Source organism: Acinetobacter sp. P8-3-8, from assembly GCF_000214135.1.
Lineage (GTDB): Bacteria > Pseudomonadota > Gammaproteobacteria > Pseudomonadales > Moraxellaceae > Acinetobacter.
Genome location: NZ_AFIE01000020.1, coordinates 1 through 53,213, shown reverse-complemented (window position 1 = coordinate 53,213; position 53,213 = coordinate 1). Strand labels below are relative to the sequence as shown.

Annotated in this window: 56 protein-coding genes and 3 pseudogenes; 35 read left to right on the top strand and 24 right to left on the bottom strand. The window is 36.8% G+C overall.

Going from position 1 to position 53,213, the window contains the following annotated elements:
* Nucleotides 1-62: 62 nt before the first annotated feature.
* Nucleotides 63-401 carry a hypothetical protein gene (locus tag GGG_RS19700; RefSeq protein ID WP_010114618.1) on the top strand — a complete coding sequence of 113 codons (339 nt, stop codon included), beginning with the start codon at nucleotides 63-65 and terminating at the stop codon, nucleotides 399-401.
* Between the two features lie 68 nt (nucleotides 402-469).
* Nucleotides 470-778 (top strand): annotated as a pseudogene (locus GGG_RS19695) (ankyrin repeat domain-containing protein).
* Between the two features lie 160 nt (nucleotides 779-938).
* Here the strand turns inward: GGG_RS19695 and GGG_RS0110190 are convergent.
* The 5 genes from GGG_RS0110190 to GGG_RS0110170 all read right to left on the bottom strand — a co-directional run bounded on the left by GGG_RS0110190 (nucleotide 939) and on the right by GGG_RS0110170 (nucleotide 4,986).
* Nucleotides 939-2,003 carry a porin gene (locus GGG_RS0110190; RefSeq protein WP_010114616.1) on the bottom strand — a complete coding sequence of 355 codons (1,065 nt, stop codon included), beginning with the start codon at nucleotides 2,001-2,003 and terminating at the stop codon, nucleotides 939-941.
* A gap of 219 nt (nucleotides 2,004-2,222) precedes the next feature.
* Nucleotides 2,223-2,639, bottom strand: coding sequence for an HIT family protein (locus GGG_RS0110185; protein WP_010114614.1), 417 nt, complete (start codon nucleotides 2,637-2,639; stop codon nucleotides 2,223-2,225).
* A gap of 27 nt (nucleotides 2,640-2,666) precedes the next feature.
* Nucleotides 2,667-2,936 (bottom strand): YARHG domain-containing protein, encoded by a 270-nt coding sequence (locus tag GGG_RS0110180; RefSeq protein WP_010114612.1) that lies wholly within the window; start codon nucleotides 2,934-2,936, stop codon nucleotides 2,667-2,669.
* A gap of 81 nt (nucleotides 2,937-3,017) precedes the next feature.
* Nucleotides 3,018-3,890, bottom strand: a complete 873-nt coding sequence (locus GGG_RS0110175; RefSeq protein WP_010114611.1) for an NAD(P)-dependent oxidoreductase — start codon at nucleotides 3,888-3,890, stop codon at nucleotides 3,018-3,020.
* 16 nt (nucleotides 3,891-3,906) lie between these two features.
* Nucleotides 3,907-4,986 (bottom strand): alpha/beta fold hydrolase, encoded by a 1,080-nt coding sequence (locus tag GGG_RS0110170; RefSeq protein ID WP_227500495.1) that lies wholly within the window; start codon nucleotides 4,984-4,986, stop codon nucleotides 3,907-3,909.
* Between the two features lie 152 nt (nucleotides 4,987-5,138).
* On the opposite strand from GGG_RS0110170, the gene GGG_RS0110165 reads away from it, so the two are divergent.
* The 9 genes from GGG_RS0110165 to trpB all read left to right on the top strand — a co-directional run bounded on the left by GGG_RS0110165 (nucleotide 5,139) and on the right by trpB (nucleotide 13,181).
* Nucleotides 5,139-6,326, top strand: a complete 1,188-nt coding sequence (locus tag GGG_RS0110165) for an O-succinylhomoserine sulfhydrylase (protein WP_010114608.1) — start codon at nucleotides 5,139-5,141, stop codon at nucleotides 6,324-6,326.
* A 108-nt stretch (nucleotides 6,327-6,434) separates the two neighbouring features.
* Nucleotides 6,435-6,764 carry a YbaB/EbfC family nucleoid-associated protein gene (locus GGG_RS0110160; RefSeq protein WP_010114606.1) on the top strand — a complete coding sequence of 110 codons (330 nt, stop codon included), beginning with the start codon at nucleotides 6,435-6,437 and terminating at the stop codon, nucleotides 6,762-6,764.
* A 10-nt stretch (nucleotides 6,765-6,774) separates the two neighbouring features.
* The gene (recR, locus tag GGG_RS0110155; protein WP_010114604.1) at nucleotides 6,775-7,371 is read left to right on the top strand and encodes a recombination mediator RecR; all 597 of its coding nucleotides are present in this window, start codon (nucleotides 6,775-6,777) and stop codon (nucleotides 7,369-7,371) included.
* 350 nt (nucleotides 7,372-7,721) lie between these two features.
* Nucleotides 7,722-8,864 carry an HRDC domain-containing protein gene (locus tag GGG_RS0110150; RefSeq protein ID WP_010114602.1) on the top strand — a complete coding sequence of 381 codons (1,143 nt, stop codon included), beginning with the start codon at nucleotides 7,722-7,724 and terminating at the stop codon, nucleotides 8,862-8,864.
* Between the two features lie 178 nt (nucleotides 8,865-9,042).
* A complete protein-coding gene (locus tag GGG_RS0110145) occupies nucleotides 9,043-9,348 on the top strand; it encodes a YcgL domain-containing protein (protein WP_010114599.1) in 306 nt (101 codons plus the stop codon).
* Nucleotides 9,341-9,754: a hypothetical protein gene (locus GGG_RS0110140; protein ID WP_010114598.1), complete on the top strand. Its 414-nt coding sequence runs from the start codon at nucleotides 9,341-9,343 to the stop codon at nucleotides 9,752-9,754. Before GGG_RS0110145 ends, GGG_RS0110140 begins: the two co-directional genes overlap by 8 nt.
* A gap of 20 nt (nucleotides 9,755-9,774) precedes the next feature.
* Nucleotides 9,775-10,626, top strand: a complete 852-nt coding sequence (locus GGG_RS0110135) for a MoxR family ATPase (protein ID WP_010114595.1) — start codon at nucleotides 9,775-9,777, stop codon at nucleotides 10,624-10,626.
* Nucleotides 10,627-10,641: 15 nt separating this feature from the next.
* Nucleotides 10,642-11,829, top strand: coding sequence for a VWA domain-containing protein (locus tag GGG_RS0110130; RefSeq protein ID WP_010114594.1), 1,188 nt, complete (start codon nucleotides 10,642-10,644; stop codon nucleotides 11,827-11,829).
* Between the two features lie 143 nt (nucleotides 11,830-11,972).
* Nucleotides 11,973-13,181 (top strand): tryptophan synthase subunit beta, encoded by a 1,209-nt coding sequence (gene trpB / locus GGG_RS0110125; RefSeq protein WP_010114592.1) that lies wholly within the window; start codon nucleotides 11,973-11,975, stop codon nucleotides 13,179-13,181.
* A 128-nt stretch (nucleotides 13,182-13,309) separates the two neighbouring features.
* On the opposite strand, the gene GGG_RS0110120 is transcribed toward trpB, so the two are convergent.
* The 3 genes from GGG_RS0110120 to GGG_RS0110110 all read right to left on the bottom strand — a co-directional run bounded on the left by GGG_RS0110120 (nucleotide 13,310) and on the right by GGG_RS0110110 (nucleotide 14,648).
* A complete protein-coding gene (locus GGG_RS0110120) occupies nucleotides 13,310-13,741 on the bottom strand; it encodes a CBS domain-containing protein (protein ID WP_010114590.1) in 432 nt (143 codons plus the stop codon).
* A 140-nt stretch (nucleotides 13,742-13,881) separates the two neighbouring features.
* The gene (locus GGG_RS0110115; RefSeq protein WP_010114588.1) at nucleotides 13,882-14,259 is read right to left on the bottom strand and encodes a DUF2750 domain-containing protein; all 378 of its coding nucleotides are present in this window, start codon (nucleotides 14,257-14,259) and stop codon (nucleotides 13,882-13,884) included.
* A gap of 155 nt (nucleotides 14,260-14,414) precedes the next feature.
* Complete coding sequence (locus GGG_RS0110110; RefSeq protein WP_010114587.1) at nucleotides 14,415-14,648, bottom strand: hypothetical protein; 234 nt, start codon at nucleotides 14,646-14,648, stop codon at nucleotides 14,415-14,417.
* A gap of 221 nt (nucleotides 14,649-14,869) precedes the next feature.
* On the opposite strand from GGG_RS0110110, the gene GGG_RS0110105 reads away from it, so the two are divergent.
* The gene (locus tag GGG_RS0110105) at nucleotides 14,870-15,226 is read left to right on the top strand and encodes a hypothetical protein (RefSeq protein ID WP_010114586.1); all 357 of its coding nucleotides are present in this window, start codon (nucleotides 14,870-14,872) and stop codon (nucleotides 15,224-15,226) included.
* 274 nt (nucleotides 15,227-15,500) lie between these two features.
* The gene (locus tag GGG_RS0110100) at nucleotides 15,501-15,827 is read left to right on the top strand and encodes a hypothetical protein (RefSeq protein WP_010114585.1); all 327 of its coding nucleotides are present in this window, start codon (nucleotides 15,501-15,503) and stop codon (nucleotides 15,825-15,827) included.
* A 9-nt stretch (nucleotides 15,828-15,836) separates the two neighbouring features.
* On the opposite strand, the gene GGG_RS0110095 is transcribed toward GGG_RS0110100, so the two are convergent.
* A complete protein-coding gene (locus GGG_RS0110095) occupies nucleotides 15,837-17,396 on the bottom strand; it encodes a pitrilysin family protein (RefSeq protein ID WP_010114584.1) in 1,560 nt (519 codons plus the stop codon).
* A 10-nt stretch (nucleotides 17,397-17,406) separates the two neighbouring features.
* Nucleotides 17,407-18,804 (bottom strand): pitrilysin family protein, encoded by a 1,398-nt coding sequence (locus tag GGG_RS0110090; RefSeq protein WP_010114583.1) that lies wholly within the window; start codon nucleotides 18,802-18,804, stop codon nucleotides 17,407-17,409.
* 176 nt (nucleotides 18,805-18,980) lie between these two features.
* On the opposite strand from GGG_RS0110090, the gene ftsY reads away from it, so the two are divergent.
* The 4 genes from ftsY (at nucleotide 18,981) to GGG_RS0110070 (ending at nucleotide 22,592) form a co-directional block, all read left to right on the top strand.
* On the top strand, nucleotides 18,981-20,096 hold the full coding sequence (ftsY, locus tag GGG_RS0110085; protein WP_010114582.1) for a signal recognition particle-docking protein FtsY: 1,116 nt from the start codon (nucleotides 18,981-18,983) through the stop codon (nucleotides 20,094-20,096).
* 314 nt (nucleotides 20,097-20,410) lie between these two features.
* Nucleotides 20,411-21,007 carry a nitroreductase family protein gene (locus GGG_RS0110080; protein WP_029574531.1) on the top strand — a complete coding sequence of 199 codons (597 nt, stop codon included), beginning with the start codon at nucleotides 20,411-20,413 and terminating at the stop codon, nucleotides 21,005-21,007.
* A gap of 193 nt (nucleotides 21,008-21,200) precedes the next feature.
* The gene (locus GGG_RS0110075) at nucleotides 21,201-21,878 is read left to right on the top strand and encodes a DUF2057 family protein (RefSeq protein WP_010114578.1); all 678 of its coding nucleotides are present in this window, start codon (nucleotides 21,201-21,203) and stop codon (nucleotides 21,876-21,878) included.
* 162 nt (nucleotides 21,879-22,040) lie between these two features.
* A complete protein-coding gene (locus GGG_RS0110070) occupies nucleotides 22,041-22,592 on the top strand; it encodes a GNAT family N-acetyltransferase (protein WP_010114576.1) in 552 nt (183 codons plus the stop codon).
* A 68-nt stretch (nucleotides 22,593-22,660) separates the two neighbouring features.
* Here GGG_RS0110070 and GGG_RS0110065 read toward each other — a convergent pair whose 3' ends face one another.
* From GGG_RS0110065 to cydP, 5 genes are read right to left on the bottom strand one after another with little or no spacing between them, the layout of a single operon-like run.
* A complete protein-coding gene (locus GGG_RS0110065; RefSeq protein ID WP_010114574.1) occupies nucleotides 22,661-22,957 on the bottom strand; it encodes a cyd operon YbgE family protein in 297 nt (98 codons plus the stop codon).
* A gap of 3 nt (nucleotides 22,958-22,960) precedes the next feature.
* Nucleotides 22,961-23,062: a cytochrome bd-I oxidase subunit CydX gene (gene cydX / locus GGG_RS20655; protein ID WP_004653762.1), complete on the bottom strand. Its 102-nt coding sequence runs from the start codon at nucleotides 23,060-23,062 to the stop codon at nucleotides 22,961-22,963.
* Nucleotides 23,063-23,100: 38 nt separating this feature from the next.
* Entirely contained in the window at nucleotides 23,101-24,246 is a 1,146-nt protein-coding gene (cydB, locus tag GGG_RS0110055; protein ID WP_010114560.1) for a cytochrome d ubiquinol oxidase subunit II, read from the bottom strand.
* Nucleotides 24,243-25,835, bottom strand: coding sequence for a cytochrome ubiquinol oxidase subunit I (locus GGG_RS0110050; protein WP_010114558.1), 1,593 nt, complete (start codon nucleotides 25,833-25,835; stop codon nucleotides 24,243-24,245). Before GGG_RS0110050 ends, cydB begins: the two co-directional genes overlap by 4 nt.
* Complete coding sequence (gene cydP / locus GGG_RS0110045) at nucleotides 25,835-26,026, bottom strand: cytochrome oxidase putative small subunit CydP (protein ID WP_010114557.1); 192 nt, start codon at nucleotides 26,024-26,026, stop codon at nucleotides 25,835-25,837. Before cydP ends, GGG_RS0110050 begins: the two co-directional genes overlap by 1 nt.
* A 601-nt stretch (nucleotides 26,027-26,627) precedes the next feature.
* On the opposite strand from cydP, the gene GGG_RS19685 reads away from it, so the two are divergent.
* From GGG_RS19685 to ygiD, 4 genes are all read left to right on the top strand, one after another.
* Nucleotides 26,628-26,993, top strand: a complete 366-nt coding sequence (locus tag GGG_RS19685; RefSeq protein WP_010114556.1) for a helix-turn-helix domain-containing protein — start codon at nucleotides 26,628-26,630, stop codon at nucleotides 26,991-26,993.
* Between the two features lie 256 nt (nucleotides 26,994-27,249).
* Entirely contained in the window at nucleotides 27,250-27,813 is a 564-nt protein-coding gene (locus tag GGG_RS0110035; protein ID WP_010114555.1) for an ester cyclase, read from the top strand.
* A 6-nt stretch (nucleotides 27,814-27,819) separates the two neighbouring features.
* Nucleotides 27,820-27,942 (top strand): hypothetical protein, encoded by a 123-nt coding sequence (locus GGG_RS21535; RefSeq protein WP_264650124.1) that lies wholly within the window; start codon nucleotides 27,820-27,822, stop codon nucleotides 27,940-27,942.
* Between the two features lie 27 nt (nucleotides 27,943-27,969).
* Complete coding sequence (ygiD, locus tag GGG_RS0110025; RefSeq protein WP_034599302.1) at nucleotides 27,970-28,758, top strand: 4,5-DOPA dioxygenase extradiol; 789 nt, start codon at nucleotides 27,970-27,972, stop codon at nucleotides 28,756-28,758.
* Between the two features lie 175 nt (nucleotides 28,759-28,933).
* On the opposite strand, the gene GGG_RS0110020 is transcribed toward ygiD, so the two are convergent.
* The 3 genes from GGG_RS0110020 to GGG_RS0110010 are packed head-to-tail and all read right to left on the bottom strand — an operon-like array spanning nucleotide 28,934 to nucleotide 30,926.
* Nucleotides 28,934-29,551: an OB-fold-containig protein gene (locus GGG_RS0110020; RefSeq protein WP_010114553.1), complete on the bottom strand. Its 618-nt coding sequence runs from the start codon at nucleotides 29,549-29,551 to the stop codon at nucleotides 28,934-28,936.
* 43 nt (nucleotides 29,552-29,594) lie between these two features.
* Nucleotides 29,595-29,903: a Rieske (2Fe-2S) protein gene (locus GGG_RS0110015; RefSeq protein ID WP_010114552.1), complete on the bottom strand. Its 309-nt coding sequence runs from the start codon at nucleotides 29,901-29,903 to the stop codon at nucleotides 29,595-29,597.
* 18 nt (nucleotides 29,904-29,921) lie between these two features.
* Nucleotides 29,922-30,926 carry an adenosine kinase gene (locus GGG_RS0110010; RefSeq protein WP_010114550.1) on the bottom strand — a complete coding sequence of 335 codons (1,005 nt, stop codon included), beginning with the start codon at nucleotides 30,924-30,926 and terminating at the stop codon, nucleotides 29,922-29,924.
* A gap of 113 nt (nucleotides 30,927-31,039) precedes the next feature.
* Here GGG_RS0110010 and GGG_RS0110005 point away from each other — a divergent pair, with 113 nt between their 5' ends.
* From GGG_RS0110005 to GGG_RS0109985, 4 genes are all read left to right on the top strand, one after another.
* Nucleotides 31,040-31,507, top strand: a complete 468-nt coding sequence (locus tag GGG_RS0110005; protein WP_010114548.1) for a GNAT family N-acetyltransferase — start codon at nucleotides 31,040-31,042, stop codon at nucleotides 31,505-31,507.
* A gap of 332 nt (nucleotides 31,508-31,839) precedes the next feature.
* Nucleotides 31,840-32,613, top strand: coding sequence for a membrane protein (locus tag GGG_RS0110000; protein ID WP_034599313.1), 774 nt, complete (start codon nucleotides 31,840-31,842; stop codon nucleotides 32,611-32,613).
* 298 nt (nucleotides 32,614-32,911) lie between these two features.
* Entirely contained in the window at nucleotides 32,912-35,860 is a 2,949-nt protein-coding gene (locus tag GGG_RS0109990) for an insulinase family protein (protein ID WP_010114546.1), read from the top strand.
* Nucleotides 35,861-35,877: 17 nt separating this feature from the next.
* Nucleotides 35,878-37,026 (top strand): phospholipase A, encoded by a 1,149-nt coding sequence (locus tag GGG_RS0109985; protein ID WP_010114545.1) that lies wholly within the window; start codon nucleotides 35,878-35,880, stop codon nucleotides 37,024-37,026.
* Between the two features lie 144 nt (nucleotides 37,027-37,170).
* Here GGG_RS0109985 and GGG_RS0109980 read toward each other — a convergent pair whose 3' ends face one another.
* Together GGG_RS0109980 and GGG_RS0109975 are read right to left on the bottom strand one after the other, a co-directional pair.
* Complete coding sequence (locus GGG_RS0109980; RefSeq protein ID WP_010114544.1) at nucleotides 37,171-38,523, bottom strand: TrkH family potassium uptake protein; 1,353 nt, start codon at nucleotides 38,521-38,523, stop codon at nucleotides 37,171-37,173.
* Nucleotides 38,524-38,532: 9 nt separating this feature from the next.
* A complete protein-coding gene (locus GGG_RS0109975; RefSeq protein ID WP_010114543.1) occupies nucleotides 38,533-39,183 on the bottom strand; it encodes a TrkA family potassium uptake protein in 651 nt (216 codons plus the stop codon).
* Nucleotides 39,184-39,416: 233 nt separating this feature from the next.
* On the opposite strand from GGG_RS0109975, the gene GGG_RS0109970 reads away from it, so the two are divergent.
* Nucleotides 39,417-39,962 carry a hypothetical protein gene (locus tag GGG_RS0109970; protein ID WP_010114542.1) on the top strand — a complete coding sequence of 182 codons (546 nt, stop codon included), beginning with the start codon at nucleotides 39,417-39,419 and terminating at the stop codon, nucleotides 39,960-39,962.
* A 166-nt stretch (nucleotides 39,963-40,128) separates the two neighbouring features.
* Here GGG_RS0109970 and ilvA read toward each other — a convergent pair whose 3' ends face one another.
* Nucleotides 40,129-41,667 (bottom strand): threonine ammonia-lyase, biosynthetic, encoded by a 1,539-nt coding sequence (gene ilvA / locus GGG_RS0109965; RefSeq protein WP_010114540.1) that lies wholly within the window; start codon nucleotides 41,665-41,667, stop codon nucleotides 40,129-40,131.
* Between the two features lie 115 nt (nucleotides 41,668-41,782).
* On the opposite strand from ilvA, the gene rpiA reads away from it, so the two are divergent.
* The 3 genes from rpiA (at nucleotide 41,783) to GGG_RS0109945 (ending at nucleotide 44,374) form a co-directional block, all read left to right on the top strand.
* The gene (gene rpiA, locus GGG_RS0109960; RefSeq protein ID WP_010114539.1) at nucleotides 41,783-42,454 is read left to right on the top strand and encodes a ribose-5-phosphate isomerase RpiA; all 672 of its coding nucleotides are present in this window, start codon (nucleotides 41,783-41,785) and stop codon (nucleotides 42,452-42,454) included.
* A 173-nt stretch (nucleotides 42,455-42,627) separates the two neighbouring features.
* The gene (locus GGG_RS0109950) at nucleotides 42,628-43,314 is read left to right on the top strand and encodes a SprT family zinc-dependent metalloprotease (protein WP_010114538.1); all 687 of its coding nucleotides are present in this window, start codon (nucleotides 42,628-42,630) and stop codon (nucleotides 43,312-43,314) included.
* Nucleotides 43,315-43,447: 133 nt separating this feature from the next.
* Nucleotides 43,448-44,374 (top strand): Abi family protein, encoded by a 927-nt coding sequence (locus GGG_RS0109945; RefSeq protein WP_227500494.1) that lies wholly within the window; start codon nucleotides 43,448-43,450, stop codon nucleotides 44,372-44,374.
* 118 nt (nucleotides 44,375-44,492) lie between these two features.
* On the opposite strand, the gene GGG_RS0109940 is transcribed toward GGG_RS0109945, so the two are convergent.
* Both GGG_RS0109940 and GGG_RS0109935 read right to left on the bottom strand, forming a co-directional pair.
* Complete coding sequence (locus GGG_RS0109940; RefSeq protein ID WP_010114535.1) at nucleotides 44,493-45,308, bottom strand: alpha/beta fold hydrolase; 816 nt, start codon at nucleotides 45,306-45,308, stop codon at nucleotides 44,493-44,495.
* Between the two features lie 4 nt (nucleotides 45,309-45,312).
* Nucleotides 45,313-46,065 carry an HD domain-containing protein gene (locus GGG_RS0109935; RefSeq protein ID WP_010114534.1) on the bottom strand — a complete coding sequence of 251 codons (753 nt, stop codon included), beginning with the start codon at nucleotides 46,063-46,065 and terminating at the stop codon, nucleotides 45,313-45,315.
* A 343-nt stretch (nucleotides 46,066-46,408) separates the two neighbouring features.
* On the opposite strand from GGG_RS0109935, the gene GGG_RS19680 reads away from it, so the two are divergent.
* The 6 genes and pseudogenes from GGG_RS19680 to GGG_RS19675 all read left to right on the top strand — a co-directional run bounded on the left by GGG_RS19680 (nucleotide 46,409) and on the right by GGG_RS19675 (nucleotide 52,710).
* Nucleotides 46,409-47,530, top strand: a complete 1,122-nt coding sequence (locus GGG_RS19680; protein ID WP_050809035.1) for a diguanylate cyclase — start codon at nucleotides 46,409-46,411, stop codon at nucleotides 47,528-47,530.
* A gap of 107 nt (nucleotides 47,531-47,637) precedes the next feature.
* A complete protein-coding gene (gene argC, locus GGG_RS0109925; RefSeq protein ID WP_010114531.1) occupies nucleotides 47,638-48,687 on the top strand; it encodes an N-acetyl-gamma-glutamyl-phosphate reductase in 1,050 nt (349 codons plus the stop codon).
* Between the two features lie 79 nt (nucleotides 48,688-48,766).
* Nucleotides 48,767-49,516, top strand: a complete 750-nt coding sequence (locus tag GGG_RS0109920) for a DUF6776 family protein (RefSeq protein ID WP_029574529.1) — start codon at nucleotides 48,767-48,769, stop codon at nucleotides 49,514-49,516.
* A gap of 18 nt (nucleotides 49,517-49,534) precedes the next feature.
* Nucleotides 49,535-49,951: an ATP-dependent Clp protease adapter ClpS gene (gene clpS, locus GGG_RS0109915; protein WP_010114528.1), complete on the top strand. Its 417-nt coding sequence runs from the start codon at nucleotides 49,535-49,537 to the stop codon at nucleotides 49,949-49,951.
* A gap of 9 nt (nucleotides 49,952-49,960) precedes the next feature.
* Nucleotides 49,961-52,237, top strand: coding sequence for an ATP-dependent Clp protease ATP-binding subunit ClpA (gene clpA, locus GGG_RS0109910; protein WP_010114526.1), 2,277 nt, complete (start codon nucleotides 49,961-49,963; stop codon nucleotides 52,235-52,237).
* A gap of 120 nt (nucleotides 52,238-52,357) precedes the next feature.
* A pseudogene (locus GGG_RS19675) lies at nucleotides 52,358-52,710 on the top strand (YnfA family protein).
* Between the two features lie 14 nt (nucleotides 52,711-52,724).
* On the opposite strand, the pseudogene GGG_RS21020 reads toward GGG_RS19675, so the two are convergent.
* Nucleotides 52,725-53,213, bottom strand: a pseudogene (locus GGG_RS21020) (hypothetical protein); the annotation flags it as partial.

Here is a 53,213-nt window from a genome sequence, read left to right as displayed (position 1 = left end):
ATTGATAAAGAATTTATAATATTTTCAGTATGAATTAATAAATAAGATAAAAGGATGCTTGTGTGAAGCAATATGCGATTCGGCGGTTATATAGTTATTTTGAAACAATTGAAGATGAAATAGTTGAAAATACTTTTGATGAAAGGTTAGAGTCTTTAGATAAGGAGATAAAATTACTATTAGAAAAGTATGGTCTTAAATATATTTGTCAAGATACGAGATTCATAGCTTCACAAAAAATGTCTGTCATACAGTGTAACCAATGTGAAAATCTCATGTTAAATCGGGATAAAAACCCTATGAGATTCAATAAGGAGCAATTATGGATCGACTTAGATACTGATTATAACTTTGTAGTATGGGATGGTGTACACCCAGTGAGATTATGGCTGGATATTTAACTGTCGCACTTGCTAGTTGAATCTGCCTTATTTAAAATGTCGAAAATGTACCTACAAAGAAAATGGTAATGAAACTCAACTCATTCTCCCCCAGTTCCCGAAAATGATGCAGAATTACGTCTTCCTGAACTTATGCTACATCTTTAGGTGATATTAAACAGGTAGAGCAATTATTATCAAAAGGTGTAAATCCAAATCAAACAGATGATGAAGGCTATAGTGCTTTACATGCTGCTGCTGAAAATGATCATCTGGAAATTGTTAAGTTGTTAATTCACAAAGGTGCAGATGTAAATTATAAAGCTGAATATACAGCTTTAGAGCTCGCAGAAATGGCCGAAAATGAAGTGATTATTGATTATTTAAAAAATCTATAAATTTTAAACACATAAATAAAAAGAAACCCCCATCGTCCTGATGGGGCTTTTGTAGTATGTATGTCATTATTTTTACTAAAGTCATTTTACAAAAGAAAAACCGAGTTAGTGATTAACTCGGTTTATTCTAAAAGCAGTTTTATTGATTTAAAGCTTTGATTTAGAAGTTATATTCCATACCTAAGCCGAAAACTGTTTTCTTATCATTGTCTACATACCAGTCACGTTTTTGTTGAGCAACTACACCGTAAAAACGTGCTTGTTTGTTGAAGTTGTAATCTACGCCAAGACCATATTGATCAATCTTGCGATCATTGTTTGTCCATTCTGTTTTAGCTGACTGATATTGTGCCTTTAAAGCCCATGGTGTGCTTGGAATACTATATGTACCAGAAACTACCCATGCTTTTTCTTTCAAATCTTTGTAAGCAACAACATCATCTGTAGGTTCAGCTTGTTGATATAACGCACCGAATACAAGGCCATCAGCGCCAATTTGTGTAAGGCCTATAGATCCAGTCACACGAATTGCATCTGAGTAGTATTTTTTACCATCAAGCGCATTATAAGCACCTTGCACGCCAAAGTTACCTGCAATACCTGTTGCTAAGCCGATATCTTTGTTTTCATAAGTGATTGAAGTTGAGAATGAATCAAGGCTATCACGTTTATTATCATCACCAGTTTCACCCATTTTAGGGTCTGTACTGCTTGATTCACCCGTTTGAGCTTGGACGTTGAATTGTAAACCAGGGATCAATAAATTTTTATCTGTTTCAAAACCGATAACGTTATTTAAACGTTCTTCACCATACATGGTTTTAGTGATATCAAGGTTAGTGTCATCATTGAAAATATCTTGATATTTTCCAGCAGACGTTTTGAAATACGAGTCGTATTTACCTGCTTTTAGTGTACCAACATTATTGAATTTAAGACCTAAGTAGCGGTTACGTGCGCTCCATTCTGCATCAGAACCAGCCCCATCTGTTGCAAAACCAAATTCAGCTAAGTAAACAACACCAACATTATCTGTTAATTTTTCTTCGCCTTTAACCCCAATACGAGAAGCGTTTGAATTTAATTGAGTTTCATTATTACCAGCAGCGGTTACATTATCTACTTGGTTTAAAGATACATTGAGTTTACCGTACAATGTAGGCGCTGCTTGAGCTGCGTTTAAACTAATAGTGGCGATTGCTGCAGCGAGTAGCACTTTTTTCATTGAGATTTCTCCAAAACATGTTCAATAGGCATTTGCCGTTGCTTTTTTTATTTAGTAAGTATTGAAATATTCATTGCTTACTAACTTGCATGCAGTATCAGCAAATTTTGTTACATGTTGGTGAAGAATAAATGACAGTTTGATGACGTGATTTGGTTGTTATATTTTTTGAATAAAAAATGAGGCTATAAAAGCCTCATTGATTTTAAAGGTTTTAATTTAAGCCAATGCTGCTTTAATTTTTTCAGCAAAACCTTTAATTTTTTCTTGATCACCCATTTGTGCTGCATGTCGCCCTAATTCATGTACTGAAGTTGGGATGAGATGGAAGTGAACATGCGGCACAGTTTGACCTGCTGATGCGCCTGAAAGTTGCATTAAAACAATACCTTGAGCATCTAAAGCTTTTTCAATTGCTTGTGCAATTTTCTGAACGACTTTGATGGTATAGGCGGCAACATCAGGATCAAGGTCTAGTAAGGTGAGTGCTGGGCTTTTAGGAATAACCAGCGTGTGACCATCGGCTTGAGGCATGATATCCATAAATGCAAGAACTTGATCATCTTCATACACTTTTATTGCAGGTAGTTCACCACGCAAAATTCGTGCAAAAATGTTCTGATCATCATAAGCCATGATTATTTCCTTAAATTAATAAAGCTATTATTTACAATTCAGTTGTTTCTGACGCTCTTTAATTGAATCAAGGCGTTGTTGTTCTTTTTCAGAAAATTTAGGTTTGCTGGTATAGCAATTATCATTGCCATATTTCGCTTTTGCTTCAGGATCTTTAAAACAAAAGCCTTTTGAAGCATAGATGACATTGTAATCATCTTGTAGTTTTTTACATTCTTGCACATTATCATCGGCAAAAGCTTGTGAACCCATAAGGATTGATAAAGCTGAAAATGTTGCAATTACATATTTATTCATGAGACGACCTCAAATTTGACATATCAGTTTGTCACTTTATTAGATTATAAGGTTTGATTGTGGTTATTCAATGGCGAAAAATTAATCCAATGTAATTTTATTCCATAATTCATACATTTTTATTGCAGTGGAGAAGTCACTATCAGGCTCCGCTAAGCTATTTGCAGTTTGAATTAAACTTTGAGTCAAACCAATAACAGGTGCTGAAAGCTTTGCTTCACGAATTAAATCAACAGCAATTCCTGTATCTTTGGCTAATAATGGTAATGCAAAAGTCAAAGGGAAGCTACGATTAAAAACACGTTGTGGTAAGACAGATTCTGTCACACCACTTTTTCCACTAGATGCATTGATACAATCGAGCGCTTCATTGAGGTTTACACCGTGTGCTTTAAGTGTTGTAAATCCTTCTGCAGCGGCACATAGGTGTACAGCCATCATCATGTTATTCACTGCTTTTACAGCAAATCCTGCACCTGAATCTCCAACATGTTTAATCAGTTTGCCCATTACTTGCATAGCAGTCAAAGCTTGATCAAATGCAGCTTTTTGACCACCAACCATAAAGGTTAATGTCGCATTTTCTGCGCCAATGGTTTGTCCACTCACAGGGGCATCTAAAAATTTTACATTTTTTTCTGCGAGTTGTTGTGATAGCTTACGTGCGGATTCAGGAACTCCACTAGTACAATCGACCCAAATTGCACCTGATTTTATGTCTACAGTTTCAATTAAATTTTCAACATCTTGGCTGGTAGGCAAGCAAGAAAAAATAATATCCGCTTGTACTGCTTGTTGTAATTCTACGGCTTGCGTATGGTACTCAGTTGCATGTTGTTTGGCTTTATCAAAATTTCGATTCCAGACATAAACCGTATCGAAGTGTTTCGGTAAATGGGCCGCCATGCGGTAACCCATTGCGCCTAAACCTATAAATGCAACTGAGGTATTCATACTATTCCTTAAAGTTTTAGATTTTTATCGAACGTTGTGCTAACCATTGAGCGAGTGTTGGCCAAAATTCATCTGCGCTTTTTTGACTCGACATCAGAACCAAATGCCCTCCGGGAATAAGAGTAAACGTGACATCTGTACTCTTTGTCAATTCGATTAAAGGCTTAACTGAATCAGCAGTAACCATTTGATCACCTTTACCTGCTCCAACCATCAATGAACAACCGATATTTTTGAGTTCGATTTTATGTCTGCTCAGATGAATAGCACCATCTTTTAACGGATTTTGTAACCATACATTAAATAGCATATCTTGGTTTACACCACCCGGATAATCAATCATATGATTGAGGAAATTTCCAAGCGTGGCATGTTCATGTAATAGTTGCTCATCATCGAGATTTAGAAGTAATTGTTTATGTCCTTGATACCAGCCTTTAGGATCAAGTACTTTAAAACCAATAGAATTCAATATTCCGGGGGTGTGAATCAGTTTTTTAGGAAGCCCGCCTTTATAGAGTGTGTTTTGTAATTTAGGGCTTTTTGTGATCAGACCATTGATCTTTTTGTACAGTTTACCAATACCACCAGAGGCATAACTATCAATAGGACTGCCTAATACAATTAAATTTTTAACATAATTGGGTTGTTTAAAGGCTGTATAAAGGAGGACGAAAATTCCAGCCATACTCCAACCATGCAGTGAAATTTGCTCACTTTTAGCGTGTTCACGAATTTTGTTAATGCAGTAGGGAATTGATTCATCAATAAAGTTCAGAAAATTCAGGAAACGATCATCATAATTGAGTTTGCCCCAATCCAATAAATAGACATCAAAACCTTGTTCTGAGAAATATTTGACCAAAGAGCGATATGGATAGAGGTCATAAATCGCCATATTAATGGCTAAAGGTGCTGTGAAAACCAGAGGTTCTTTAAATTTTCTTTCAGCCGCAGCGTAGTAGCGGATTTTAGTTTGGTTATGTTCTGCAATAACTTCATATGGTGTACTTTGAGATAACACCAATGACTCGCCATTGAAAATACGAGTAGATAAATTCTTTAATTTCGATTTTCGTTCTTGGAACTTCGTCATAATGTGTGCCATAAGTGCTTTTTGTCTCATTTTTGTACAGAATGCTCGAAGTGTAAGTGATAATTTTAGATTATACCTTGACCTGAAATACATAGCGCGCTCAAAATGTTGGCAATATTTTACAAAGGCAGTTTTAGAACTGAGTAGTTGAAATGAGCCAGCACGACGACATTGAATACCAACTTGATACATTAGCCCTTCGCACAGGTCATACACGTAGTTTTGAAGGTGAACATGGTGAGCCCATTTTCCTCACCTCATCATTCGTTTATGAGAATGCGGCGGAAGCTGCGGCTAAGTTTTCAGGTGCTGAACCAGGCAATATTTACTCGCGCTTTACCAACCCAACGGTATCTATGTTTGAGAAACGCTTAGCTGCATTGGAAGGCGGAGAGCGTGCTGTTGCAACCAGTTCTGGTATGGCTGCAATAATGGCTGTGGCAATGTCGTTCCTTAAAGCTGGTGATCACGTTATTTGTTCACGTGCAGTGTTTGGCTCAACAGTGTCGCTGTTTGAAAAATACGTTGCTAAATTCAATGTTGCTGTGACTTTTGTCGATTTAACAGATTTAGATGCATGGAAAAATGCAATTCGACCTGAAACAAAATTACTATTTGTAGAATCACCATCAAATCCATTGTCTGAAGTTGCGGATATTCAAGCTTTAGCAGACTTGGCACATGCACATGATGCACTGTTAGTCATTGATAATAGTTTCTGTACACCTGTGTTGCAGCAACCATTGAAGTTTGGTGCGGATCTAGTGGTTTATTCTGCGACTAAATATTTAGATGGACAGGGTCGTGCACTAGGTGGTGCTGTAGTAGGTAGCCATAAATTACTTGAAGAAGTTTTTGGTTATGTCCGTACCACTGGCCCTTCAATGAGTCCATTCAATGCGTGGGTATTTTTGAAAGGTTTGGAAACTTTACGCTTACGTATGAAAGCACATTCAGAAAGCGCACAGAAAATTGCTGAATGGTTGGTTGCACATCCAAACGTTGAAAAAGTTTATTTTGCAGGCTTAAAAGATCATGTTGGGCATGAGCTTGCTGCAAAGCAACAAACAGGTTTTGGTGGCATTGTTTCATTTGAAGTCAAGAATGAACGTGAAGGTGCTTGGAAAGTGATCGACAATACAAGATTTATTTCGATTACAGGTAACTTAGGTGATGCAAAGTCTACAATTACCCATCCAGCCACTACAACACACGGTAAACTTTCTCCTGAAGCCAAAGAAGCAGCAGGGATTCGTGAAGGTTTAATTCGTGTATCCGTAGGTTTAGAAGACGTTGATGATATTATTCGTGATCTTTCACATGGTTTAGATTTAATTTAATCAACAAACCCTAACTATTATTTAACAATTGCGCTAGGTTTGGATCGTTTTTGTTTTAAACCTAGATTACAATGGCGACCAAATTTAGGATTTTGTTCGGAGAATTTTATGAATATTAATATGCTGATGCAACAAGCTCAACGCATGCAAAAAGACATGGAAAGCAATGTTAAAAAAGCAAAAGAACAACTTGCTCAAACTGAAGTTCAAGCAGAAGCGGGTGGTGGTTTAGTTAAAGTCACAATGACTTGCCGTAACGTGGTAAAGCGTATTGAAATTAGCCCAGACTTATTACAAGACGATCCTGATATGATCGAAGACTTGATTGCTGCTGCAATGAATGATGCTGCACGTCAAGCTGAAGTGATTTCTGAGGCAAAAATGAAAGAAGCAAACTCAGGCATGGGCTTACCACCAGGTCTTTCGGGTTTGTTCTAAGGATTAGCAGGTGTTTAGCGACCGTTTTGATCAGCTTGTACAAGCCTTGCGAATCTTACCAAGTGTTGGGCCGAAATCGGCTCAACGCATGGCATTACACTTAATCATGAAAAATAAAGAAGGAGCGATTGGTTTAGCGCATGCGCTGAATGAAGCAACTTCTTATATTCATGAATGTAGTCTGTGTCACTCACTGACTGAAAACGAAGTTTGTGATATTTGTTGCTCAAATGACAGAGATGATCAATTACTTTGCGTGGTTGAATCACCAGCAGATGTCATGGCCATTGAGCAAAGTGGTAGCTTTAGAGGTAAATATCACGTACTCGGTGGGCATTTGTCTCCTTTAGATGGTATTGGTCCTGAAGAAATTGGTATTCCATATTTAGTGCAAAGACTGAGTGATGGCAAAATCACAGAAGTGATTTTAGCAACCAATGCGACTGTAGAAGGGCAAGCCACCGCACATTACTTGGTAGAAGCAACCAAGCATTTGTCTTTGCAAATGACCCGAATTGCTCAAGGTGTGCCGCAAGGTGGTGAGTTAGAATATGTGGATAGTCATACGCTTAGCCAAGCTGTGCATAATCGAATGCGTATGAAATAACAAGTCTAGAAAACGACTTAAGGGTTTGTTGATCTTTTGGATAAGTTTGCGATAATGCAATTGGTCTGAAAGGGTGAACAAATCCTTTTTTATTGAAAATTTTTTACATTTATTAAAAAGTTTTATGTAGACTCAAAAATGCAATTTAAGAAATGCTTATATTCATCATTTTTATAAAAAATTTTGTTTTACTTAGTTGTAAAAACTATATATAAAATGGTTACGCAATGTTAATTTTGTTGAAAAATAAGATGTTTATGGAGAATTAGTTGAAAAATCTTATATTTAAATTTTATATATTCAGGTAAAATCATATTTTATTTAAATGTAACATTTTGACACAAACTGACATGTTTCAATTTATCAATCAGCAGACCGAACTCGAAAATGTGTTGAATTTAATGCAACATACATCGACTTATGGTCTAGACACCGAATTTATTAAAGTCGATACGCTTTGGCCTAAACTCGGTGTGTTCCAAATCAATGTCAATGGTCAAGTGTTTCTGCTCGACGGTACAACTTTAGATTTACAAGTTTTTTGGAATAAGCTTTTTCAAGCACGACAAAATATTTTCCATGCATGTGGCGAAGATATCGATCTGATTTATCATTATTCAGAAAAGAAGCATTTAGAAAATGTGTTTGATACTCAAGTTGCTTTGTCTTTCTTAGGACATGGTTTGCAAGTGAGCTATCAGAATGCATTGAAGCTGGTACTTGATATCGATATTGATAAAGATCAAACTCGTTCAGATTGGTTAGCACGTCCGCTGACAAATGAACAAATGAATTATGCTGCCAATGATGTTTTATATATCATGCATTTGGCTGAAAAAGTGAAGACTGAATTAGAAGAAAAGAGTTTATATCAGCAAGTTATTGAAGATTGTCAGAATTTGACTTTTGAAATCGCCTTAGAAACACCAAAAGAAAAGCTTTACAGCGATATTGGAAATTATCGACATTCACGTAAACAATTGATGCAATTACAGCAATTAAGTGTTTGGCGAGAAGAAATGGTCAAAGCACTCAATCAGCCACGCAGCTTTATTCTCAAAAGCTCGACGATGATTGATTTGGTTGAAATGAATCCTAAAAATAATTTTCAATTGTCACATGTAAAAGGCATTCGTCCAAACATCGTGCGTGAACATGGTAAAACCATTTTAGATTTATTGAAATTTTTGCCTGAAGTAGATGAATGGCCGTTACGTATAGCTCGACCAATTAAGCATTCATCTAAAGGTGTCACACTTGAAGTAGATGAATTAATTTCAAATATTTCTTTAGAAACAAAAGTACCTAAAGAAGTATTGATGCGTAAGAAGTGGCTAAATGCTTTATATCATCATGTCGTATTTCATGGTGATGAACAGGATTTGCCACGTTATTTATTGGGCTGGCGTTATGAATTATTAACACAACCGCTCATTGGTATGTTACATAACGATCTGAATTATTTAAGCACTCAAATGAAAGTGAATGATTAATTCATAATCTCTTTGAGAGTTTTTACCTAAAAAGCTTTGGTTTAAGAAAAGATTTAGGCTTGGTTAAATATTTAACAATTGATCATAAATAACGACTGATGCGTTAATTTTCGATACTGTATCCGTCGTTTTTTTCATGTATGCTGTGATATGAGTTTAATTGAAGCTGTTGTTTAAAATGCATTGTGATATTTATAAATCGAGCAAAAAAGATGAGATGTATCTTTATGTGGCTCGTCCAAATCATCCAAATGAAGATGAGAATGTTGATCCTTTAGAGGTTTTGTCTGAGCCTTTACGTGCTGCTTTTGGTCGTGCAACGCATGTTATGCATCTTGATTTAAATGAAGATAGAAAGTTGGCACGTGTCAATGTGTTACATGTTTTAGATTCATTGAAAACAAAAGGCTTCTTTATTCAAATGCCGCCAGAGGGTTTAATTAACCCAAATGCGGTTGAACCAGAGGGACTACGTGGTGCTTGAACAGTTATCAGGAATATGGGCAAATTTCTTACACCTATTTGATTCTATACCAGAAGATAATATTGCGATCTCAGTCTATGTTCTTGGGACAGTTTTGATTTTATGGTGTTGGTATTCGATTGCAAAACGGTTGCCTTCACCCCTTGGTGGCATTACTTGGATCATCGTATTTGCAATTATTGCAACACCGACAATTTCTGAAGGGCCTAACTCTGAAGTCGCACCTGCTGTGTTTGGATTGTTATTTGGTATTTTAACCAAAGATTCTCCATTGATATGGTCAAATCTAGCATTGATCGTATTTGTCATAGGTGTGTGTTTGATTGTTGGGTTCTGTTGGTCTAAATACAAAGCCAATAAAAGTACGAAACAAAGCACTGTAGCAAAAAATATTTCACCACTTTAAATAAAAAATAAAGGTTATTTATGTCTGTTGATTCTCAACAATTCACAGGTACTGAGCAATATATTGCGACTGATAGTTTAAGACTGGCTGTAAAAGCAGCCCGTGCATTACAAAAGCCATTATTGGTGAAAGGTGAGCCGGGTACAGGGAAAACCTTGCTTGCAGAACAGGTTGCAGAAAGCTTAGGACTAAAATTGATTACTTGGCACATTAAATCTACAACCAAAGCGCAGCAAGGTTTGTATGAATATGATGCTGTTTCACGCTTACGTGATAGTCAGCTTGGTGATGATCGTGTTTACGATATCAAAAACTACATCAAGCCGGGTAAATTGTGGGAAGCTTTTACCAGTGAAGAACGTTGTGTTTTATTGATTGATGAAATTGATAAAGCAGACATCGAATTTCCAAATGACTTGTTGCATGAATTGGACAAAATGTCTTTCTTTGTTTATGAAACAGATGAGACGATTACAGCAACACAACGTCCAATTGTAATTATCACATCAAATAATGAAAAAGAGCTTCCAGATGCGTTCTTGCGTCGTTGTTTCTTCCATTATATTGAATTCCCTGATGAAGCAACAATGCGTGAAATTATCGCAGTACATTTCCCAAATATTTCAGGAACGTTAGTTTCGGAAGCATTGCAAGTATTTTTCAAATTACGCCAAGTTCCAGGCTTGAAAAAACCACCTTCAACATCTGAGTTGATTGATTGGTTGAGTTTGTTGATGGCAGACGATATGCCAGAAGATGTATTGCGTAATCATGATAAATCAAAGGCGATTCCACCACTGTATGGCGCATTGATTAAAAATGAACAAGATGTGCAATTGCTTGAACGTTTAGCCTTTATGTCACGTCGTTAATGGGAGAGTCGCAACATGTTTGTGCGATTATTTTATACCCTACGAAAATACGGTGTACCCGTTTCAACACGTGAGTTGATCGATTTAAACCAAGCAATCAGCCAAGGTTTAGTGTTTGCAGATCAAGATGATTTCTATCAATTGGTGAAAACGGTCATGGTTAAAGATGAAAGATTCTTTGACAAGTTTGACCGTGCCATGAAAGATTATTTTGAAGGTATCCATACCTTTGATCTTGATGATTTACTGAGTAAAGTTCAAAAATTACCCAAAGATTGGTTTGATTTAGAATTACTGGAAAAGCATTTAACACCTGAGCAACGTGCTGAATTGTTGAAAGCAGGTTCGCTTGAAGAATTGATGAAAATGTTGGAAGAACGCTTGCGTGAACAACATAAAAAGCATCAAGGTGGTAACCGTATGATAGGTACGGGTGGTACATCACCTTTTGGTGCTTTTGGTGATCATCCTGAAGGTGTGCGGATTGGTGGGCCAAGTCGTAAAAAATCTGCTGTAAAGGTTTGGGAACAGCGTAAATATCAAAATCTCGATGATGAGCAAATTTTAGGTACACGCCAAATGCAAATGGCTTTGCGTCGTTTGCGTAAGTTTGCTCGTCAAGGTGCCGCTGAAGAGTTGGATATTAACGGCACGATTTACGAAACGGCAAAACAGGGCATTTTAGATGTTCAAATGGTGCCTGAGCGTCGTAATCGTATTAAAGTTTTAATGTTGTTTGATGTGGGCGGATCAATGGATTCTCACATTGCACAATGTGAAAAATTGTTTAGTGCAGCCAAGACCGAATTTAAAACTTTAGAATATTTTTATTTTCATAACTGTTTGTATGACTATGTTTGGAAGGACAATCACCGTCGTTCTTCTACACGTATGAACACATGGGATTTATTCAACACCTATGGTAAGGACTACCGCGTCATCGTGGTTGGTGATGCGAGTATGGCGCCATACGAGTTAAAATCGGCTGGTGGTTCTGTTGAATATATGAATGAAGAAGCAGGTGATGTATGGTTATGTCGTTTGCGCAATCATTTTGAAAAAACAGCGTGGTTAAATCCTGAAGAACAGGGCTATTGGCACTATACTCAGACAATTAACATGATTAAGCAAATATTTGACGATCATATGTTCCCAATGACCTTAAAAGGCATTGAGGATATGACCAAGTATTTATCTCGTTAATTCAGATCTTTGGCATGTTTTTGATAGACTTTTGACAGGTAGTCGAATCTAAAAAAGATCTTAAATAGCTTAAATAGCTTAAATGATGTGTGAATTTCAAAACAGTGCTAATAAAAGCTGTGATGCTTAAATGAGGGATTAAGATGGATCATCAAATCAATGGCGTTGCTTTACCGAATGAAGCGGGTTTTTTCGGAGAATATGGTGGTCAATTTATTCCACCACATTTAAAACAAGCAATGGATGAGATTAACGTGGCTTATGAAGAAATTCGTAAAACACCTGAATTTCAAAATGAATTAGCTGATCTATTTGCCAACTATGTTGGTCGTCCAAGTCCTTTATTCCATGCTAAACGTCTTTCAGATCAATTGGGTGGTGCACAGATTTATTTAAAGCGAGAAGATTTAAATCATACGGGTGCACATAAAATTAACCATTGCTTAGGTGAGGCTTTACTTGCTAAGTATATGGGGAAAACCAAGGTCATTGCTGAAACTGGTGCTGGTCAACATGGCGTAGCTTTGGCGACAGCATGTGCTTTGGTGGGTATTCCATGTGAAATTCATATGGGGCAGGTCGATATTGAAAAAGAACATCCAAATGTCGTAAAAATGAAGATTTTGGGTGCTAAATTGGTTTCTGTTACTCAAGGTACAGCAACACTCAAAGATGCTGTAGACAGCGCATTTGAAGAGTATTTAAAAGACCCGCAAAATTATATTTATGCGATTGGTTCTGTGGTTGGCCCTCATCCATTTCCAAAAATGGTTCGTGATTTTCAATCTATTATTGGTCAAGAAATAAAAGTTCAAACTCAAGATCGTTTTGGTGCACAGCCTGATTATGTTGTGGCCTGTGTCGGTGGTGGTTCAAATGCAATAGGTGCATTCACAGCATTTTTGAATGATACCGATGTCAAATTGGTTGGTGTAGAGCCAGCAGGTCATGGTTTGGATACGGATATGCATTCGGCGACATTGACTTTGGGTAAACCAAGTCAAATTCATGGTATGGCATGTTATGTACTCGAAAATGAACAGGGTGAGCCTTTACCAGTGCATTCTATTGCTTCAGGCTTAGACTATCCGGGTGTAGGCCCACAGCATAGTTTCTTGAAAGATATCGGACGTGTTGAATATTCGACTGCAACAGATCAAGAGTGTTTAGATGCGTTTATGACACTTTCGCGAGTTGAAGGTATTGTCCCTGCTTTGGAAAGTTCACATGCAGTGGCTTGGGCGATTCGTGAAGCACCGAAGATGGCAAAAGAAATCAACATCGTTGTGAATCTTTCAGGTCGTGGCGATAAAGATGCTGATTATGTTGCAGGAAAATTAGGTCTAAATTAATCTGAAGTTTATAGATTCTGTATTGATCATAATAAGCTTAAAAAAACCTAGCAATTGCTAGGTTTTTTGTATTTCAACTTGGCTAAAATGCCGATGTAAAAATTTGATTAGACTGTCAAACTTGAACATTAACCTGAAATATATTGTTGTAACTGTTCAATCAATTTTCTTTGATCTTCCATCGTGGCTTTGACTAAATCACCAATCGAAATAAATCCAACCAGTTTTTCACCCTCCATGACAGGTAGATGACGTAAATGACCGTCTGTCATGAGACTTAAACAATCATCGACAGTATGACTTGGCGTAACTGAAATGACTTTTGGCGTCATAATCTCAGCAACTGTTGTATGGTCTGAGGTACGTTGCATCAGCGCAATTTTACGGGTGTAATCACGTTCAGAGAGAATTCCTACGACTTTAGAATCTTGAGTTACAACCACAGCACCAATCCCTTTATTTGCCATGAGCGTAATCGCTGCAAGTACCGTGGCAGAAGGGGAAATGGTATGAACCTCTTGTCCTGCTTTGTCTTGAATCACTTGTGCTACTGTCGTCATAATTATTCTTCCTTTTCCAATGATGCTTATACTGCATCCTTTTAACTTAACTGTATTTTTAAAGTTTGAAAATACTTTGCAGTCAAAAATATAACAATAAATTTTTACAGTGATTTTAAAATTCACAAACGATTTATAAATTAAATCGCTTGAAATTGAATGTTGTTGTTAAAAAAGAAATGATGCATTTGAGTTGTTGAAAGTTTAAATTTTCGTGATGATGAATTAAACAACGCGGGTTTAACATTGAGTCGTTTCAATGTAGGCAGCAATGATTCTTCAAAATCTTTGGGTGTGATTTTTCGAGGTGTATAATGTGGCCAATGTATTTTTGCATATTGGAATGCTTGAACTGAATTGAGCCAAAAGGGGAAGAAGACTTCATTTTGATCTGACTTCATTGCCCAGCCTTCGTGGTACAGACCCCACAAAACGCCACAATACATTAATGATTTAAGAACCGAAATTTTAAGAAACAACTCATTAGAGATGGGTTGAAGGTGAATATATTTTTTCATGATTTACAATCGTGTCTATCGCACCAACCATTCTAAAGCAAAATGACTCAAGAACTGTTGGCACTTTATATTGAATCGTAAGAATTTATTAAATTTGAGTGAAAAGTAAAACATTTAAACGAGGTATTAAAAAACGCCACCGAGGTGACGTTTGACTAGGCTTGCATTGTGGCCATTTTTTGCCAGTACTGCGCTTTTAGTGAATCTCGTTCTACGCGGAAACCTTGGAAATAAAGTTCTGCAAGGAACGTTGCTGCTTTACCATGTCCAGCTTTTGCTGCATCTTCTAACGCTTTAACCGCATCTACAAAGTTCATTTCACATTGAATTGTATTTACTGCATTTGCATAAACATGTTCTAAGTCTTGATGAGAGATTTGATGAATCATATATAACTCCTTATTGTAATTATGATCTTTAACTTAGCTCCCCATCGGAGCCTATACTTAACTAATCTAACTTAACTTTATTAAACTAATATTACAATTTACTTTACTTGTCAAGTAATTTTAAAAAGGGACTTGACGAACATATGATTACATGATTAAACATTAATCAGAAATAATATTTATTAAAATTAATATGAGAATTATGACAAAGGGAGAACAACATGACAAATGTAATAGATGGATTTACTTTTGATGTACCTCCAGCTGAATCTCAAATCGTTGAATTAGCTCAGTATCATCGTAAACTGTTGGACGAAGCAATTTATCATCAAGAAATACATCTAGGTGACTATTGTTTGGCACAACGGAAACGCGTATATGATTATACCAAAGATTTGAATCCAACGCAAAAGGCAGGGTTTTATCGTATCTATGATGGTGAATTAAGAAGACTTGCAGACGATGACGATTTGCATCCTGCGCATGCTGAAGGCGGGGTCGGGGTTTTTGCAGTCAGTATTGTGCTCATCATTATTGCTGTTATTTTATATTTTTCATTTCTGAAAGCCGTTATTTAACATACATTTAATAGGTGTTTAATAGGAAATTTATTTTAAATCAGCTTTTTTAAATGAATCATAAAAAGCCTTATTCGCCTTTATCGTGAATAAGGTTTTTTATGGTCTATTTCAACTTTATAATCATCATCCAATCGTTTAAAGCTCTGAAATAAAAATCAGACATCACTAAATAAAAACTGAACTGTTTTAAAACGTTATGCAAAGCAATGTAAAGAAAGCGCTATATTTTTCTGTTCAGGATGATTAGACTATCGGTAGTTAGAGGTAGTTCATGCGCAAATTCAAAGGTCATTTTCAAAAATTGTATTCTTCTTTTCCTGTGGAAAATATCTTGAATTCTTTTATTATCGGCATGATTTTAATCATTTTGGCCGTTGCGACGTTTGCTTTACTTAGACCAATCAATCTTGAGCAATCCCGCTTAGTGACACAATATTCAAAACAGGCAACTTTTCCTAAAACACAAAAAATCGCCAAGCAATTACAGCATCAAGACGTGATTAAAAAAATTGAATATCTCCGATTATTACGTGCATACCATTTCGAAAATAGTCATGTAAAAGAATATCCTGCAGTAGATATGGCTGATCCAGAATAAAACTAAGCTTTATTTAGATGGTCTAATCGTGGTCTTAATGATTAGGTTCGGTGTGTCAGGCTTAAAAATTTTCTCTGAATTTAAGTCATTGTTCAGCATGTCTTTTAAGGCTTTTTGATCCAATTGATTGGCAACAACCACTAAGGTTAAGCGATCAGCATGTAAGTTTTTCCGAATAGCATGTTGTAATTGCTGAGTTGTTAGCTGACTGAGTTGTTTTTGATATTGTGTTAAATAATCCGCAGGAAGATGGTAAAAACCAATCGCTGCAATTTGTGCATTAATATTGGCATTTGAACTGAATGTCATTGGAAATGAACGCAACATACCTTCTTTAGTTTCATCCAGTTGTTTTTGAGATATTGGTTTGGTGATGAAATCGTTCAATGCCTGATGCGCAACTTGAATGCTGTCCATCAATTGATTTTGCTCAGTCGCATAACTCAAACTAAATAGACCGCGTGCAGCAGTTGAAGTTAATGTACTATATGCGCCATAGGTATAACCTCGTTTTACACGTAATTCTTTCATTAATATAGAATTAAAACCGTTACCACCAAACATCTGATTTGCGACTTCTAAAGCGATACGATCTGGATCATTACGTTTTATAGCCAAATGTCCCATTGTCACATGTGCTTGGGTGGAATTGTAAGGAATGTACTGAATATTGAAATCTGTTTGATCTTGAGGTTCAGGAAGCGGTGCTGCTGCTTGACCTTGAGTTAGGTTTTGGCTGATTAAATTGGAAATTTGGGTGGCTTCGGCACTGCTCAAATTGCCTGTAATTGCCATATTCATATTTTGTGCCACGAGTAATTTATCTCGAAATGCTCGCAACAATTCAGGGGTTATTTTCTGGATACTGCCATTGGTACCGACTGTAGGCTCTGCATAAGGATGTTGTCCATATAAAGTCCGATAAAACTTAATCTCCATCAATCGGCTTGGATTTTCTTTAAGTTGCTTTTGTCCGACTTTGGTATTGTTCAAAGCTAGATTTAAACCAGAAGCTTTAAATTGAGAATGATTCAATACATGAAGCATCATGTTAATTGCAGGATTCAGCTTTTCAGGATCAGATAGAACTCTGAGCTTGACGATAAACATATCTCGATAAGCATTAACATTAAATTGTGCACCTAGACCTTCAAATATCGAGACGATTTCTTTGGCTGAATATTGCTCTGTCCCTTCAGTGAGAAGTTTTGCAGCCATATTGGACATACCAAATAAACCTTTGCCAAGCGTTTCATCTTGAGCTGAGCCTGCGTTAAAGGTCAGTTGAATATCGACAATGGGTAAATCTTGTGCAGCGACGAATAAGGTTCTGACATTTTGCGTGTTTTGTAAATCTTGGACAAAAGGTGCTTGATATTGTTGATATTCACCTAAGTTTTTCAGACTCTGTAATGTTGTGAGTGCTTTTAAATTGTTATTTGAATTATACATTGCAGGATCAGTATGATCTTCAAATCCTGTTTCGGCATGGTTGAGTGTTGGATAAAACACAACACTACATAATAGGAGGAGCAATTGGGTATTAAAGACGATTTTATTTAAGCGCATTGTCATCATCCTATTGTTCTTTTGAATTTTCAGGCATCAAATACAAACTACTGAGGTTTTCTCTGACAAAGTAAATATTGGCAATACGTTGTAAGTCTTGTGGTGTTACCGTGTCATAATGTTTAGGTAATTCATCAATCAAACGAAAACTAAGACCATTAACCTCAAGTTTACCAATCATATTGGCTTGTCCACCGATATCATCTTGACTGTAAATGAGATTTGAAATGAAGTTGTTTTTAACACGGTCTAATTCAGCTTGATTGACCAATTCTGTTTTGAATAAATTCATTTCTTTTTCAATTGCTTTTTGTGCTTCATCTAAAGACACGCCGTCGCTAGGAAGGGCTGAAATCATAAATAAGCTATCGCCACGATTGTAAGGGTCATAACTCACACTTATCGCAGTTAAAAGCTTTTTATCACGAACTAAACGATCTTGTAGTCGTGCAGAAATACTACCATCCAATAAAGATTGAATAATGGTCAATGCATAAGCGTCTTGTGGGTTTTTCGCTGTTGCAATGGATTGAACATTCCACGCCATAAATAAATTAGGCACTTGGACAGGAAGCTGAATTTCCATGTGGCGATAACCAATCCGATCAAATTCAAGTACATCATTGCGATCAGGAAGTTGTTTTTGTGGAATCAATGTGAAATATTTTTCAACTTGTTTTAATGCTTGTTCTGCATTGACATCACCAACAATCACCAAGGTTGCATTATTGGGGGTGTACCATGTTTGGTACCATTGTTTTAAGTCATCTATTTGAATATTCTTTAGATTTTTCATAAAACCAATCACGGGTTGGCGATGATGACTGGTTGGATAAGCCATCCATTTAAAACGCTCATATGCTAAATTTCGAGGATTATCATCCGTTCTTTGTCGCCGTTCTTCCATAACCACTTTTATTTCAGGTTCAAAATCTTGTTGTTTCAATACAAGATTTTTCATGCGATCTGCTTCTAATTCCAATGCTAAAGGGAAATATTTTTTGGGATAAAGTTGATAATAATTGGTGTAATTATTATAGGTTGTCGCATTAGTAGATCCGCCATAAAGCCGACTCAGGCGATTAAATTCATCATCTGGAACTTTTTGAGTGCCTTTAAACATCATGTGTTCAAGCACATGGGAAATACCGAGTACATTGCCAGATTCGTCACTGCTACCGACGCCATACCAGATTTGTGTCATGACAATCGGCGCACGGTGATCTTCACGGATAATGACTTTTAAACCATTTTTCAATGTCGTTTCAAATGTGGTTCTTGCCAATTTACTTTGTGTTTGAGCATGAATATATGGCGTCCAAGCACTGAGACTGGCAAATAAAAGTGAAGTGATAATGATTTTATATTGCTGAAGAGGACGGATGAATTTAGCTTTGAAAATACGCACAAACTACCCAATTTTTCTTTTTAAATTTAGAACTATTCTTAAAAAATTAACCATTTAAAGCAAGTGTTTCATGTTGCTTTTTGGTTCGAGTACTTTAAAGCCAGTGAAACGCTAAAATCAGTGTAATTTATGCTAAACTCTTTCTTTTTTAACGCTATGCTTTTCAAGGAATCGGCATGCAAGAACAGCAAAATAAATTCTTGATTGATGCGGATATCGGGGATGACGATGTCACTTTACCTAGTTTACCAGCCGTTGATGTGCCTATTATTGAAAATAATAAAATAGAAGCTGCTCCAACTGAAACGCAACAGCCTGTAAAGACTACAGATATTGACCAAACCACTACTGCTGAGGAATCAAGCAAAGGCGGTTTCTTTAGTCGAATGAAAGAGGGTTTGACCAAATCTCGTAAAAATTTTGCTGACGGTATGGTTAACATTCTCATTGGTGGTAAGGAAATTGATGATGAGTTACTAGAAGAAGTTGAAGAACAACTTTTAGTTGCCGATATTGGTGTTGATGCGACCAAGACGATTATTGCGAACTTGACTGAACGTACAGCTCGTGGTGATTTGATCTATTCACATTCATTGTATAAAGCTTTGCAAGAAGAATTGGTTGCATTGCTTGCACCTCGTGTGAAGCCTTTACATATTGATCCAAATAAAAATCCATTTGTCATTTTAGTGGTAGGTGTCAATGGTGTAGGTAAAACCACAACAATTGGTAAATTGGCGAAACGCTTACAAGGTGAAGGTAAGAAAGTCATGCTTGCTGCGGGTGATACTTTCCGTGCTGCTGCGACTGAACAGCTTCAAATTTGGGGTGAACGTAACAATATTGCTGTTGTGGCGCAAGGTCATGGTGCAGACAGTGCTTCGGTTATTTTTGATGCTTTTGAAAGCGCACGTGCCAAAGGTGTTGATGTCCTGATTGCCGATACAGCAGGACGTTTACATAATAAAAGTAATTTAATGCAAGAATTAACCAAAGTTAAGCGTGTTATGCAAAAAATTGATGCAACAGCACCACATGAAATCATGTTGGTTGTTGATGCAGGTACAGGGCAAAATGCGATTAACCAAGTTGAAACTTTTGATGAAGCTGTGGGTTTAACAGGGATCACCATTACTAAGCTGGATGGTACTGCGAAAGGTGGCGTGTTATTTAATATTGCCAGCCGTAGTCATGTACCGATTCGTTTTATTGGTGTAGGAGAGAAAATTGACGATCTACGTCCGTTCTCTGCCAAAGCATTTGTTGCTGCATTATTTGAAACTGATAAATAAGTAAATGAGTTTGAAAGCTTATTTGTTATAGATCATTGAATAGGTGATTTATTTTTAAAAACTTCGATTAATGCGAAGTTTTTTTATTGTTTTTGAAAATTTTAGAACACTGTGATAGAGCAATATATTTTTTAGTAATTATATGATTTGAAAAGAAAATTATTTGAGAGTGCTTCAACTTGGATTTGTTATTTTCATTATTGTTCTATAAATAGAACACTTTGTTATTGATTTAAGGCTGACGTTAAGCTTAGAGATCTCCTACACTGTGAACATCTTAAAGAACACGACCAAATGGTCAACGCAGGATTACAATCATGTCATTTTTAAATCATATCAAACAACGTCGTACAATCTATGCAATTGGTAAAGATATCAGTTTAGATCAAGCGAAAATTGAAGAAATTATTAAAGAAGCAGTAAAACACAGCCCATCATCATTTAACTCACAATCTTCTCGTGCAGTGATTCTATTTGGTGATTCACATGTTAAATTTTGGACAATTGTTTTAGAAACTTTACGTAAAATTGTTCCTGCTGCGGCGTTTGAAGGTACAAATGCAAAAATTAACAGCTTTATCGCAGGCGCTGGTTCAGTATTGTTTTATGAAGATATGGCTGTGATCAAAGGCCTACAAGAGCAGTTTGCTTTGTATGCAGATAACTTCCCAGTTTGGGCTGAGCATTCTACAGCAATTGCACAGTTTGCAACTTGGACAGCATTGTCAGAAGCAGGTATCGGTGCATCATTACAGCACTATAATCCTATCGTAGATGAAGAAGTTGCTGAAGTATTTGATATTCCAGCAGATTGGAAACTACGTGCACAGTTAGTATTCGGCTCAATTGAAGCACCTGCTGGTGAAAAAACATTTATTGATGATGCAACACGTTTTAAAACGTTTAACTAATTTCAAGATTGGTTTAAACCCCAAATAGAGCACTTCGGTGCTCTTTTTTTGTTTTTGTTTTTGTATGTTGTATGAGATCGGAATTCGAAACCATTCAATATTCATTTGTTATAAGCATTTGTCATAAAACTGTCATCACGACATTGCATAGTGCTCTAAATTTTACAGTTTCTTGACAAAAGAGTAGAACAACATGGCATTTAAATACGGAATGGCTGTATTAGGTTTAATGTTAAGCGGATCAGTTTTTGCGGCAGTGACGATTTCTGCACCAGAAGAAATTGTGTTACTTGCTGTTAATGATCAAGAAGTCAATGCAGGGTTATTCCGTTCTAAAAACAATGAATATAAAGTTGATGCAGGCACGATCAATTTAAGTGTGCGCTATCAGCAATATTTTGAGCATTTAAATGGTGAGCATGACATTTTAAAATCAGGTGTAGTGACGATAAAAGCACCAAATTTGAAAGATGGTCAAAACTATAAATTAAGCTTGGTCAATGCGCCAAAAGATTTTGATGAAGCGAAAAAGTATGCTGAACAACCTACAGTTGCAATCTACGACCGTAATAATCAATTATTGGTGCAACAAACGGGTGCGAATAATGAACAAAAACCGTGGTTAAGCACAGGTATTTTTGGAAAGGCTGTGGACTTAACATCACGTAACAAAACGCCAAGCAATCAACCAGCAGCGGTTTATGCAACAGCAAATACCACAGCTCCAGTGACAATGGTAAATTCTGTATCAACAAATAGCTCAAACGTTGTTTCCAGTACGAACTCAGCAGATCAACAATTGATTCAAATGTGGCAGAAAGCATCTAAGGCTGAACGCCAAAAATTTATGACATGGTTGGCTGAACAGTAATTCAATCTTATATAAAGATTTATTTTAAAGACCATTAATTTTAAAGACCACTCAGTGGTCTTTTTTATACATTTAAAATGTTGATACGACCTATATTTTGGCTTTTTAAAGCTGTTATATTTGTTGTACTTCATGATTAAATCTACATAGAAAAATAACGCAATGAACCCTTTCAAATTTAGACTCGCACAACAAACCGATATTCCCAAACTTGTTGATTTGATTAATGCAGCATACCGTCAACAACAAGGGAATAGTTGGACCAGTGAGGCAGAAATCGTCACAGGGCAACGTGTAAATACTGTACAGCTTGAGTATGCATTATCGCAAGATAACTTCCAATTGTGGATTGCTTTGCAAGATGAAAAGTGCAATGAAGACAAGCAAATCATTGCTTGTATTGGCTTAACGCTAAATGAGCATGATGTAGAAATCGGCACATTTTGTATTGCGCCACATTTTCAAAATCAAGGCATTGGCAAACAAGTTTTAGATTTTGCTGAAAATTATGTAAGACAACAGATTTCATTAAAACATCAACATTTGAACGCTTTTGTGATGTGGGTATTGAGTGTGCGTACTGAGTTGATTGCGTATTATGAACGCCGTGGTTATGTGCGGACGGGTGTGATTGATGATTATCCCTTAGATGCGGACGTCGGCAAACCAATGGTAGATTTACATTTGGTTGAGATGCGAAAAATAATACATTGATGATTCAAGATTTATCATTCATTAGCAATAAAAAACCCTGAATTTATCAGGGTTTTCATTTATTCAGATTAGGTCATGAACCAAGTGTAATAACCCCACAGCATGAGTGGCCATGCAATATAAGGGCTAAATAACCATTTCCACACCCAAAATTGTGGCAGAAATCCTACACCGTGAATGAATCCACCAGAAATACCAATCATCACCATCATCAAGGCACTATGATTATAGTGACCATTGGCATCGAGCATCATGGCAGGGTGAATTAATAAAACACTTGCAAGCGGCAATGCCATCAAAAATGAAATGGCCATCGCAATTTTGTTCGGCTTGTTTTCTTCTGTTGTCATTGCAATTTCTGTCATGGTTTATTCCTCATCCAAATCTTGATGATGTTCGATGTAAAGTGCGCTTAAAACACCTGCAAAGCACGCCATCAGAACCCCAAGAATCCAAGCAAAGTACCACATCGCATATTCTCCAAATGATGTTATTTAGGTACACAGCCTTAGTACAGGCTGTGTGAATTATCTTGTATGTGTTTGTTGGTAATCACGCCCCACATTTTGTAATAACACCAAGTGGTATAAGCCAAAATAAGTGGAACAAAAATGGATGCGACAACAGTCATTACAGTGAGTGTAGTTTTACTTGAAACAGCATCCCACATGGTCAAACTCACTGTTGGGTTAATGCTAGAAGGCATTAAGAATGGGAATAGTGCAAAGCCAGCAGTTAAGATTGAGCCTGTTACAGCTAAAGTTGAGCCTGCGAAGCTAATTCCAGCTTTATTCTTTCCTGCACCCAAGATAATCATGATTGCGCCTAAAATTGCAGCGATTGGAGCAAGCATGGTGATTGGATACGTTGAATAGTTATTCATCCAACCTGGGTTCATATCGGTGAGGACTTGTTTTGCTAAAGGATTGGCAACGCCATTGGTATTAAAAGGGGTTACAAGGGTATAGCCTTGAATACCACCAAAATATAACCATGCGCCAGCACCTAAGAAACAGACTAAGAATACAATGCCCATCAACTGTGTTGCCTTAGCAGAGCGTTGACGTAGTGCACCATCAGTACGCAACATTAACCATGCACCGCCGTGTGCACAAAGCATAGACAAGCTCACTAGACCACAAACCAATGCAAATGGATTGAGGAGGGCAAAGAAGCTACCTGTATAGGTTGAACGTACAGTTTCATCTAAAGTAAATGGTACGCCTAAGAACATATTCCCAAATGCAACGCCGAAAACTAATGCAGGTACAGCACCACCGATGCATAAACCCCAGTCCCATGATGTACGCCATTGGGTATTGGCTAGTTTAGAACGATAATCAAAGCCCACAGGTCTAAGGAAAAGCGCAAAGAGGACTAAGAGTAGCGCCCAATACATACCAGAGAAGGCAGTCGCATAAACCATTGGCCATGCAGCAAATAGCGCACCACCAGCAGTCACAAACCAAACTTGGTTGCCTTCCCAGTGTGGCGCAATGGTATTGATGGCTGCACGACGTTCATCGTCAGTTTTACCTACAAATGGCATGAGCGCCATAGACCCCATGTCGAAACCATCGGTGAGGGCGAAACCAATCAATAAGACCCCAACCAATACCCACCAGATGATTTTGAGAAGTTCATATTCGATCATGATTGAGTCCCCTCAGCGTGATTTGCATTTGTGTTCGCTTCAAGTTTTTCGAAATGGTATTTACCTGTATGTAAAGAACTTGGCCCTAAACGAGAGAATTTGATCATTAAATACATCTCAATAATCAGCAATACTGTATAAAATGCAGCCAATGCAATGATTGAACCCCAAACATCACCTGTACTTAAACTCGATGCAGAGAGATGAGTAGGAAGCACTTCACCAATTGTCCAAGGCTGACGACCACCTTCAGCAACATACCAACCTGTTTGGGCAGCAATCCACGGTAAAGGTAATCCAAACAAAGCAAATTTGAGTAACCATGGTTTGTTTTCAGCATTGCGTTTAGCTACGGCAAATGTGGCTAAGATAAACAGCAATAACATCAGAAAACCAGAAGCAACCATTGCACGGAATGACCAGAATAAGCTTGCTACATGAGGAATCGTATCTTTGGTTGCAGATTTAATCTGTGCTTCAGACGCATCTGTAACATTTGGCGTATATTTTTTAAGTAGTAAGCCATAGCCTAAGTCTTTTTGATTTTCTTTAAATGATGCCATCAGTTCAGGAGAACGATCACCTGCACGAAGCTTTTCAAGTTCGCTATAAGCCACCATACCATTACGGATACGTGCTTCATGCTGAACCATCAAATCTTTTAAGCCAGTGACTTCTTTATCAATCGAACGTGTTGCAATAATCCCCATTGCATACGGAATTTTAATTGCATAGTCAGTACGTTGTTCTTCTTGGTTTGGAATACCAAACAGCGTGAATGATGCAGGTGCAGGGTGTGTTTCCCATTCAGATTCAATCGCTGCTAGTTTCGTTTTTTGAACATCACCAAGCTCATAACCTGATTCATCACCCAGTAAAATAACGGATAATGTAGACGCTAAACCGAAGATTGCAGCAATTGCGAAAGAGCGACGTGCAAATGGCAAATCACGTTTTTTCAATAAATAATAACTAGAGATTGCCAAAACAAAGATTGCACCAGTGACATAACCCGCAGAAACTGTGTGTACAAATTTTACTTGAGCAACAGGGTTGAAGATCAAAGCACCGAAATCGACAAGCTCCATACGCATGGTTTCAAAATTAAATTCTGAACCCACTGGATTTTGCATCCAACCATTGGCAACTAAGATCCATAAAGCAGATAAGTTTGAACCAATCGCAACTAACCACGTCACACTTAAGTGTTGAACTTTTGAAAGGCGATCCCAGCCAAAGAAGAATAAACCGATAAAGGTCGATTCAAGGAAAAAAGCCATTAATCCTTCAATAGCGAGTGGCGCACCGAAAATATCACCGACATAGTGTGAATAGTACGCCCAGTTTGTACCAAACTGGAATTCCATGGTTAGACCAGTGGTGACCCCTAAGGCAAAGTTAATACCGAAGAGTTTCCCCCAGAACTTGGTCATATCTTTATAAATTTCTTTACCTGAAATCACATAAGTGGTTTCCATAATGGCAAGAATAAAAGCTAAACCGAGTGTCAGTGGTACAAAAATAAAGTGATACATTGCGGTCATTGCAAATTGGAACCGCGAAAGATCGACCACGCTTTCAGAAATCATCAACGTGTCTCCTTAGTTTGGGAAGGACTGCCAGCGATACGCTCAGCAACTTGATTGTCAAAGTTTTTAGGAATTGTCGGTGCATCAAACCATATATGTTTGATCGTCATTAAAAGCACAATCTTAATTATTAATATGATTGTTATTTCTTTGACTAGGCGACGATTTAAATCATTTGATTTTAAGCTCATGGTTAAAGCCTATAATTTAATTACTTTTATATTATTAAACAAAACGCTACATAAAATAAATAGCAAATACAGTTAAAATAAAAATATATTATTAAGTTAAATAAAAACAAATAGATATAAAGCTTATTTGTTAAAAAATAAACTAATTTTATTTAAAATATAAAATTGACTAAATTGCTTGGAATTAATATTTTAAATCCAACCAATTTGGTTTGGATTAAAATATGGAAGATTTTTTAATGAAAATTAACTATAAAATAATCAGAGTGAAATGGTTGGTTTAAATATTTAAATAAGATTTAAAATCTGAATAAGTAGATTTAAAAAAGAAAAATATACGATAAAAAACTGGGTTGCTTAAGAGCATTAAAATTGAAAGTATCTATTTATCAGTAGATTGAGGTATTTGCTGCGTAAGTTCTGATTGTGATAGATTTGGAATTTAGTCGTATAGATTTGACTTAGGTTTGTCTTGATTATTTTGTATGTTACATAGTGTTGTAAGGATTTGATTCAACTCGACTATTTTCATATCACAAATGTGAGATCACATAATTGAAATTTTAAGAGAATACGGTTTTAACATCAAAAGGAAGCACAAATGGCTTTGAAAACGCCTGAACCCGTTTGCCTTGCAGAAGTCATAACAAATATGCTGCGTGGTAAATGGTCTGTACATATTTTGCACATTTTAAAATTACAAGGTGCATTAAACTTTAATCGTCTTCATCGGAATATTCACGGGATTTCTGCAAAAGTTTTGAATGAACAATTGGGTTATTTAATTGTTGCAGGTGTTTTGCAACGTGTTCCTACAAATAATTCTCGGCAAGAAGTGATCTATTCTTTTACTGAGCAAGGGCAGGAGTTGTGTGAAGTCTTGGATGTTTTAGATGAATTAGCTAGGCGTTGGAAAACACCTCAACTTCCTATGGATGTACCACTTCAAACAGCACTTGAAAGTTAATTTTTAGGTTATGGTCTTAGCTTAATTTATTTTTAATGTATTGATTTAAATAGTGATATTTATTTTTTAAATTTGATTTTTGTGGTAGTTACAAATTTGTATGTAGTTTACGGCTTAAATCATCTCAAGCATAATCTAATACGCTATTTCTCCCTTAATGGGTTTAGCGATGTTTTAAAATGACTTATTGAAAATGAAAAGAGTGTGAACTTGTTTCACCACAAACGCACTCAAATTGCTGATAGGAAATCATACGATGCAAAAAATAAATGTATTTACTCAGATTACTTTGGGCCTAGTCTTGGCATTGGGTTCAGCGACGAGTCAAGCAGATTCTGCTTTGTCAAAAAAAGATGCCAAAGAATTGGCTCAATATAGAGAAGCAGAACGCATTGGCAATGAACATCTTGTTAAGTTTGATACCCTAGATTTTGATGTTTATAGCAATCAAAAGTGGGATCGTTTTAAAGAAAGTCATGCTGCTAACATTCGAGTGCATTATCCTGACGGCAGTACAACGGTTGGAATTCCAGACCATATCGTTGAATTGAAAAAAATGTTTGTTTTTGCACCAGATACTAAAATTAAAACGCATCCAGTTCGTATTGCTTCTGGAGAGTGGACCAGTGTGATTGGTGAGATGGAAGGGACGTTTAGTCAACCTATGCCAATCGGTAATGGCAAAACAATAGCACCTACAGGCAAAGCATTTAAGTTGAAAATGGTGACTGTTGGTCATTGGAAAAATGGCACGATGGATGAAGAATATTTGTTTTGGGATAACCAATCATTCATGCAACAAATTGGCTTAGGGCAATAAGTCTATGTGACTACTCAATTTCTTGTTGGAGTGTTGTTTGTCATCAGTGATCACTTGAATGCATTTTTACTGATTGAAGTGACCGCTGTTCAAATTTCACTGATACAAGGGATTGATATTTTGGAATAGAATTTAAATGATTTTATGGATTTAGTTATGACATCAAATTCAGTGCCTCATAAAATGCCAGTCGTTTTTCTTGGTCATGGGACGCCCATGAATGCGATTGAAACAAACAAATATAGTCAGGCATGGCAACAATTGGGTTTAAATTTGCCAAAGCTAAAAGCTATTTTAGCAATTTCAGCGCATTGGTATACCCAAGGCATTGGGGTAACTGCAATGCAACATCCCAAGACGATTCATGATTTTGGTGGTTTTCCTCAGGCACTATTTGATTTTGAATATCCTGCTGAAGGAGATACGGAGTTGGCGAAAAAAATTGCCGAGCTATTGTCTCCTGAACAAGTCATATTAGATCAAGGTTGGGGAATTGATCATGGTACTTGGTCTGTCTTGGCACATGTTTATCCAAAGGCAGATATTCCAGTTGTACAATTGAGCATTGACTCAAGACTTTCTGGTCAAGAGCATGTGAAATTAGTTCAAAAATTAAGTGAATTAAGAAAACAAGGTGTACTGATTTTAGGTAGCGGTAACGTTGTTCATAACCTCTATAAAATGAATTGGCAGAGTGATGCTCCAAATTATGATTGGGCAGTACAGTTTGACGAAAGTGTGAAAGAACACCTATTTGCACGTAACATAGATGCGCTTGCTGATTATATGCATTTACCTGGTGCTCATCTGAGTGTACCTACAGCTGAGCATTATTTACCATTCTTATATATTGCAGCATTAATGGAACAGGATGACCCAATCAATATTCTTGTAGATGGTATGCAAGGAAAATCGATTAGTATGTTTTCAGTGCAAATTGGTTAAGTATTTAAATACAGAGAAGTTTTGAATAGATAGCTTATGAAAATAAGTAGATAATTTTGAACTGATCGCCATTTTAATTGCTCAATTTGCTCAATATTTTGATTTGAGCACACAATCAAAATGTAGAGCAAAATGGTTGCAATAGTTTTATGGCTTATAATAAAACGTTATAACGCTAGAAACTCTCAGAACTAAATAAATGGTTCGGGATTGAGATTTTTTTTGCAATATAGTGTGATTTTCTAAAGCGGATCAAAATAATTTGTGATTGAAATTCTAACTCGCCAAACTCAGGCTCAACTTGCACATAATGCAGTTGTCCATATTCATCACGAACCCGTGCTTGCGCAGAAAATCCAGGACGTGCATTGCCACTGGATACTGTTGCTAAACGTCCGAGAAGATTGACTTTATTATTAGTCACGACTTTGGGTTTAATCACCTGATCCAAACAATGGATCATAAATACAGTAAAGAATATTGCCATGACTAAGGCAGGTAGAATCACGTAATACCACGCGACAAAGTGTTGCCGAGTGGCAAACATGACCAATTGAAGGAAATAACCTGCGAAACTAAAATTGATTAATAAAAACACAAAAATCAGTACTTTAGAAAACTTCACTTGTACGAGAGGCGATTCTACTAGCCAATGTGGGGAAATTTTCTTTAAAAAAGTACTTGGACGTACGCCAATATAATAGCCTGCGGTTTCTGCCATGCTGAGTAAAAATAGAGCCACAACACAGATGTGAAACGGCATTAATTCAGATTCTGATAAGAATTCCAACATGACAGTCCTTCAATGTATTGATTATTCAAAATGAGTTTTTGAATTAATCAATGATATAAATACCACCATCCGAGTGAACAGCGATATTTACTTTTTCAAGTTTATCGCCGATACATGGCCCTGAAATACATTCACCTGATTCAACTTCAAACAGTGCGCCGTGCGTAGAGCATTGAATATATTCGCCATCTTGATCTAAAAATTGGTTTTCTAAGAATTCAAGCTCAGTTTGTAAATGCGGACACACATTTTGGTAGGCATAGAAAGCACCATCACGTTGAGTGATAAAAATCGTATCACCTGTCATGGTGTCAAAAGCACGAGCAGTACGTTCTTGAATTTCTTCTGTCATTGCAATTTTTTCAGACATTTATGCACATTCCTTTTTGAAAGTTTCAAGTAAATTGGCATATTCAGCAATTTCTAATCGTGGACCAAATTTAGAAACCACTTCACTTGAAATAAGGATAGCAAGTTGCGCCGCAGTTTGTAAATTTTCACCTTGGTTTAAGGCGTATAAGAAAGCACCTGCAAAAGCATCGCCCGCACCATTTGCATCTACGGCAATGACTTTACGACCTTGTACATGGAAATGTTGTTCTTGGTTCGAAACAATAGCGCCTTTTGCACTTAATGTAATGACAACTTCATTGCTTAGTAATTTCAATTTAGCCAGTGCAGCTTCTACAGATTCAGTTTGTGTATAGAGCATTGCTTCATGTTCATTACAGAAAATTAAGTCTACGCCATCATCAATTAACTCATCCAAACCTGCGCGAGCGTACTGAACCATTGCAGGATCAGATAAAGTCAGTGCGATTTTTACATTATTTTCACGTGCAATTTGACGTGCTTGTTTTACCGCAGCACGTGCAGAATCACTTGTTGATAAATAACCTTCGATATAAAGCCATTGCGCCGTTTTTAATGGCTCAAAATCCATTTGCACATCTGAAAGTTCAGCGGTAATTCCCAAAAAGGTTTGCATGGTGCGTTCAGAGTCTTCGCTAATCAAGACCATACATGTACCCGTTACGCCTTCACTGATTGATTTTTGTGAGGTTTGAATACCTGCATCGCTTAAACCTTTGAGGTAAATTGAGCCTAAATCATCATGACCGACACGGCATGCATAAAATGCTGAAGCACCCAGTGCGCTAAATGCAACGGTAGTATTGGCAGCAGAGCCACCTGAAGCTTGCCCTTTATAAACTTGGCTGGCTGTTAAGTTATTGTATAATTGAGCTTGAGTTTCACCATCTGTAAGTTGCATGGTGCCTTTTTGCAAATTTTGTTCTGTTAAAAACTCATTAGATACTCTAAATTCTTGGTCAATGAGTGCATTACCAATTGCAAAAAGGTCAACAGTAGCCATGTTTTTCATCACATCAATGTTAAAAACACAAAGTTTACACCAATGCTAAGCTTTACAGTAGTTTGTTGAATAAATTTCAATTACATTTGTCGTATAAATGCATTGGAGGTTGTGTGGATATTTTAATTCAACAGGTAGATCAATTACCTTCACAGATTCAGGATTTGGTGGTCGCTTCAGAAAAGGAAGGATTCCCTTTTATTCAAAAGCTTGTAGATGAGTTCCAACAAGGAACCAATCAATTTAATCGTCATGGTGAGTTTTTATTGCTTGCTTTTGATGGGCAAAAACTGGTGGCTTGTGGTGGGTTAAACATTCAGATGAGTGATGATGAGGAAACCAATCAATCAAATGCACGACATAAAATTGGTCGAGTACGCCGTTTTTATGTATTACCTGAATATCGCAGGTTTGGATTGGCGAGGAAGTTATTACAAGAACTTGAGAAAAGGGCAAAACCTAATTTTTCAGCTTTGTGTTTATTTACAGGTACGAAAGTTGCTGCACAGTTTTATCAAAAGCAGAATTATGTATTTGTAGAAAATCATTCAAATTATAATTACTTTAAGTATTTGATTTAGTTTTTAAATAAAAAAGTATAGCTTGTCATTGTCTAGTGTCGTTATCTAAAAATGCCGATATATGCAATGAATAAGCTATTCATAAATATTCTAGAATCATAAAGCAGCAATACTTATGTTTATCGTAGGTATTGTTTCTTTGTCGATTGAGTTAACCACGATAAGCTCTTTGCGCAATATTGAATGAAATTAATTTTTTAATAAAACAACATCAAACCGCATTGATGCTGAATTGATATTGAAGTGTGCGTTTTATCGCATTTTAATTTTGCTTTAAGGCTAGAAACGCATGATGCAAATCTTCTCAATAATAAGTCATGGCTGAACTGATCATGAAGCAAACAAAGCTCTCTGAATTAGTCTCTAAAGTTCCTCAAGTTACACTGTTATTTTGGATCACTAAAATTTTTGCCACGACCTTTGGTGAAACGGCAGGTGATGCAGTTTCAATGTCTTTAAATCTCGGCTATTTACTTAGTACATTTATTTTTGCTTTTGTATTTATTCTGTTTGTATTTTTTCAAATTCGTGCCAAATCGTATCATCCTTATTTGTATTGGTTCACGATTATTGCCAGTACCACAGTTGGAACAACACTCGCCGATTTTGTCGATCGTTCTCTAGGTATAGGATACTTAGGTGGCAGTACTTTATTACTCAGCTTGGTGGTTTTATCTTTATATACTTGGTACAAAGTTGAAGGCTCAATTTCACCCCATGTTCAGCAACCACGAGCAGAAATTTTCTATTGGTTGACGATTACATTCTCTCAAACACTAGGTACAGCTTTAGGTGATTGGTCATCTGATACAGCAGGTCTAGGTTATACGGGGGGAATCATGTTGTACGTGATCTTGCTCGGTATTGTTATTGCATTGTTTTTCTTTACTAAAGTTTCTAGAACTTTACTTTTTTGGACAGCTTTTGTACTCACTCGGCCACTAGGTGCAGTCGTTGGTGATTTTCTTGATAAACCTTTAGATCACGGTGGTTTAGCATTAAGCCGTTTTGCTGCTTCAGCCGTGTTATTTATCGCGATTTTAGTGTGTATTTATATCGACAATCGAAGAAAGAAAAATCCTAATTTAGGGCTTAACAATACATAACATAGCGTTATTCCTACATGGTGTTGTTTGTAGAAAATTTTCAATTGCCATTATATCGTTTTAAAGTTTTTATAGTGATGATCACTACTTTGATCATCACTTTTTTTCGTTTAGATTTCGAAAATGCATAAACTTCAATTTTTAGAGCAACAGATTTTTAAATTTATGCATGTTGCTTTATATAAGTTGTGTATAAACCTGACTAAATGAATAAGAATTAGTGATAGGAATGAATCGCATTTATTTAACTTTGCGTTATACTTAAAAACATAGATAAATATTTAATTTAGGAGATCGCATGACTGTAGATGTGACTGAAACCTTAGCCCAAACTGTTCATCCTGCGTTTCAGTTGGTACGTCAACACCATGTTGAAGCTTTAGACATTTTAGTTTCAGAATATAAGCACAAAGTTACAGGTGCAATGCATTACCATTTGGCAACAGATCACGATGAAAATGTTTTCTTGGTTGCTTTCCGTACTCAACCGATGGATTCAAAAGGTGAAGCACATATTTTAGAACATACCGCATTGTGTGGTTCTGAAAAATTCCCAGTACGTGATCCATTCTTTTTGATGATTCGTCGTTCATTAAACACGTTTATGAATGCGTTTACAGCGGCGGATTGGACTGCATATCCTTTTGCAACACAGAATAAAAAAGACTTCCAAAACCTATTGGAAGTGTATATGGATGCAGCATTTGCAGCCAATTTAAATCCTTTGGATTTTGCTCAAGAAGGTATTCGCATTGAGTTAGAAAATGGTGAACCTGTTTATAAGGGTGTGGTATTTAATGAAATGAAAGGGGCAATGAGCTCTCCTTCAGATCAGCTCTATCATCAATTAGCGCACCATCTTTTCCCTAAAACGACCTATCACTACAATTCAGGTGGTAATCCAAAGGATATTCCAGATTTAACTTACGAAGAGTTAGTGACTTTCTATAAGTCACATTATCATCCAAGTAATGCTATCTTTATGACCTTTGGTGATGAGTCAGCATATAACTTACAAGAACAGTTTGAAAAATTAGCACTGTCTAAGTTTACAAAAGGTGAAACGCTTTATTCTAAAGCTGAACAACGTTTAACAGCACCGATTGAAGTACAAGAAACCTATGCAGTTGATGCAGAAGATTTAAAAGATAAGACTTATCACATCCTTTCATGGTTATTGCCACAAACCAGTGATGTGAAATTACGTTTAGGCATGCGTTTGGTTGAAGGTATTCTTTTAGAGGATTCAGCTTCACCATTACGTCATTACCTAGAAACATGTGGTTATGCGCAATCTACAGGCCCAATCATGGGTGTCGATGATTCAAACTATGAAATGACTTTCTACTGTGGCGTGCAAGGTTCAAATCCTGAACATGCAGCAGAGTTTAAAGAAGGCGTGTTGAATATTTTGCAAGATGTTGCTTCTAAACCAGTAGATCAAGAGATGGTTGATGCGATTTTGCATCAAATTGAATTGCATCAGCGTGAAATCGGTGGTGATGGTACGCCTTATGGTTTAACACTTATTTTGAATGGTTTAGGCAGTGCTATTCATCATAATGACCCAATTCATACTTGGGATGTTGATAGTGCTATGGCCAGTGTGAAGGAAGAACTGAAAGATCCAATGTGGTTGTCGAATTTGATTCAAACCCATTTATTGGATAATCCACACCGTGTACAAATGACTTTAGTGCCTGATGCAACCAAGTCTGCAAAAGAAGCTGAAGAAGAAAAAGCACGTTTGGCGAAAATCGGTGCAGCTTTAACAGATGCAGATAAGGCTGAAATTATTGCGCAAACTGAAGCTTTAAAAGTTCGTCAAGAAACACCTGATGATTTGTCGTTATTACCAAAAGTCGGTTTAGAAGATATTCCTGCGGAACTTGCGATTGTGCAAGGTCAATTACGTGAAATTATTTCAAACGGTTTAGATACACCATTGAACCTGTACCATGCAGGAACCAACGGTATTTATTACCAACAGGTTTTAATTCAGATTCCTGATCAAATTGTAAAATCACCTTATTTCAACTTGTTATCTATTCTCATGGGTGAAGTTGGTGCAGGTCAGTACGATTATTTAGAATTGCAACAATTACAAACGGCTGTGAGCGGTGGTTTGGGAATGGGTGCGTCTTTACGTTCTAAAACTGATGATAAAGGTCAGATCAGTGCATGGTTAACCCTTACGACCAAGTCATTAACAAATAAATTCGATGCAATTCAATTGCTAAAACTTGCTTTTGAGCAATTACGTTTCGATGAAAAAGATCGAATTATTGAGCTTTTACAACAACGTAAAACACGTTGGGCATCTCGCTTATCTGGTTCAGGGCATAGTTATGCGATGCAAATTGCTTCTCGTAATATGAGTGCTTTGGCTAAACGTGATTATGACAGTACTGGATTAGGTGCGCTGAATTGGTTAGGCGATCTCGTTGAAAAAATCGAACAAGATGATGTTGCTTATAACAATTTAATTGACGAGTTAAAGGCGATTCATCGTGGTTTGATGCTTGCACCAAAACAATTCTTATTGGTGTGTGAAGAACATCATTCAGATCGTTTAGTCGAAGAAGTTCAAACGGTTTGGGATAAACTTGCAGTCGACAAATCACCTGTTTATTTGACTGAAGTTGAATTTGATGAAGCCAATTCACAAAACTTAGATCAAGCTTGGCTCATTCAAGCCAATGTTCAGTTCTGTGCGTCAGCATATCAAGCTGTTGATGTTGCGCATCCTGACGCAGCGCCGCTGATGGTACTTGCAGGTTATTTACGTAATGGTTTCCTACACAGTGCGATTCGTGAAAAAGGCGGTGCCTATGGTGGCGGTGCGAGCTATGATGGCAATGCTTGTTCATTCCGTTTCTATAGTTACCGTGATCCACGTCTTGCTGAAACCTTTGCAGATTTTGAAGCAAGCTTAGATTGGTTGTTAAATAAAGAACAACATGCTTATCAGCTTGAAGAAGCGATTTTAGGTCTGGTGTCTAGTATGGATAAACCAGGTTCTCCAGCAGGTGAGGCAATTACAGCATGTTATGCATTGCTTCATGGACGGACACCTGCGTTTAGAAAGCAATTACGTGAACGTTTATTAAACGTTACTATGGACGACCTTAAACGTGTAACGCAAACTTATTTAATTGCACAAAAACCAGTAAAAGCAGTCGTTGCACCTGTTGCGAAGAAAGAAGCTTTGGAAGAATTAGGTTTTGAAATTAAAAAAGTAAATTAAACATATTGGAGAGTTTTATGTCGTTCAAAAATTTTGAACGTACATCATTGAATCTGAGCATTTTATCGATGCTCAGTTTTAGTTTGATGGAGCTTACACATGCAGATGATGCAGCACTGATCAGCCCCGCAAGTACACAAGCCTGTGTGGCATTAGAGTCTAATGCAGATCGTTTGGCTTGTTATGATAAAATTTTTAAAACACCAAGTGAACCTGCTCCTGTTATTGTTTCAGAACAGCGTGCAGCTGAAGAAATTTTAGTTGAGAAAGCAGCGCCTGTTACGTTGAAAGAAAAGATTGAAGATAAGGCAGAAAATATATTTGCCATTCATGGCGATAAAATTGATCCGAATACTTCTTTATTGGATAAACGTTGGGAACTTTCTCAAGACAGTAAATTAGGGACGTGGAATATTCGTGCGCACCAGCCTGTTTATTTATTGCCTGCGTTTTGGACAAGTAAAAAGAATGAATTTCCTTACAGCCCAAACCCACAAAATGATGTTGAAGAAGACCAAAATTTAAAATCAATGGAAGCTAAATTCCAAATTTCATTAAAAACCAAAGCAGTTGAAAATATCTTTGGCAAGAATGGTGATCTTTGGTTAGGCTACACTCAGTCATCTCGTTGGCAAGTCTATAATGCAGATGAATCACGTCCATTTCGTGAAACCAATTATGAGCCTGAAGCCAGCTTAATGTTCCGTACCAACTATAATTTGTTGGGACTGAATGGTCGCTTATTAGGCGTTACCTTGAATCATCAATCTAACGGACGTTCAGATCCACTTTCAAGAAGTTGGAATCGTGTGATGTTAAATGTTGGTTTCGAGAAAGATAATTTTGCCTTGATGTTCCGTCCTTGGTATCGTTTGGAAGAAGATTTTAAAGATGATAACAACCCAGATATTAAAAATTATTTGGGTCGTGGTGACATGACAGCATTCTATCGTTGGAATGAACATGACTTTTCATTAATGCTACGTCACTCCTTCAAAGGTGGTGATGATTCTCATGGCGCAGTTCAGTTTGATTGGGCATTCCCAATTAAAGGTAAGTTGCGTGGAAATCTGCAAATTTTTGATGGTTATGGCGAAAGTTTGATTGATTATAATCACCGTGCAACCTATGTCGGTTTAGGTGTTTCTTTAATGAACTGGTATTGATGATTGAATCATTTTAATTGGTAAATCAATGCTTTTTTGATAAGCCCTCACTTATCTTTTAATTAGGTGAGGGTTTATTGTTTTAGCAATCAAGAAAGTTTAATTCATTATTTAACACAATGAATTAATTCTATTTTTAGGATTCTAACCGATTTGAATTTCAGTCGTTGGGTGGCTGACTCGGCTCTTATTTGGTGTTGCAATGAGATAAGCCAAGGTTAAAGGCCCTAAACGACCTGCAAACATTAAAAACATTAAGGCGACTAAGCTACCGGGTTGCAAATCCTCAGTTACCCCACGAGATAAACCCACTGTACAGGCAGCAGAAACCGTTTCGAATAATAAATCTAAGAATTTTTTATTGGGCTCTAAAATGAGTAGGGTGAAGAAACCAATTAAAATCAACAAACAAGTAATAGCGATGACTGCAAGTGCTTTAAATGTTGCTTGATGTGAAACTGAACGACCGTAAACAGTAATTTCATCAGAACGCTTTAAGAATGTAATCACACTTAAAATCATAATGATGAATGTTCCGACTTTAATCCCGCCCGCAGTACTGAGTGAACCACCGCCAATAAACATCAAGACCATGGTAATTAAAGTTGAAGCATTGGTCATATTACCCACTTCTAAACTATTAAAACCTGAAGAGCGGGGTACGGTGGCATGGAACCAAGCATTTAAAGCCTGATCGCCAATCGACATGGGGGCAAGGGTAAGGGGATTAGATGCCTCAATTAACCAGATCACAATAAAGGCAAATAAATTTAATCCAGCAATGGTCGAAAGAATTAATTTACTGTTGGTCGAAAGTTTTTTCCAACGTTTGGCACGCTTAATATCCATCAATACGACAAAGCCAATTCCACCGATAATATAGAGCATACTGATGGTGAATGTGACCATATATTGGTCAGAGAAGCTCATCAAGCTATTAGGGAATAATGAGAATCCACCATTATTAAAAGCGGAGACACTGTAAAAGAGTGCATAGAAAAATGCATTATCAAGGTCATAGTGATGCGACCAAGCCATGGTCAGAATCGCAGTACCAATCGCTTCAAAAAATAAAGAATAAAGAAAAACACCTTTTACAGTAAACGTTGCTTTGGCTAAGCTGGTTTGCCCAATGGTTTCTTGCGCCATAATTTGCTGTTTTATCCCAACTTTAGAAGATAAACTTAGGGCAGCGAGAATGGCGAAAGTCATAAAGCCTAGGCCACCACACTGGATCAGTAGCATGACAATGACTTGACCAAAGGTAGTAAAAGACTCACCGATATTCACTACCGACAGACCTGTGATCGTAACCGCAGAGGTTGCTGTGAAGAGTGCGTTTATCCATGTTAAATCGCCGTGATGGGCGAAAGGAAGCTTCAGCAATAAAGTGCCGATGATAATAAAACTTAAAAAACCTAAAGCAAGTAAACTCGGTGGGCTGAGATTAATACGATTATGTTTTTTATCGATCAATTCATTTTTAGATAAACGCATAGATCACAACTATAAAAAACGTATTGAAAATTGTCTTAACATTTCTACAGGACCTTCCAGAATTAAAATATCTTTTTCTTGTAAAATTGTTCCCGGTGCAACTTCATAAAGTACATGAGAGCCACGTTGTAACATCAGCGTTTTTAGTTCTGGCGAATTTTCCATGACGGTATGAAATTGAGCGCCTTGCAAATTTGCAGCGATTTCAATCTTCACAATATAGCGATCATTATTCAGCGCCATATAACGTCGAACCATAGGGTAACTCAGTGATTGTGCAACACGAATCCCCATATCTTCTTCAGGGTGAATGATTTTGGTAATACCTAAATGAGACAAAATCATATGGTGTGCTTTAGATTTTGCTTTGGCGTAGATTTTATCAATACCCAAATTTTTTAAATGTAGGACACATAAAATACTGGCTTCAATATCTTCACCAATGGCGACCACGACAGCATCACAGTTTTTTACATTGAGTTCATCTAAAACGTGCTCATCTGTTGCATCCGCAATCACTGCGTGACTGATTTGATCTGCGATATTCTCAACATTCTTTTTGAGGGTATCTATTCCAATCACATCGTGATTTAAATTGGTGAGTTCTAAGGCAATCGCTCCTCCAAAACTCCCTAAACCGATAACAGCAAATAATGCCATAATCTACAAAATCCTTATCACCATGCGAAACTCGCATTGGCATCATCATATTAATTTATACACATTTTATATTTAAACCTTGCATCAGCCAATCTACAAAAGGGCAATAAAATAGGCGAAATGTAAAAATAGAGGCATTTCTTGTCATAAATGTTTAAAAAAGCATAAATATACTTCAATCACGGAGATGGACTTTCACTCTGAGAAACTTAAATTAAGTTGAAGTATAAAAAATGGACGATAAAAAAATATTTAAAATCCTCCAGCATTGGTTTCCAGAACTGTTGGAAAGAAAAATACCCAAAAAGAAAAAGCGTAAAGATTTTGAAGAATTTTTAGGCTGGTTAGTTGCAGAAAAAGTGGCAAATCACTTACGTGCTTATATGATGAAAATTGATCGTCATGCATTTCATGAAAATGAAATTGAGCGCAGTGCGGTCTTTCAAGATTACAATGTAGATAGTCAAAATCTGCAAACAACGATTCGTCAACGTGCAAAACCAATCTTGGCACATTTTGAAAAGCATAAAGCGGTGATTGGACGTTATTACAATGTACAGGATCAGGTTTTTGATATTGTATTTGAAGAAATTCTAACACTTTTAAAAGTGCATAATTTTGAATTGCTGCTGATTTATGCAGATGATTATTATTGGTTAGCAGTGCCAAATGAAGATCATAAAATCGAAAAATTCTGTAAACACTTTAATAAACAATTTCACGATGAAGATATCAGTATTGAACATTATGCTTTATTTGATTGTTCAAGATCGACATAGAAAATTCAATCAACTTCTTAGATGATTTTAATTTGTTTTTGAGTCAATGTGTCAATCCATAAATAATATAGTATTGATTGAATAAGACTTTATTTGAAAACTTAGAAATAAAAAAGGAAAGAGGTTTAAAACTCTTTCCTTTTTATATATTTACTTAAATCTTCATTTATTTTAAGAAACGTTGATAACCTAAATTATTGGTAATCTCTGCATAAGGATAAGTAATACTTTCCAATGTTTCGATCAGACCATCCGGGTTTTGTTTCGCATCAGTCGCTTCAAGACCAACCAATACACGACCTTCTGCCGCACCGTGGTTACGGTAGTGGAATAGGGTAATGTTATGCGTTGGGCCAAGACGTTCTAAGAACGTGAGTAATGCACCTGGACGCTCAGGGAATTCAACACGGAATAGTCGTTCATTTTCAATGTCTGCATGACCACCAACGAGGTAACGAATGTGTAATTTCGCCACTTCATCATCAGATAAATCATCAACATCATAATGTAGCTTTAATGCCTCATAGATGTCGTGACGTTCTTTTTCGCCTGCTTTTAAACTAATCCCGACAAATACTTGTGCTGCCGATGCATCACTGGCACGGTAGTTAAACTCAGTGATATTACGACCTTGTAAGGCACGGCAGAAGTTAAGGAAAGAACCTTTTTCTTCAGGAATCGTCACTGCAAAAATAGCTTCTTTACGTTCACCCAATTCTGTACGTTCAGCAATATAACGTAAACGATCGAAATTCATGTTTGCACCACAAACGATCGACACCATGTTTTTGCCTGATAGTTCGTGTTCAGCAACATATTTTTTGATCCCTGCCAAAGCCATCGCCCCTGAAGGTTCTACGATGCTACGGCATTCATCATAAGTGTCTTTAATTGCAGCACAGATTTCATCGGTATTGACTAAAATAACGTCACGTTCAACGATAGGACCTGAATTATCCGATTTTTGTAATTGAATCACTTCAAATGGTTTCTCACCAATTTGCGCAACTGCTGTGCCGTCTGCAAATAAACCAACAGTCGGTAAAATCACACGTTCATTGGCTTCAAAAGCCGCTTTTAAACATGCAGATTCATCATATTCAACAGGAATAACTTTGACATGCGGTGCAACATCACCCAAATAAGCTGCAACCCCTGCGATTAAACCGCCACCACCTACAGCAACGAAAACATATTCCACATCTCGCCATTGACGTAAAATTTCATTGGCAATCGTGCCTTGACCAGCCATGACCAATTCATCGTCATAAGGTGGAATAAAGCTCATGCCTTCGTCTTTGGCACGTTGGATGGCGTATTTATTGGCAACATCAAAAGAATCGCCATGCAGTACCACTTCACCACCTAAGCGTTTGACCGCTTGGACTTTAATATCGGGTGTGGTTTTTGGCATGACAATAATGGCACGAATTCCTAACTTTTGACCTGATAATGCCACGCCTTGAGCATGGTTACCCGCAGAAGCAGTAATAACGCCACGTTCCAACTGAGATTTCGGTAATTGACTGATGCGGTTATACGCACCACGCAGTTTGAAAGAAAAGACAGGTTGTAAGTCTTCGCGTTTGAAGCGAATGTTATTGTTTAGTTTTTCACTAATTCGTGGCGCTGCTTCGAGTGGGGTTTCGATTGCAACGTCATAGACGGTTGCCTGTAATATTTGTCGAACCAAACGAGACAGCATGTTAATTTTCCATCTAACAGTTTAAAATGAGCGATCATTGTAACAAACCGCTGTACATTTGCGTTTTAAAATTATGCAAAATGTGCAGGAAATTGAAATTTAATTGAGAGAAGTCATGAGCCTTTATGCAACCCAAGATGAGAAAAAACAAGCAGCAGCCAAAGCCGCTTTAAAACACTTACCAAAAGGGGGCATTTTGGGGGTAGGCACTGGTAGTACTGTAAACTTTTTAATTGATCTTTTACCAGAGTTACAACTCGAAGCTGCCGTTGCAAGCTCTGAAGCTACAGCACAACGCCTTAAAAAATTGGGTATTGAAGTGGTTGATATGAACCATGTGGGTGGTTTGGATGCTTATGTCGATGGTGCAGATGAAATTGATCGTCATATGCACATGATTAAAGGTGGTGGTGCTGCGTTAACTCGTGAAAAAATTGTTGCTTCAATTGCTAAAAAGTTCGTATGTATCGTTGATGATTCAAAATGGGTTGATCAGCTAGGGCGTGATTTCCCTGTTCCAATTGAAGTCATTCCTATGGCACGTTCTGCTGTAGCGCGTAAAATTGTGTCTTTAGGTGGTGATCCTGCGTACCGTGAAGGCGTGGTAACCGACAATGGTAATGTGATTCTAGATGTTTTTAATTTGAATATTTTAAATGCCTTAGAACTAGAAAAAACACTGAATGATATTCCTGGCGTTGTTTGTAACGGTATTTTCGCAATTCAAAAAGCAGATATTGCAATCGTTGCGACCAATAATGGTATTGAAGAGCGTATAGCGGATTAAGAAAATGAAGGGCATCACATCGACAATTATTTTCTCCTTTAAGGAAAAATTTAATGAGTTTGTAAAACAGAGATGTGGTGTTTTTTCTGTTATTAATCCCTCCTCAATCCCCCCTTTTTCAAAGGGGGGAAGTTTGTTTTCTTTTTTAATGAAAGATGTAAAGGATTTAGAAATTGTCTAGTTCTCGAAGTCTTCCTGAAATTCAAATCACGCATCATGCACGGGCAACACGTTTACGCTTACGTGTAGAACCTACGCAGATCCGTTTAACTGTGCCAAAGTTTTGTACGAAAAGACAAATCCAAGATTTCCTCAGTCAGTCTGAACAATGGATGATTGAAACTTGGCATAAACAACAAGAAAAAATTGTTCAAGTTGAGCGAACTCTACCGTCAGAATTGCCGCTTTTTAATTTAGAACAATCTTTACAGCTTATTTATCAAACTCAAAAAAATTCTTATATTTATGATGAGAAAAATCATCAGCTTTTTGTCAGTGATCGTCAGCCTGAACAATATCTAAAGACTTTTGTGATCGCTTATGCAAAACACCATTTACCGATTTATTTGAAACAAGTGAGTCATGAAACTGGATTAAAGTTTGGTAAATGTTCAGTCCGCCAACCCAAAACTCGTTGGGGGAGTTGTACTTCTCGACATGATATTATGTTGAATAGCGCTTTGGTTTTACATACTAAAGCAATTACACGTTATGTTTGCGTACATGAATTAGCGCATACTAAACACTTTGATCATAGTGCTGCGTTTTGGGCAGAAGTTGAAAAGTATGATTTGAATTTTAAAAATCATCGGAAGATTTTAAAAAATGGTGTGTTGCCATGGTGGTGGGTTGAAAGGTAAAAGACCTTATTAAGATTACATGATTTCGCTTGATAATGGTTCAAAGATGACCATTTGATCGCATAATTGTTTAAAATTATTTATAATGTGAGCTCTAAAATTTTAATAAATAAAATAATAAGCTATGTCCAAAATGATTAAAAAATGGAAGTCATTTGAAGAGCAACTAGATATGCTCGAATACAGAGGTTTAATCATTACGGATCGTGATAAGGCTTTAAAGTATTTAGAGCGGATTGGTTATTATCGATTAAGTGGTTACTGGTATCCATTCAGAAAAAAATCGACTTGTTCGGATAAAAAGTCTGATGAATTTCTCGAGTTGACGACTTTTGAACAAGTTATCAACCTCTATATATTTGACAAAAAATTACGTTTATTGGTCATTGATGCGATTGAACGAATCGAAATGGCTATTCGAGTTGATGTTGCTTATATTCTAGGCATGAATAATGGCCTTGCCTATCTGGAAACAAAAGAATTGCATGGAAAATTTTCAAAGCAAGTTATCAATAAGGGCATCAACAAAGGGAAAACACAGCAACAAGTGTGGATTGAAAAGTTTAATGTTGCAATAAAACGTAACCAAAAGACCGATTTTGTTAAGCATCATATTGAACAATATAGTGGAAATCTGCCTATTTGGGTTGCTATCGAATTGTTAGATTTTGGAATGATTTCAACATTATATTCTGGTTTAAAAAATAAAGATAAGGATAAGATTGCATTAAAGTATAATGTTGAAAACGGAGAAATTTTTGCACAATGGTTAAGAAGTTTAAATCATTTAAGAAATATTGCAGCACACCACAGCCGGTTATGGAATTCCAATATTGTTGATCGTTCAGATGCAAAAACTATTTTGCCTAATGCTCAATTAAATAACGCAAAACCTTTTATGTATTTTTGTATTATGAAGCAATTGCTTAATGTGATATGTCCACATAGCAAATGGGGCGAACGTGTAAAGGAGCTATATTTAAATTTCCCAATTCAAAATAGTAATTATGTCGATGTAGAACAAACAGGTTCTAAAAAAGACTGGCAATTATGGACATAAAAAAGCCAACACGTACAAAATATAAAATCTTGAAGAGGTGTTGGGCGTATTGTTAACAAGACTAGAACATCTTTAGAATTACGTCAATATTTGGTTACTTGGATTTACAAAACAACTTTTATGCATTCATTACCCAATCCTTAATCACTCTAACAACTTCATCAGGTTGTTTAATCCATATAGCATGTTGATTTCCTTTGAGCTGTTGCGATAAATCTACAGTTTCAATTTTTGGATGTTTAAAATAGCGACTTAAGCCCAACATTGAGCTCATTGGTGCGAAATCATCACCTTTTAAATAAACAAAAAGGGCATCATTATTCACAACTTTTTCATGCCCAATGATATGTTGATAATTTCCTGTGAAGATTACTTTTGACCAATCTCGCATCAAAGACTTGGTTTCACGATTCCCAAAAGAAATTTTATAACCTGCAAAATAACCATCTTTTAAAATCATGGCATTGATAACACTAACTGCTTTTAAAATGTTGATTTTGCCTTTTAAGTCCCAATTTTTTAGACCAATATTCCCAGTTGCAACACCAATGACTTTATTTTCATGGCTTTGAGCGTAAAGCGTTGCTAAATGTCCACCTAAACTATGACCGAATAGGATAGGTTGTTGAGCACTGATATCAAAAGCAATTCGTTCAAGTTGTGGAATGAAATTATTCAGCAAATCAGCATAGTTATAATCAATATTGGCAGAAACGAGAGGCATATTCCTCCCGCAATTTGGATAATCTGCCACCACAACATTAATGTTATTTTGAGTGAGTGATGAAATCAATTTCTCATATTTATTGATTGCTACGCCAAGTGCTGCAAGTAGAACAACCGTCTGCTTATTCTCAGGATTTGAATGAATATCCACAAGAATAGGTTGTTGGTTAAAATGAATCGTCTGTTGAGTGAACGTATGATTGATCATCTCATTATTCCTTAAAAATACTCATTTGAATCATTACAGGTAATCCAACGAGCCTTGCAACAGCAGTGCGAGATTGAGGATTCTTTTGAGCTTCTATTTTGATTAGTTTACGCATTTCTACATTAAAATTGTTGCGTGGATATTGCGTTAAAACTTCATCTCTAAAAGCTGTCGAAAATTTTGATAAATCAGTTCCAATAACATCACAAGAGGTTGCCTTTTGCAAAAGTATGACTTCTTTAGAGATGTTTTGGTCATTTTCGTCCAAATATCCATTCAAATGCATGCAAATCGCTTCGGAAATATTATTGGTTTTTTCTTTTGGATAGTGATGTTTAGAACATAAATTTTCTGAGCGCAAAGCACTTTCAAAAGCAAAGCATTGGCATGAGTATTGGTCTAAATGCTCGACTAAGCCCAAATCATGCATCAAACTGGCAATTGCAAAGCTTTCTTCATCTATCTGCCAATTTTTGCAATGCGCCATTGCAAGTCCCCAAATGTAGGTTCGCCATGAATGATTGATAATTGCTTTAGAGTCAGTGTGTTCTAACTCAGCTATTGCTTCTTTCACGATTGCTGTATCTGGAATTTTGAAATCAGTTCGTTTTAATATTATTGGATTAGAATCTGGTTTTAAAAATGTTTTGCTATAACTCAAAACAGCAGGTAAGAGGGCTGCTTTAATCATTTCAGTTTTTTCTTTAAAGCTTAATTTTCCATTACTTAGATTCATCCATTCTCTTGAGCCAATCATCATTGTTATTCCTATTTTATATTTTAGAGTAATTACTCTAAAATATTATGCATGGATTATGACGAAATACAAGATGCGCTGATCTTCATTTTAATTTGTTAAATTTATGAGTGTTCAATGAGAAATTTGGGAATCACTGCTTCATTGCAAGTTTTCCAATTAAAACCTTAATTTAATCACAAAAAAATCGATTTTTTTTAAGCACAAGTTAAGGATAAACGGAAAAAATGCTTTAAACTTCACAGCTTAATTAAATACTCTCCCATTTAGCTAAAAGATATCAGTCGTGGATTTTGCAGATACTCACTATTTTTTATTAATTGTACCCATCTGCCTGATATTGATGGGAGGTTTACTCTTAATATGTCATTTCTTCTTTAAAGCACCGTCATATCTCTTCTGGTTAGGTCTTGGATATATTGTGCCATCCTTTGCTTTGGGTGCTCAAAGTTTCATGTCTAGTCAAATATTAACTTTATTTGCGCCATGTTTAGGCGCAATGTATTTATTTGGCGCATGGGCAAGTACTTATGCTATGGCTTTGCGAAAAAATGCCAATGCACATTCTCGAACGGCTTTAATATTAATCATCTTAGCGGTTGTATTATTGACATATTATTCTTCTGTAAATGATCAACTTTGGGTAAGAATGTTGATTGTGAATTTGACCATTGCAACAGTAGAGTCTTTGGTTCTTTTTTCTATTTTTAAGCATTATAAACAAACAGATTTTTTAAATAAAATTGTCGATTACTCTTATTTGGTGATCGTTTTATATGCCTTTGTTCGTGGGTTAATTATTTTCCTATTTTTAAAAGGTATTGAAATCCATATGCTGATAAGTTCTGGTTGGTGGCTAATGATGTTAGCAGCCAGCATTTTATCGAGTTTATGGTTTGCAATTGTTTTATTGGGAACTTTGGTTCGAGATACTGTTTCTAAGTTAAATGACGAACGTTCAAAAGATCCTTTAACACTTTTGCTGAATCGTCGTGGATTTTATGATGCGGTAAAATTCAACACCGCACAATTTCCACAAAGAAAATACTTTTTGGTGATGTGTGATGTGGATCATTTTAAAAAAATTAATGATACACATGGTCATTTAGTGGGTGATCAAGTTTTACAACAAATGGGGCAGACGATAAGTAAAAATGTGCGTGGAAATGATTTAGTGGGGCGTTTTGGTGGAGAAGAGTTCATTATTCTATTGCAAACTGAACAGATTGGTTCTGCTTATCATGTTGTTGAAAGAATACGTCTAGCAATAGAGCATGATCAGTTTTCTTCGCAAAAAATATCACTCACTGCAAGCTTTGGAGTAACACCTTTACAACAGCGCAATTTGTCACAAAGTATAGATGCCGCTGACAAATTATTGTACGACGCAAAACGTGCAGGGCGGAACTGCATTATTTTAGATCAAAAAAAACCAACATTGACCCGTGAAAGAATTCAGTTTTGATGACGCACAAAATATCATAAAACCCAAGTAAAACAGTTTGGAAAAATCAAACTTCCTGTCATACTACTGCCTGACAAAATGGATACTTTTGAATTGAGGTGAAGAACGTGATTTCAGTTGGAATTGTCGGTGGAACAGGTTATACAGGCGTTGAATTGTTGCGTCTTTTACTACGACATCCAAATGTTCAAGTCAGTGTACTGACCTCACGTACAGAAGATGGTCGCCGTGTAGATGACATGTTCCCAAGCCTACGTGGGCATACAGACCTTAAATATTCAGATTTAAATATTGAAGAATTAAAAAAATGTGATGTGGTGTTCTTTGCAACGCCGCATGGTGTTGCGATGCAGCATGCTCAAGATCTTTTGGCCGCAAATACTAAAGTTATTGATCTAGCAGCGGATTTCCGTTTGCAAGATTTAGAGCAGTTTGAAAAATGGTATGGTATGCAACATGCTTGTCCTGAAATTTTAAAACAATCCGCTTATGGTTTATCAGAACTGAATCGTGACAAGATTAAAAATGCTCAAGTGATTGGTAATCCAGGTTGTTATCCAACAACAGTACAATTGGGCTTGGCGCCATTATTTAAGCAAGCTGAAACATTGGTTAAACCTGAAAGTATTATTATTGATGCAAAATCAGGTGTTTCGGGTGCGGGGCGTAAAGCTAGTTTAGGCATGATCTATTCTGAAAATGCAGATAACTTTAAAGCTTATGGTGTGTCAGGACATCGCCATCATCCAGAAATTGTGGAAGCTTTAGAAAATATTTCAGGTCAAAAGGGTGTATTTGATCATATTGTTTTCGTACCGCATTTAGTACCAATGATTCGTGGCATGTTGAGCACGATTTACATTGATTTGACCGATGCTGGTGCTGCGGCAGATGTGCAAAGCCTCTATGAACAATTCTATGCCAATGAAGCTTTTGTTGATGTTATGCCAGCAAATAGTTCGCCTGAAACACGTTCTGTACGTGGTTCAAATCAGTTGCGTATCGCTTTGTATAAACCTCAGCCGAATAAGTTGATTGTTTTATCTGCTCAAGATAATTTGGTCAAAGGTGCGGCGGGTCAGGCTGTACAAAATATGAATTTGATGTTTGGTTTTGCTGAAGATGCTGGTTTACAAGGCATTGGATTATTACCATAAGAAACGCTTTATAACTTCACACACATTTAACTTTGCGGTTAAATGTGTGTTTTGATTTTATCAATAATCAGAGATGACGATGCAGAACACAGAAACCAATACCGCGTCACAGCCTACTCAAACGCCAAAGAAGTCTTTTATACAAGAGAATATGCCACTGATCGTGGGTGGTGTTGTACTTTGTTTCGGTAGTACCCTTTTAGGCTATACCGTTGGACATCGCCAAGGGTTGACGGCAGTTGGTTATGATGCAGATGCTGAACAATTGGTAGAGGTTGTTAAGCAACAAAAAGCAAGCCTAGGCAATTTAAATAAAAACTTGAATGCTGCAGTTCAAGAACGTGATGTTGCAGTTTCTAATTCAAATGATTTATTAGAAGCTTTGAATAAGGCCAATGCAGAAAAAATGCAAGGTGATGTCACAGGTGCAATTTACCGTGATGTTTTAAAGCAGCGTGGTGGTTTAAGTCTGACGGTGCAAAACTTAGCAGTAAAATCACTACCTGAAAATGCTTATGAGTATCAAGTTGATTTAATTCAAGTTAGTCCAAGCAATCGACGTGCAACAGGTACAGTTGAAATTCGTTTAATTAGCGGGATAGAAGTGCTGACTGTTCCAATGGAAGATGCAAACTATAATTTTGCAGACTATGAGCGTTTGACTGGTCGTTGGACAATGCCGAAAGGATTTAATCCACAATTCATTGAAATTCGTCTCAATGGAGCAACGCCTGTGATTAAGCGTTTTGCATGGTCGCGTGGGCAAGCTGTTGAAAATACAGCTGCATTTGCTGCTGAAGTTCCACAAGCTGAAGCAAATTCTCAATAATTTATGTATCTAAATATTATGCGAAGTATAAAGCGTCAAATAAGCTTAAATGAAGTGAAATCATCATTCCACGATTCAGGTTATATCGATTGGCATTTGAACACACGCATGAGCAATACTGACGATCCAGACCATGGTCAAGATGATGTTGCAGTGCAGACAGCACCGCCAGAAGTGAAACGTCCTCCGATGTATGCTGTCGTTTTAATGAACGATGACTATACGCCAATGGACTTTGTTATTGAAATTTTACAACAATACTTCGCTTTGAATCTTGACCAAGCCACTCAAGTAATGTTAACAGTACATTATGAAGGTAAAGGTGAAGCTGGTGTTTATCCGCGAGACATCGCAGAAACAAAAGCCAACCAAGTAAATAACTACGCTCGGTCACAAGGTCATCCGTTACTTTGTCAGATTGAGCCAAAAGAATAAGGGGGTTTCATGCTCAGTCGTCAATTAGAGGTTTCACTACGTTTGGCTGTTAGCATGGCTCGTCAAAAGAGACATGAGTTTCTTACAGTTGAACATTTATTGTTGGCTTTACTTGATAATGATTCTGCAGTAAATGCATTGAAAGCATGCGGTGCTGAAATTATAACTTTGCGTAAAGAACTTGAAGAATATGTTGAGCAACATACGCCTAAATTAGGCGAAAACAGCGATCAAGCGCCACATCCAACTGAAAGTTTTGATCGCATTTTGCAACGTGCAATTTTCCATGTGCAATCAAGCGGTGGAGATCGTACAGTTGAAGGTGCTGACGTACTGGTTGCAATGTATTCTGAACGTGATTCATTTGCAGTTTATTTACTTAAACGCCATCAGATCAACCGTTTGACTTTGACTCAATATCTGTCACATGGCGCACGTAAAGAAGAAATTCAAGTTGAAGAAGAATCAGATGATTTAGATGGTGAGTCGAGTTCTTCTGCAAATGCAGGGCCTTTAGAGCTTTATACACTCAATCTGAATGTTGAAGCACAAAAGGGCAAAACAGATCCTCTGATTGGTCGTGAAAAAGAAATTGAGCGTGCTGCACAAATTTTATGTCGTCGCCGTAAAAATAATCCGCTTTTGGTTGGCGATCCAGGTGTTGGTAAAACTTCGATTGCAGAAGGCCTAGCTTGGCTCATTGTGAATGGTAAAGCGCCTAAACCACTGCAAAATGCTGAAGTGTTCAGCCTTGATATTGGCGCATTGGTTGCGGGTACAAAATATCGTGGTGATTTTGAAAAACGTTTAAAACAACTTTTAAATGCTTTGAAAAAGAAACCAGAAGCAATTTTATTTATTGATGAAATCCATATGATTATTGGTGCTGGCTCAAGTATGGGCAGTACGATGGATGCATCAAACTTAATTAAACCTGCTTTAGCGAATGGTTCATTGCGTTGCATTGGCTCTACGACATTCCAAGAATATCGCCAAGTTTTTGAAAAAGATCACGCTTTGTCACGTCGTTTCCAAAAAATTGATGTGAATGAACCATCAATTTCAGAAACCATCGATATTCTGCGTGGTTTAAAAGTGAAATTCGAAGAATTCCATCATGTTAAATATGATGATATGGCTTTAATTTCAGCTGTTGAATTGTCAGCTAAATTCATTAACGATCGCTTTTTACCAGATAAAGCCATTGATGTAATTGATGAAGCAGGCGCACAACGTCGCTTAAAAGCTGAGCAGGACGATACACTAATTACAGTGGAAAATATTGAAGATATCGTGTCTAAAATTGCACGAATTCCGCCGAAAACTGTATCTAAAGATGATAAATCTGTACTTGAATATCTTGAGCGCGATCTTAAACGTGTGGTGTTTGGTCAAGACGAAGCCATTACAGCATTGGCATCTGCAATTAAATTGTCACGAGCAGGCTTGAAATCACCAGATAAACCTGTAGGTAGCTTTGTTTTTGCAGGTCCAACAGGTGTAGGTAAAACAGAAGTCACCAAACAATTGGCGAAATTGTTAGGCGTAGAATTAGTTCGTTTCGATATGTCTGAATATATGGAACGTCATGCTGTTTCTCGTTTGATTGGTGCACCTCCAGGTTATGTCGGTTATGACCAAGGTGGTTTATTGACAGATGCGATCCATAAAAATCCGCATTGTGTTTTATTACTCGATGAGATCGAAAAAGCACATCCAGATGTCTTTAACTTGTTATTACAAGTCATGGATCATGGCGCTTTAACAGATAATAATGGTCGTAAGTCAGACTTCCGTAATGTGATTATTGTCTTAACTACTAATATCGGTGCAGAAAGTATTTCACGTACCAGTATCGGTTTCACTGAACAAGACAATAGCAATGACAATCAGGAAGCAATGAAACGTGCCTTCGCACCTGAATTCCGTAACCGTTTGGATGGCGTGATTCAGTTCAAAGCATTGCAAACCACTGTCATTGAGTCTGTAGTCGATAAATTCTTGACAGAATTACAAGCACAGCTTGACGAGAAAAAAGTTGTTCTTGAAGTGGATCAAAGTGCTCGAGATTGGATGGCTGAAAATGGTTACGATCGTTTAATGGGCGCACGTCCAATGCAACGTCTGATTCAAGAACACTTGAAGAAACCGCTTGCTGAAATGATTCTATTCGGTGAATTGGCTGATCATGGTGGTAATGTGGCTGTTTCAGTGAAGAAAGAAAACGGTAAAGCTGTTGGGCTTACATTGGAAGTATTTGAAGACCAAACTGCCGAACCAGCTTAATTCAAAGTGTTTTAAAATGACCCGTGTTTACACGGGTTTTTCTATTTATGATATAAACTACTTCTTTATCATCTTAGAAATTCTGTGAAACAGAATGTATTCAGGTATAGATTATATTGTATGGATATTCAACTGACTAAAATAATCACAACATTTTTTTATTTTTAGTGACTGCAATTGCAGAAATTCTTGGTTGTTATTTTCCTTATTTAATTTTAAATCAACATAAAAGCCATTGGTTATGGATTCCAACCGCATTGAGTTTGGCTGTTTTTGTGTGGCTATTAACTTTACATCCTGCGGCATCTGGGCGGATTTATGCGGCTTATGGTGGGATTTATATTTTTACAGCATTAATGTGGTTAAGATTCGTTGATCAAGTGAGTTTGACTCGTTGGGATTTATTGGGTGGGGTTGTTGTTTTAATTGGTGCTGGCTTGATTATATTGCAACCGCAAGGTCTGATTCGTTAATCAAAATTCATTGATTAATAATTTTTAATGTCCAATGACTGAATAGCTTCAAGCTGGGTGATTTTACATAATTTAGGAATTGCTTTACGGTATTCTCCATAATCATGTTTATATTGTTCAAGCCATCGTTGATATTCTGCATTCAATTTTAAATTTGCAAGGTTGGGTTCATTTTCAATTGAATCGGGAGTTGTTGCCTCATCATCCGAAACTTCCAGTTGTTTTAAATAGTATAAAGCTTGTTTAGGCTGCTCAAGTAGGGCATAAAACTCAGCTAAAAACTCATTCTCACGCTGTGTGTATTGATGATTCTTTTGCACAGTGGCTTCTATTTTGGACTGATGATCACTCAGCCATTTTTTTGCAGTTTGTGGATTTTCAGTATTTAGTATTTTAAAATACTGTTGTACAAGAATCAGAAAATTACCAACATCCATCGTCGTATCTGAATATTGTTGTGAATCAGATAAATACTGAAACAATGGTTTTTTAAGAAGTGATCG

Bases quoted from the DNA above. Each gene is read 5' to 3' on its own strand.
- GGG_RS0110190 (WP_010114616.1), bottom strand. From the start codon at position 2,003: ATGAAAAAAGTGCTACTCGCTGCAGCAATCGCCACTATTAGTTTAAAC.
- GGG_RS0110185 (WP_010114614.1), bottom strand. From the start codon at position 2,639: ATGGCTTATGATGATCAGAACATTTTTGCACGAATTTTGCGTGGTGAA.
- GGG_RS0110180 (WP_010114612.1), bottom strand. From the start codon at position 2,936: ATGAATAAATATGTAATTGCAACATTTTCAGCTTTATCAATCCTTATG.
- GGG_RS0110175 (WP_010114611.1), bottom strand. From the start codon at position 3,890: ATGAATACCTCAGTTGCATTTATAGGTTTAGGCGCAATGGGTTACCGC.
- GGG_RS0110170 (WP_227500495.1), bottom strand. From the start codon at position 4,986: ATGACGAAGTTCCAAGAACGAAAATCGAAATTAAAGAATTTATCTACT.
- GGG_RS0110165 (WP_010114608.1), top strand. From the start codon at position 5,139: ATGAGCCAGCACGACGACATTGAATACCAACTTGATACATTAGCCCTT.
- GGG_RS0110160 (WP_010114606.1), top strand. From the start codon at position 6,435: ATGAATATTAATATGCTGATGCAACAAGCTCAACGCATGCAAAAAGAC.
- GGG_RS0110150 (WP_010114602.1), top strand. From the start codon at position 7,722: ATGTTTCAATTTATCAATCAGCAGACCGAACTCGAAAATGTGTTGAAT.
- GGG_RS0110145 (WP_010114599.1), top strand. From the start codon at position 9,043: ATGCATTGTGATATTTATAAATCGAGCAAAAAAGATGAGATGTATCTT.
- GGG_RS0110135 (WP_010114595.1), top strand. From the start codon at position 9,775: ATGTCTGTTGATTCTCAACAATTCACAGGTACTGAGCAATATATTGCG.
- GGG_RS0110130 (WP_010114594.1), top strand. From the start codon at position 10,642: ATGTTTGTGCGATTATTTTATACCCTACGAAAATACGGTGTACCCGTT.
- trpB (WP_010114592.1), top strand. From the start codon at position 11,973: ATGGATCATCAAATCAATGGCGTTGCTTTACCGAATGAAGCGGGTTTT.
- GGG_RS0110120 (WP_010114590.1), bottom strand. From the start codon at position 13,741: ATGACGACAGTAGCACAAGTGATTCAAGACAAAGCAGGACAAGAGGTT.
- GGG_RS0110115 (WP_010114588.1), bottom strand. From the start codon at position 14,259: ATGAAAAAATATATTCACCTTCAACCCATCTCTAATGAGTTGTTTCTT.
- GGG_RS0110110 (WP_010114587.1), bottom strand. From the start codon at position 14,648: ATGATTCATCAAATCTCTCATCAAGACTTAGAACATGTTTATGCAAAT.
- GGG_RS0110105 (WP_010114586.1), top strand. From the start codon at position 14,870: ATGACAAATGTAATAGATGGATTTACTTTTGATGTACCTCCAGCTGAA.
- GGG_RS0110100 (WP_010114585.1), top strand. From the start codon at position 15,501: ATGCGCAAATTCAAAGGTCATTTTCAAAAATTGTATTCTTCTTTTCCT.
- GGG_RS0110095 (WP_010114584.1), bottom strand. From the start codon at position 17,396: ATGCGCTTAAATAAAATCGTCTTTAATACCCAATTGCTCCTCCTATTA.
- ftsY (WP_010114582.1), top strand. From the start codon at position 18,981: ATGCAAGAACAGCAAAATAAATTCTTGATTGATGCGGATATCGGGGAT.
- GGG_RS0110075 (WP_010114578.1), top strand. From the start codon at position 21,201: ATGGCATTTAAATACGGAATGGCTGTATTAGGTTTAATGTTAAGCGGA.
- GGG_RS0110070 (WP_010114576.1), top strand. From the start codon at position 22,041: ATGAACCCTTTCAAATTTAGACTCGCACAACAAACCGATATTCCCAAA.
- GGG_RS0110065 (WP_010114574.1), bottom strand. From the start codon at position 22,957: ATGACAGAAATTGCAATGACAACAGAAGAAAACAAGCCGAACAAAATT.
- cydX (WP_004653762.1), bottom strand. From the start codon at position 23,062: ATGTGGTACTTTGCTTGGATTCTTGGGGTTCTGATGGCGTGCTTTGCA.
- cydB (WP_010114560.1), bottom strand. From the start codon at position 24,246: ATGATCGAATATGAACTTCTCAAAATCATCTGGTGGGTATTGGTTGGG.
- GGG_RS0110050 (WP_010114558.1), bottom strand. From the start codon at position 25,835: ATGATTTCTGAAAGCGTGGTCGATCTTTCGCGGTTCCAATTTGCAATG.
- cydP (WP_010114557.1), bottom strand. From the start codon at position 26,026: ATGAGCTTAAAATCAAATGATTTAAATCGTCGCCTAGTCAAAGAAATA.
- GGG_RS19685 (WP_010114556.1), top strand. From the start codon at position 26,628: ATGGCTTTGAAAACGCCTGAACCCGTTTGCCTTGCAGAAGTCATAACA.
- GGG_RS0110035 (WP_010114555.1), top strand. From the start codon at position 27,250: ATGCAAAAAATAAATGTATTTACTCAGATTACTTTGGGCCTAGTCTTG.
- ygiD (WP_034599302.1), top strand. From the start codon at position 27,970: ATGACATCAAATTCAGTGCCTCATAAAATGCCAGTCGTTTTTCTTGGT.
- GGG_RS0110020 (WP_010114553.1), bottom strand. From the start codon at position 29,551: ATGTTGGAATTCTTATCAGAATCTGAATTAATGCCGTTTCACATCTGT.
- GGG_RS0110015 (WP_010114552.1), bottom strand. From the start codon at position 29,903: ATGACAGAAGAAATTCAAGAACGTACTGCTCGTGCTTTTGACACCATG.
- GGG_RS0110010 (WP_010114550.1), bottom strand. From the start codon at position 30,926: ATGGCTACTGTTGACCTTTTTGCAATTGGTAATGCACTCATTGACCAA.
- GGG_RS0110000 (WP_034599313.1), top strand. From the start codon at position 31,840: ATGAAGCAAACAAAGCTCTCTGAATTAGTCTCTAAAGTTCCTCAAGTT.
- GGG_RS0109990 (WP_010114546.1), top strand. From the start codon at position 32,912: ATGACTGTAGATGTGACTGAAACCTTAGCCCAAACTGTTCATCCTGCG.
- GGG_RS0109985 (WP_010114545.1), top strand. From the start codon at position 35,878: ATGTCGTTCAAAAATTTTGAACGTACATCATTGAATCTGAGCATTTTA.
- GGG_RS0109980 (WP_010114544.1), bottom strand. From the start codon at position 38,523: ATGCGTTTATCTAAAAATGAATTGATCGATAAAAAACATAATCGTATT.
- GGG_RS0109975 (WP_010114543.1), bottom strand. From the start codon at position 39,183: ATGGCATTATTTGCTGTTATCGGTTTAGGGAGTTTTGGAGGAGCGATT.
- GGG_RS0109970 (WP_010114542.1), top strand. From the start codon at position 39,417: ATGGACGATAAAAAAATATTTAAAATCCTCCAGCATTGGTTTCCAGAA.
- ilvA (WP_010114540.1), bottom strand. From the start codon at position 41,667: ATGCTGTCTCGTTTGGTTCGACAAATATTACAGGCAACCGTCTATGAC.
- rpiA (WP_010114539.1), top strand. From the start codon at position 41,783: ATGAGCCTTTATGCAACCCAAGATGAGAAAAAACAAGCAGCAGCCAAA.
- GGG_RS0109945 (WP_227500494.1), top strand. From the start codon at position 43,448: ATGATTAAAAAATGGAAGTCATTTGAAGAGCAACTAGATATGCTCGAA.
- GGG_RS0109940 (WP_010114535.1), bottom strand. From the start codon at position 45,308: ATGATCAATCATACGTTCACTCAACAGACGATTCATTTTAACCAACAA.
- GGG_RS0109935 (WP_010114534.1), bottom strand. From the start codon at position 46,065: ATGATTGGCTCAAGAGAATGGATGAATCTAAGTAATGGAAAATTAAGC.
- GGG_RS19680 (WP_050809035.1), top strand. From the start codon at position 46,409: ATGGGAGGTTTACTCTTAATATGTCATTTCTTCTTTAAAGCACCGTCA.
- GGG_RS0109920 (WP_029574529.1), top strand. From the start codon at position 48,767: ATGCAGAACACAGAAACCAATACCGCGTCACAGCCTACTCAAACGCCA.
- clpS (WP_010114528.1), top strand. From the start codon at position 49,535: ATGCGAAGTATAAAGCGTCAAATAAGCTTAAATGAAGTGAAATCATCA.
- clpA (WP_010114526.1), top strand. From the start codon at position 49,961: ATGCTCAGTCGTCAATTAGAGGTTTCACTACGTTTGGCTGTTAGCATG.